Raw genomic sequence first — 57,671 nt, 5'->3', positions numbered from 1 at the left:
GTCCGAAATGTTCTTGTAGTTGTTTTGCAATCGTTGTTTTACCACTTGCGGAGTTTCCTCTAAGAATGATTAAAGTGGATGTAAATATAGGATTAGACATAATGTATTCCCCCCAACAGTATTAATTATATAGAAAATTTTAACAAATGAAGTGAGGAAAGTGTATAATCAATATGATGGATATTTAAGGAGGGGGTAAGATGGGGGATATATTAAAAAATGCACAACCTATATGGAAACGGACATGGTTTCGTTATCTAGGGGCATTTTTTTATTGTTCAGTTACTGTTTATTTTGTGTGAAATCACTGGGTGGGCACCAAACTTTAGGCCAGGCGGAGAGTTTTTTAATAGAATATTAAATTCTCAATTTTTCACTGAATGGTTCACACTCTATACAATCCCGCAATTTAACGTATTTACAGCATTTTTTGCGATTACATTACTACCATATGCATTAGTAGGTGCAATGAAAGATGTAACAGCAAGAAAAAATATAAAGGAATAATAGAGGTATAATATGCTTTTTCAAAAAGAAGGTTTATTGATTAGATACGTAATGGAAGATGATGCATCTATCATTTCTAAATGGTTAATGGACCCAGCAGTCCTGCGGTATTACGAAGGACGAGATAATCCGCAATCTGTAGAAAAGGTGCTTGATCATTTTATACATAGTCCAAACAGTAATGAAAAAAGATGTTTAATAGAATTTGATACGGTTCCGATTGGTTACATACAAATGTACCCAGTGGATTCAGAGTGGAAAGCGTTATATGGCTATAAAGAATCACAAAATGTATGGGGTATGGACCAATTTATCGGTGAACCAGCCTATTGGGGAAAGGGAATTGGAACAAAACTCGTTCAGGCAGCAATTACATATATTATGGGTGAAATGGGAGCAGAAGCAATTGCAATGGATCCGAAAGTAAATAATGAACGAGCAATAAAGTGTTATGAAAAAAGTAGATTTAAAAAAGTAAAGATTTTAAAGGAACATGAGTTGCATGAGGGGAAATTAGAAGATTGTTGGATGATGGAATATAAACAATAATAATGGCTTATACAAACAAAGGGGGATGTGTGAAATGAAAAAAGCATTAATCGTAATTGATGTGCAAGCGGGTATGTATACAGCTGGAATGCCAGTACATAATGGGGGAAAGTTTTTACAAACATTGCAAGAGCTTATTAGGGAATGTCGTTCAAATGATATTCCAGTTATTTATATCCAACATAACGGTCCTAAAGACCATCCGTTAGAAAAAGGTACGGATGGATGGCGAATCCATGCGGCCATCGCTCCGCAAGAAGGAGATAATATAGTTGAAAAGACGACTCCAGATTCATTCCATAATACAAACTTAAGCGAAGTGTTACAAGAGAAAGGAATTGAACACGTTATTCTTTCGGGAATGCAAACAGAGTATTGTGTAGATACGACAACGCGCAGAGCATGTAGTGAAGGATATAAAGTAACGTTAGTGAGTGATGCACATAGTACATTTAATACAGAAGTGTTACGTGCTGAAGATATTGTGAAACATCATAACGCAGTATTGGGAGCGTTTGCGGATGTTGTTGAAGTAAAAGACTTAAAAGTGGCTGCCTCTAAATAAGAGGCAGTTTTTCATTAGAAAAAATAGCGTCAAATATTGTTAGTAAGTCGGTATTTTGAAATAATCAATTATATAATTTCACGTACCATAATGAAAAAATACAAAAAAGGAGCACCACATAATTAAAAAGGGCGCTCCTGCATTAAAACGTTACTTTTTTTTATCTTTATCTAATATATTTTGTTCTTCAGCAAACTCTGTACCATATGCAAAGCGGCGATTAATACGAATGTTATCATTGTTGTGCCTTGTATGAGAGTTAGAGAAGCGATGAACGATTACTTCAGATAAAGTGAAGACGATGGCAGAAAGGATACTGCCCCATGCAATTTGCATATAGTTGTCTAATAAAATATTACCGAAAATCCATACGCTTAAATATGTTAATAAGAAATCCGACATAATGGCACCAGTATTGCCAATTCGATTTAAAATGATTTTATCAACGAACATGTAGGATACGATTGTAACAAAGAGACTGAATGAAATAATTTGAACAAACGTTGCAGGGAAAAATAAAGCAAGCCCAATGCTAAATGCGATAATGCACGATATAAACTTGATAAGCACTACTGTGAAATCATTCAAAATTTACACCTCCGATTTATACATAGTTTTTCAATAAATTCTGGAGTTCATACATTGTAACGGATTTATTTACATAAAACTTTTTCATGTTCGGAATTTAGTCTAAATATTATAAAAACAATGAAAAAATGTTATAGTAAAATGAGAGTGTATGACATTTTTAGGTAAGGGGGAATCCAGGATGTGGATTACTTCAGAAGTAGAAATTCCAGATGAGTTAATTGATCACCTTGAGCAAGGAAAGTTAGTGTTATTTGTTGGAGCGGGAGTTTCCATGAAAGGGAAATCAAACTTACCGAATTTTGATGATTTAGTTGATGAAATTGCAAAAACGTTATATGTCGAAAAACGTGAAATAACAGAACCACATGATTATTATCTTGGTAAAATTGCGAAAACAAAAGATGTACATCAAGTCGCAAGAGATCTTGTTCATATAGAGAAATCAAAACCGAATCCATTGCATTATGCAATTCCAAGGCTATTTCCTTTAGATACAGATATCCGCATTGTAACAACAAATTTTGATCAACATTTTACAACAGCAATTAAAGAAATAAATAGAGATATCAATGTTTATTACGCTCCAGCTTTACCGACTGGGAGAGCTTTTAAAGGTCTTGCTTACATACATGGTAATGTAGAACAGGAGAAAGAGGCTTTAATTTTAACAGATGGTGATTTTGGAAGGGCTTACTTAACAGAAGGGTGGGCGAGAAGATTTTTAGTTGATCTATTCTCAAATTACACCGTTTTATTCGTTGGATATAGTCATAATGACCCAGTAATGAAATATTTAGCAACTGGTTTACCACCAAGTACAAGACGATTTGCTTTTGTCGCACAAGGAGAAAATACGTACCACTGGGAACATTTAGGGATAAGACCAATTGTGTATCCGAATAAAGTGAATAATCATCAATCCCTCGTAAAAGCGGTAAAACGCTGGGCTGAATTAATGGGTGATAATTATATTACGAAAAGAATGCGTATTCGGGATATTGTAACGGTTCCCCCGTCAGTAGAACAGGAACAATTATCATACATAAAGCAATCGATTAAAAAAATTGAAACAGTTCGTTACTTTGTGGAATTTGCTCATGATTATGAATGGGTCGAATGGTTAGAAGCAGAAGGTAAATTACAAAATTTGTTTATGCTTACGCCAAACTATAATGAAGTAGATGAATTACTTGCAGAATGGTTAGTGGAACAATTTCTTTTTAGTCATCAGAAAGAATTATTTCAATTAATTTATAAAAACTATTCTAAAATATCACCGTTATTATGGAGAACAATTTGTAACTACTTAAACGAAACGAAGAGTAAGATGGACCCGCTGTTGTTTGCAAGGTGGACACTCCTTTTATTAGAAACAGCTGAAAAAGATAGTAGCTCTATAGAAAAGATTTCTAAGTTACTGCAAAAATGTTCTTTTCCTGAGCATAAAGAAATTGTCTTATTGTTACTAACTTTTATTTTAGACGGAAAACTGAAGTTGAAACGTGTAAGAAAATGGGGAAATGATACGCAAGAATCAATAGAACTCGAGGAATCGAGTCGCTTACCAGTATCTACATTTTCTCATGTGGAGCAAATTTGGAACGAAAAGATGAGGCCATATATCGCTTATTATGCTGTTCCAATTATGATGATTGGATTAGAAAAATTGAGAATGTTGTCGTTAAGACAAACGGCACTGAAAAAAAGAAATAAGGAAAATGTAGAGAAAGAGTTTCATCAAAATGATCTTGCATTTTTAATACGAATTGTAAAAGAGTGTCTAACTTATTTATGCGAAAACAATGAGAAAAAAGCGGATTATTATATTACAGAAATGATAGAAGCAAATAGTGTACTTCAAAAGCGAATTGCAATTGATGCGATGAATAAAAATATTTTTGTTCGTGTAGATGACAAAATGAAATGGTTGTTACATGAAGGACTTCTTTTAGATTTCACTTATAAACACGAAGTTTTTCAACTTTTAAAAAGGCATTATGCACATTGTTTAGAAAAAACAAAAGAAGAAGTCACTCGAACTGTAATAAAGCATCTTACAGAAGAGAGGGTATTTGATGCATGTCTCGTATTAGACTTATTATTCAAGTGTGATTCGAATAGCCCATCTACGGCAAATGGGTATGAGTTAATGAAGCAAAAGCATCCTCATTTTCATTCTGAACGATACAGTGTACAAAAGAAAGAAGATACAGCAGAAAGCATTACTTGTAATGTAACTGCTGACGGATTATTGCAGCTGAAAGATGTTGAAATTATGAAGCAAGTTCAGCAATTTTCGCAAGATGGTGTTTTTGAACAACGCCATTTTTTAGAGATGTTATCAAAAGCGTGTAAATTAAACACAGAGTGGAGTATTTCATTTGCATACCAATTAGTAGGAGTGCAAGAAATAAGTAATGAAGTATGGTTTGTTTGTATTAGAGAATGGCGAAATAATCGAGGAATGACGAATGAGCAAATCCAAAAAATTATTCCGCTATTGCAGAAATTTGTTAGAAATACTGCTTTTCATTGGTTAATTAGTAGTTTTCTATATGAAATTAGTAATCGACTAGAAGAGTTAGAAGAGAATAGTATACGTGTTGTAAAACGATTTGCTTTTTCAGTGTTTCCTCAAGTTATGAAGAGTGATACAGACTTTAAGCTTGGGAAACAAGATTTTTATAATGAATCAATTCAGCATCCAGTTGGAAAAATGACGGCTGTATTATTAAAGTTGTTATCATATGATCATTTATACGATCGTAATGTATATGAATATTTATTTTTATTTGAAGAACAAGTAAGAGTTAATTCGGAACGAACAAACTTTATGTTTGCTCGTTTAATAGCAGATATTACATTTCTATATCATATTGAAAAACAATGGTGCCGAAAATATTTGTTACCATACTTAGATTTAAAAAAACAAAATGAGATTACGGAATATGCATGGGCCGGCTTATGTTACACGCAAATAAATCTACCTTTATTTACAGAAATGAAGCGATTTATTAAGTATGCGATAGAACATTTGGAAGTATTACATCCGCATACGAGAGAAGCTTTCTTGAAGTGGCTTAGCTTTGTATTTATTAAATGTGTACTATATTGGGAGCAAAAAACAGATTGGTTATACCCGTTACTCATACTAGAAAATGAAGAAAATAAAATTAAGTTTATGCAGTTTTTATGCTATTACGTCAAAACATTAAGTGTAAAAGAACAACAAAAGTTTTGGACAGCTTGGCTCAGTGTATTTTTGCGAGAACGACCAAAAATGGGTGAGATAACTGCGAGAGAATATGTGATGCTTTTACGTATTATTTTATACATGGATGAAATATTAGAAAAAGGACTATGTATTATGTCTCGTGCATTTTCAAGTGTACATGGTAAATGTACAGGTGAGGAAATGAAGCAGTTATTGATTGAAATGCTTCATAAAAAAGAAAGTATGAAAGCGCATAAAGAAATGTTTGCAAATGTGTTTTTTATTTTACTACAAACATGTCACGAAGCCGTTTTATTTGAAAAAGAAATCATACAAATAAAAGAATTATTAGTTCAGTATGAAGTAGAGGAATATGTTTTACATTTACTAGAAAATGAAATGATTCGCATAGGAATTGTAATGGGTGATTTACAAAAAGAATTATAGGACGAAAGTGGAATTTTAAAAAATATATAAAAAGTTGTTGACAGTGTTTTGAAAAGCGTTCTATAATACGAATCATACTTATTCAATTTCAAAAACATTTGAATAAACAAAGTGCAATGAAGAGATCACAGTAGTGGTTAGTCTTACTGTAACAGAGAGCTGGTGGTTGGTGTGAACCAGTACAGGGATAATCATGAATTACAGTCTTGGAGCATCTTTTTCGTAATAAAGATAGTTTGTCTTTATGAGGAAAAAGCGGTCAATTGATCGTTAACAGTGAAGAGAGGTAGACGGAAAGTTAGTCTACAACTAGGGTGGTACCGCGATAAATATCGTCCCTACTGATTTATTCAGTAGGGACTTTTTGTATTTTAGTGGTTCAACTTGAAAATTAAATAGTCATGCATTGAAAGGAAAAGCAGTAGTTGTTGTTTCCCTGTAACAGAGAGCTGGTGGTTGGTGCAAACCAGTACATAAACAAGAGCGAATTACAGTCCTGGAGCATCTTTTTCGTAGTAAAGATAGTATTGTCTTTATGAAGGGAAAGACGGTCAGATGATCGTTAACAATGAAGAGAGGTAGACGAAAGAAGTCTACAACTAGGGTGGTACCGCGATAAATATCGTCCCTACTGATTGAATCAGTAGGGCTTTTTTGTACAAAAAAGTGGGTTTTTAACTAGTAGTTCATGTCTTTGTACGAATTATTAGTTTAAAATAAGAAGAGGTATCGATTCCACTATAAATTTGTATAATTAGTCAGTTCAGAAAATAGAGAATTTTTTATTCTCTTACTATACTTTTAAAACATTAGAGGAGGATTTCCAAATGGCAAATCATGAATTAGATCAATTACGTAAACAGGTAGATGAAATTAACTTACAACTATTACACCTTTTAAACAAACGTGGTGAAATTGTTCAAAAAATTGGAGAGCAAAAGCAAGTACAAGGCACGAAACGCTTTGATCCAGTACGTGAGCGTGAAGTACTTGATATGATTGCAGAGCATAACGAAGGACCATTCGAAACATCAACAGTTCAACATATTTTCAAAACGATTTTCAAAGCAAGCTTAGAGTTACAAGAAGATGATAACCGTAAAGCGTTACTAGTATCACGTAAAAAGAAACAAGAAAATACAATTGTTGATGTAAAAGGTGAATTGATTGGAAACGGAACACAAACGTTCATCATGGGACCTTGTGCAGTAGAAAGTTTAGAACAAGTTCGTCAAGTAGGGCAAGCGATGAAAGACCAAGGCTTAAAATTAATGCGCGGTGGTGCATTCAAACCGAGAACTTCTCCATATGATTTCCAAGGTTTAGGAGTAGAAGGACTTCAAATTTTACGTCAAGTAGCAGACGAGTTTGACTTAGCAATTATTAGTGAAATTTTAAATCCGAACGATGTTGAAATGGCATTAGACTACGTTGATGTAATTCAAGTTGGCGCACGTAACATGCAAAACTTCGATTTATTACGAGCTGTAGGTAAAGTTAACAAACCAGTATTATTAAAACGTGGATTAGCAGCAACAATTGATGAGTTCATTAACGCAGCGGAATACATCATTGCGCAAGGTAACGATCAAATTATTCTTTGTGAGCGCGGTATCCGCACATACGAAAGAGCAACACGTAACACATTAGACATTTCTGCAGTACCAATTTTAAAGAAAGAAACACATTTACCAGTTATCGTTGATGTAACACATTCAACTGGACGCAGAGATTTATTATTACCAACAGCGAAAGCGGCACTTGCAATTGGCGCAGATGCAGTAATGGCTGAAGTTCATCCAGATCCAGCAGTTGCATTATCAGATTCTGCACAACAAATGGACATTCCAGAATTCCATAGATTCATGGATGAGTTAAAAGGTTTCAAAAATAAATTATCTTAATTCCATATCATAATATGCGTTGAAGAGGAAACAGTAGTGCTTATCTCACTGTTAAAGAGAGCTGATGGTCGGTGTGAATCAGTACAAAGGTAAGCATGAATTACAGCCTTGGAGCATCTTTCCCGACAACTTTTGGAGGGTAAGACGGTCGAACGATCGTTAAAGAAGAAGAGAGGTAGACGAAAGAAGTCTACAACTAGGGTGGTACCGCGATAAATATCGTCCCTACTGAGCGCTCAGTAGGGACTTTTTTGTACAAAAAAATAGTAAAGGGGCAAGAGAAATGAGATACATTACAGCTGGAGAATCACATGGACCGCAGTTAACAGTTATTTTAGAAGGTGTACCAGCAGGTTTGACACTTACGGCGGAACATATTAATAAAGAATTATTAAGAAGACAAAAAGGTCATGGACGCGGAAGACGTATGCAAATTGAAACAGATACAGTTGAAATTGTAAGTGGTGTTCGTCACGGGATGACACTTGGATCACCGATTACGTTAATTGTAAAAAATGATGATTTCAAACATTGGACGAAAGTAATGGGTGCAGAGCCAATTTCGGAAAAAGAAAGTAAAGACATGAAACGTACAATTACAAAACCACGTCCCGGACATGCAGATTTAAATGGAGCAATTAAATATGGTCATCGTGATATAAGAAACGTATTAGAGCGGTCATCTGCAAGAGAAACGACAGTTCGTGTAGCTGCTGGTGCAGTTGCAAAACAAATTTTAAGCGAATTAGGCGTGGAAATTGCAGGACATGTTCTTGAAATTGGTGGAGTAAAAGCAAAACATATTTCAAACTTATCGATTGAAGAAATTCAAACAATTACTGAAAACTCACCAGTTCGATGTTTAGATAAAGAAGTAGAGCAAGAAATGATGAATGCGATTGACAACGCAAAAAGTAGTGGAGATTCAATCGGTGGTATTGTGGAAGTCATTGCAGAAGGTATGCCAATTGGAGTTGGTAGTTACGTTCATTACGATCGTAAATTAGATGCAAAACTTGCTGGTGCAATTATGAGTATAAATGCATTTAAAGGTGCTGAAATCGGCGTAGGTTTTGAAGCCGCACGACAACCGGGAAGCAAAGTGCATGATGAAATTCTGTGGGATGAAGAAAAAGGATACACGAGAAAAACGAATAATGCCGGCGGTTTAGAAGGCGGTATGACAACAGGTATGCCAATTATCGTAAGAGGCGTGATGAAGCCAATTCCTACTTTATACAAACCGTTAGCAAGCGTTGATATTGATACGAAAGAAGCATTCCAAGCGAGTATTGAAAGATCTGATAGTTGCGCAGTACCAGCAGCGGGTGTAGTAGCTGAATCTGTTGTGGCATGGGAACTTGCAGATGCACTAGTCGAACAATTCGGAAAAGATCGTATGGAATTATTAAAACAAAACATTATGCAACACAATAACTACGCAAAAGAATTTTAATAAAAAGGTGGGTTTAACGTGCAAGTAAAAGATCAACTATCATCATTACAACCATATAAACCAGGTAAATCACCAGAACAAATGAAAGAAGTGTACGGAGATCATTCGTTTGTGAAATTAGCATCGAATGAAAATCCATTCGGTTGTTCACCGAGAGTTTTAGAAGAGTTGCAAAATTCTTGGTTGGAACATGCTTTATATCCTGACGGAGGTGCTACAACGCTCCGTCAAACAATCGCAGATAAGTTGCATGTGCAAATGGAACAAGTACTTTGTGGTAGTGGTTTAGATGAAGTCATTCAAATCATAAGTCGTGCAGTACTCAAGGCAGGAGATAACATCGTGACAGCTGGTGCGACATTCCCGCAGTACCGTCATCATGCAATTATTGAAGGTTGTGAAGTGAAAGAAATTCCTTTAAATAACGGTGTATACGATTTAGACGAAATTTCATTAGCAGTAAATAATAATACGAAAATCGTATGGATTTGTAATCCGAACAATCCGACAGGCACATATGTGAATGATCGAAAATTGAATCAATTTATTGAAGGTATTAGTGAGAATACGTTAATTGTCATTGATGAAGCGTACTATGAATACGTAACAGCAAAAGATTTCCCAGAGACATTATCGCTTTTAGAAAAACATAAAAACATTCTTGTACTTAGAACGTTTTCTAAAGCGTACGGATTAGCTTCTTTCCGCGTTGGATATGCGATTGGACAGGAAGAGCTAATTGAGAAATTAAATGTCGTACGTTTACCATTTAACGTATCTTCATTAGCGCAAAAAGCAGCTACGATTGCTTTTGGTGATGACGAGTTTATTAAAGAAATAGTTCACGTGAATACAGAAGGATTACAGCAATACGAGAGTTTCTGTAAGGAAAACGAAATACCATTTTATTCGTCACAAACTAATTTCATCTTTTTACCGGTAGATAATGCTGGAGAGATTTATGAAGCTTGTGCACATGCAGGATTTATTATTCGTCCATTCCCAAATGGTGTCCGTATTACAGTTGGAACAAGGGAGCAAAATGAAGGAGTGATTTCAGTGTTAAAACAACACTTTGAAAATAAAAAAAATAAGTCTCGAGATGAGGCCAATGCGTAAAAAGGTAGTATTAATTGGAACAGGTTTAATAGGAGGCTCTCTCGCATTAGCAATTAAGAAAGAGCACGATGTAACAATAACAGGGTACGATATATTTAAAGAGCAAGTAGAGCGTGCAAAAGAATTACACGTAGTAGATGAAATAGCAGGTGATTTACAGCGTGCATGTGAAGAGGCACATTTAATTGTTTTTGCTTCTCCAGTTGAAGAAACGAAGAAGCTATTACACAAACTTGCGTCATTCCGTTTACGAGAAGATGTTATAGTGACTGATGTTGGTAGTACAAAAGGGTCTATTATGAACGAAGCGGAAGCTTTATTTTCAAAGGATGTTTCTTTCATTGGTGGACATCCGATGGCGGGTTCTCATAAAACGGGAGTTGAAAGTGCAAAGGCACATTTATTTGAAAATGCATTTTACATTTTAACACCGATGAATCACGTGCCAAATAAACAAGTGGAAGACCTTAAAGTATGGTTAAAAGGAACAGGGTCACATTTTCTTGTTTTAAATACGGAAGAACATGATTATGTAACAGGGATCGTTAGTCATTTTCCGCATCTTATCGCAGCAGGTTTAGTAAAGCAAGTTGAGAAACATGCAGGAGATAATCCGCTCATTCATCAACTAGCTGCTGGAGGTTTCAAAGACATTACACGTATCGCATCTAGTAGTCCAAAAATGTGGAGTGATATTGTAAAGCAAAATCGAGAGCATTTAATGGTATTATTAAAAGAGTGGATCTCTGAAATGGAAGATTTATATAAAACAGTTTCTACCGGAGATGCAGGCGAGATTCAAAACTATTTTGCAGATGCGAAAGAATACCGTGATTCTTTACCAGTAAGAAAGAGAGGGGCAATTCCTGCCTATCACGACTTATACGTCGATGTATTAGATAAGGTGGGGGCATTGGCTCATATTACGAGTATTTTAGCGCGCGAGGAAATTAGTATTACGAACTTGCAAATATTAGAAGCGCGTGAAGGACTGCTTGGGGTATTACGTATTAGCTTCCAAAGGGAAGAAGATCGTATGAAAGCAAAGCTAGCGCTTGGAGAAGAAGAATACCAAACTTATGAAACAATTTAAATGAGAAGGTGAAAAACGTGAAAGAAAGAACAATACAACCTGTTAATAACGGATTGAATGGTAATATTACAATCCCAGGTGATAAATCCATTTCACACCGTGCTGTTATGTTCGGTTCTATTGCAGAAGGGAAAACAACAATTAAAGGTTTCTTGCCCGGTGCAGACTGTTTAAGTACGATTTCATGTTTTAAAGAAATGGGAGTAGAAATTACGCAAAACGGTGATGAGGTTACTGTAGTTGGTAAAGGATTAGAAGGTTTACAAGAACCGAAAGCTGTATTAGATGTTGGTAATTCTGGTACAACAATCAGATTAATGTCAGGTATATTAGCTAACACACCATTTTTCTCTTGCGTACAAGGTGATGAATCTATCGCAAAAAGACCGATGAAGCGTGTAACAAACCCATTAAAACAAATGGGCGCAAACATAGACGGCCGAGAAGAAGGAACATTTACACCGTTAACAATACGTGGCGGAGATTTAAAAGCAATTGAATATATTTCTCCTGTTGCAAGTGCACAAGTAAAGTCGGCTATTTTACTTGCAGGTCTTCGTGCAGAAGGTGTAACAGCTGTTACAGAACCACATATTTCACGCGACCATACGGAAAGAATGCTCGAAGCATTTGGTGTTAAAGTAACTCGCGAAGGGAAAACAGTGAAGTTGTCAGGTGGACAAAAATTAACAGCAACAGACATTCAAGTGCCAGGTGACGTATCATCAGCAGCATTTTTCTTAGTAGCAGGTGCAATCATCCCAAATAGTAAACTAGTATTACAAAATGTAGGGATGAATCCAACCCGTACAGGTATTATTGATGTTTTAGAAAAAATGGGTGCTACGTTCACTGTAGATCTAATTAACGAAGGGGCATCAGAACCAGCTGCAAATATTACAATCGAAACATCTTCATTAAAAGGAATTGAAATTGGCGGAGATATTATCCCTAGATTAATCGATGAGATTCCTGTAATCGCATTAGCGGCAACGCAAGCAGAAGGAATTACAGTAATTAAAGATGCACATGAATTGAAAGTAAAAGAAACAAACCGTATTGATACAGTCGTTGCTGAGTTAACGAAACTAGGAGCTCGCATAGAAGCAACTGATGACGGTATGATCATTTACGGAAAATCAGCTCTAAAAGGCAATACAGTAAATAGTTATGGTGATCACCGTATCGGAATGATGCTTGCAATTGCTGGTTGCCTGGCAGAAGGAAAAACAATTATTGAAGATGCAGAAGCAGTAGGTGTATCATATCCTACATTCTTTGACGAACTTCAAAAATTAGCTAAATAAAAAGGATGGAAAGCAGATACGTGATGTATCTGCTTTTTTTGTTGAAACGTCCTTGTAGTTTCACTTACCGAATTATAATAGTGAGAATTATGATATAATTCAAACAGGGAATGGAGGAGAATTATATGAATGTCATACAATTAAAAGAAGATAAGTTCAGAGAAGCATTACGTTTATCAGAATACGCTTTTCAATATACAGTAGATGAGGAACGATTACAGCAGCAACTTACAAAAATGAAGGAAAGTCATGAAATATACGGCATTATGGAAGGGGAAGACTTAGCTGCAAAACTACACCTCATCCCGTTTCATATTTACATAGGTAAAGAAAAATTTAAAATGGGTGGCGTTGCAGGAGTAGCGACGTATCCAGAGTACAGAAGAAGTGGGTATGTAAAAGAGCTACTTCAACATTCACTTCAAACAATGAAAAAAGATGGCTTTACAGTCTCTATGTTACATCCATTTGCTGTTTCATTTTACCGTAAATACGGCTGGGAACTTTGTGCGAATCTACTCAAATGTCATATGAGTAAGAGCGATTTAGTGATGAAAAAACAAGTAAATGGTACTGTGAAACGTTTTAATAAAGAAAATCATCCAGAAGAAGTCGAGAAGCTCTATGAAGCATTTGCAGAACGTTTTTCATGTATGTTAGTTCGAGAGAAGAACTGGTGGTTACAAGCGGTTTATGATGATTTAACATTAGCGATTTACTATGATGAAAATAAAAAGGCAGCAGGTTACATGTTATACAAAATAGAAAACTATAAAATGACAGTAGAAGAATTTGTACCACTGCATAATGAAGCAAGAAATGGTCTGTGGAACTTTATTTGTCAGCATGATTCTATGATTAAAGAAATTGAAATGACAGTAAGTGAAAGCGAATCGTTATTATATTCATTGCAAGAGCCACGCGTGAAGACAGAAATAAAACCATATTTTATGGGAAGAATTGTAGATGTGGAGCAGTTTTTAAAACAATATGAGTTGAATTGGAACAATGTAAAGCAAGAAGTGATCCTAAACATTACAGATGCATTTGCTCCGTGGAATAACATAACAGTGAGACTTGCAAATCATGAAATAACAATTGTAGAAGAAAAAACTGAAAAAGGAATTAAACTGGATATAACTGCGTTATCGGCAATAATGCTTGGATATAAACGGCCATTAGAACTAAATGAACTTGAATTCATTAGTGGAAGTGACGAGGCAATACGATCATTTGAGAATTTAGTACCAGTGCGTAAGCCGTTTATTTATGATTTCTTTTAATTTGCATGTATGAAGGCGGGCTATCCCAAGTGAAATTTTGGGATAGCCTCCTCTTATATTGTGAACTTCTTTCGTTAAGTCGATATATCCTGAGAATCGCTGATATAATTAGAGTTTCGCTGATATATCCTGAGAATCGCTGATATAATTAGAGTTTCGCTGATATATCCTGAAAATCGCTGATATAATTTTAAATTGCGCCAATATATCTAGAAAATCGCTCATATAATTTCATTCATAAATAGGGGATAAAAAATCACAGCTATACTTTGCCACACACTTGACTTTTAGCGCATCTAATTTATAATTAAAAACGGAATGAATTTTCATTCCTGGAAATTGAGGTGGAAAAATGGCTAAAAACAAACAAGAAGATATTTTTGATGCTGCAATACAACTTTTTGCAGAACGAGGTTATGATGGTACAACAATTCCCATGATTGCTGAAAAAGCAAAAGTAGGTGCAGGTACAATTTACCGTTATTTTGAAAATAAAGAAGCGCTTGTTAATTCTTTATTTACGAAAAGTGTTTTACAACTATCGGAATTAATAAAAAATGATTTCCCGGTCGACGCAAATATTCGTGAACAGTTTAGCCATACATACAACCGTTTATTTGAATTTGCGAGACAAAATGCAGATGCTTTTCTTTTTACAAATTCTCACTGTGATAGTTATTTTCTAGATGAACATAGTAATGAAATATTCGAGGACTTCATGGGTTTCTTCATGAACTTGATTGAAGATGGAATCGAAAAAGGTTTGCTTCGTCCATTACCACCAATTGCTTTAATTATTATTGTATATCAACCAATAGAAAAATTAATTAAAGTAATGGAAACAGGGCAGTTAGAATATACAGATGAATTGGTAAAGGAATTGGAAGAAAGTTGTTGGAATGCTATTAGAATCATTTGATTCTATAGCGTTATAAGGACAGGAATGAACATTCATTCCGAAAAAAGGTATGAAAAAGAATAACAGGAGATAATAAATCTTTATAACCGAAGGAATGAATATTCATTCCGATTTACCTAGTTTAATAAAGTTAATTAATAATTTAATAGAATGATAGGAATGAACGTTCATTCCGAAAATTGTTTTCAAAAGAGTAGAAATGAATATTCATTCCACATGTGAATTTCATATTGGGAGATGATTCAAATGAGCAAGTTAAAAAGTTGGCGAAGTTTATCTTTTCTATTATGGATAGTTATTACTATTACAATGGTCGTAACGATGCCTAATATGGATCAATTAGTGAAAGAAAAAGGGAAAATTACAATCCCTAATACAAAGCAAAGCAGTATTGCTGACAAGATGATGAAAGAGATGGATAAAGAAGGGGTTGAAAAGTATGAAATTATAGCCGTTTTTAATAGTGGCAATAAGGCAGCTTTAACAGATGAACAAAAAAAGGAAATAACAAAAACAATCAACGCCCTGCAAAATGAAAAAGAGCAATTAGGAATTAAGGAAGTTGTTTCACATTTGGACAATAAAGACTTGGAGAAACAATTAGTTTCTAAAGATAATACGACTATTTTAACGCAAATATCGATAGATAAAAAACATGGTGAAATATCAAAAGTTTCAAATAATCTTCATGAAAAAGTGCAAACGAAAGGGGTAAAAACGTATTTAACAGGAAGTGACTTAATAGCGGGTGATTTTCTTAAATCCTCTCAAGAGGGAGTGAAAAAGACAGAAGTTATTTCAATCATTTTCATTCTTGTAGTATTAATCCTCGTATTCCGTTCACCAGTTGTTCCAATTGTTTCTCTTCTTACAGTTGGTATATCGTATTTAGTTTCAATGGGGATTATTGCCCAGCTTGTAGATCAATTTAATTTTCCATTCTCAAACTTTACACAAGTGTTCGTAGTCGTCGTCCTGTTTGGGGTAGGAACAGATTATAACATTTTATTATATACGAGGTTTAAAGAAGAATTAAGTAAACAAGAAAATGCATTTTTAGCTACGAAAGAAACATTCAAATCAGCAGGTAAAACTGTATTATATAGCGGAATAGCGGTGCTAATTGGTTTTGCATCACTTGCGTTAGCAAGTTTTAAATTATATCAATCTACTTCAGCGGTAGCAATTGGTGTTTTAGTATTATTACTCGTATTAACGACTTTAAATCCATTTTTTATGGTGCTTTTAGGAAAAGGAATGTTTTATCCAGTTAAAACATTTAAAGGTCATGAGGATAGTCGCTTATGGGGATTCTTTGCGAAAAACTCAGTAGCAAGGCCATTTGTCGCTTTAATCATCGTATTCGTAATATCGATTCCTTTCGTATTAAAATACTCTAATACACTTAATTACAATGATTTATTTGAAGTGGATAATAAGTATGAATCCAAGATGGGTATTAACGTAATAGAAGATCATTTTCCGCCTGGTTTCTCTTCACCGAGTACATTAGTCATTCAATCTGATAAAAAGCTGGATGAAGGAACTTCTCTACAAATTTTAGATGAATTAACTGATAAAATTTCGAAAGTTAAAGGTGTGTCAGAAGTATATGCACCAACACGTCCAACTGGTGAGAAGATAAAAGAATTATATTTAAATAAGCAAGCGGGAGAATTGAATACAGGATTAGGAGATGCCGATGGTGGCATAAAGGAAATTAATGATGGATTAACGGATGCGAAAAATACAATGGGAAGTAATGATTCAAATAGTCTTGCGAATGTTCAAAAATTAATTGATGGAACGAACGAGGCGAAAAACGGGGTATCAGCATTAGGAACAGCTTTACATCAATTATCAAATGGCATAAACGACGGTGTACAAGGAGCACAGCAAATTGAGAGTGGTTTAGCTTCAGTAAACGAAAATATAAATGTTCTATCTAATGCAACGTCGCAGCTGCATGCTGGTTATGCACAGTTAGAAAAAGGTTTAAACTCTTACGATCAATACTTCGGAAGTATTTCTCAAGCGATTGATGGTGCGAAAAAGGGGTATGAACAAATTGAAATGTTAATGACCAATTTCGTTCAAACGAAACCGGAATTAGCGAATGATCCAAACATACAACAAACGATAGGAATTGCTAAAGAGGCTCAAAAGAAATTAAGCGTACTTTCAAATGAATTAAATCAATTAGCAACGCAGCACAAAACGGCGATGAGTTCATTTAAAGAAGCGAATCAATCGTTACTGAAAGTGGATAACGGCTTAAAAGAAATGAGCAATGGAGTTAATAAGTTACAAAAGGGAGCAGCCGATCTTAAAAATGGATTAAATGAAGGTTCTTCAGGTTCAAAACAAATTGCAAATAAATCAGTTGAGTTACAATCTGGATTAACGAAAATAAACGATGGGCAAGGACAACTTTTAACGGGCCTTAAAGACCTGCAAGAAAAGATGGGGCAATTACAATCTGGTTTATCTAAAAGTACAGAAGGGCTTGGAAAAGTAAGTAATGGCCTGCATGACGCACAGAAATATTTAGGGGAGCTCAATGAATCGAAGAGCTCTGAGAAGTTTTATATTCCAAAAGAAGTGCTAGAGGGAGAAGATTTCCAAAAAGCATTGAACACGTACATGTCACAGGATAGAAAAATTGCTAAAATGACTATCATTTTAGATGTAAATCCGTATTCAAAAGAAGCGATGCCAATTATTCAAGAAATCAATAAAACAATCGATGGCACTGTAAAGGGAACGGAATTACATGATGCGAAAACAGCAATTGGCGGAACAACAGCTAGAAACGTTGATTTAAAAGAAGTAACAGGGCAAGATTTCTTACGTACAGCTACGATTATGTTGATTGGCATTGCGATTGTATTAATCGTAATTACACGCTCATTACTAAACACAATATTTATTATTGGCTCATTACTATTGGCGTACTTTGCATCACTCGGTATAAGCGAACAAATTAGTGCACATGTATTACATGTAGAGTCATTAAGCTGGAATGTTCCATTCTTTAGCTTCATTATGATTGTCGCTTTAGGAGTGGATTATAGTATTTTCGTAATGATGCGCTATAACGAGATAGAAGGGGATTCGGTAACGAAAATTGTAACTGCATCTCGTCATATAGGAGGAGTTGTATTATCAGCTGCGCTAATTTTAGGCGGGACATTTGCAGCATTAATTCCATCAGGTGTATTAACACTTATACAAGTTGCGTCAGTAGTTGGTGTTGCACTTCTTCTATTAGCTTTAATTGTGATGCCGATATTACTACCGGCGTTAATAGGGTTAACGAGTAAAATGAAGAGTTACAAAGAAAAAATAATAAATACGAAATAAGAAGAGACTGTAGGGAATGATTTCTCTACAGTTTTTTCGGTATATAATATTTCAGATGAAAATGAATCCGATATATTACAGAATGAGCAGTGAAAGGTTATATGAGAAAGAGGTCGATGATATACATACAATAGCTAGGGGAATGGACAAAAACTATCCGATTTCATTGTAGAAAGGTAATCAACCGTTGCTATTCATCCAGCTTCTACTATATAATAGCTATAGTCTACAATAATTGAGTCGTAATATGCGATTTTTTAAGACAATCGGTGAGAAAACGCTGAAATAAGCGGTATTAGTAGGAGGACACAAATGATTACAGTAAGTAACGTTAGTTTGCGTTTCGCGGATCGCAAATTATTTGAAGATGTTAACATAAAATTCACGCCAGGTAACTGCTACGGTTTAATCGGAGCAAACGGTGCTGGTAAATCTACATTCCTAAAGATTTTATCTGGAGAAATTGAACCATCAACAGGTGACATACATATTACGCCAGGTGAGCGTCTAGCAGTATTAAAACAGAACCACTTCGAATATGAAGAGTTCCCAGTATTAGAAACAGTAATTATGGGTCACACGCAACTTTACAAAGTAATGCAAGAGAAAAATGCTATTTACATGAAAGAAGACTTTAGTGATGAAGATGGAATGCGCGCTGCTGAACTTGAAGGTGAGTTCGCTGAGCTTAACGGTTGGGAAGCTGAGTCAGAAGCTGCAATTCTTCTTAAAGGTTTAGGTATTGGTGAAGACCTTCATGATAAGAAATTGTCAGAATTAACTGGGGCAGAGAAAGTAAAAGTATTACTTGCTCAAGCTTTATTCGGTCAACCTGACATTCTATTATTAGATGAGCCTACCAACCACTTGGACTTAAAAGCGATTCAATGGTTAGAAAACTTCTTAATGAACTTTGAAAACACAGTTATCGTAGTATCCCATGACCGTCACTTCTTAAATAAAGTATGTACGCACATGGCTGACCTTGATTTCGGTAAAATTCAACTTTATGTTGGTAACTATGACTTCTGGTATGAGTCAAGCCAATTAGCTTTAAAATTAACACAAGATGCTAATAAGAAAAAAGAAGAGAAAGTAAAAGAGTTACAAAACTTCATTGCACGCTTTAGTTCAAATGCTTCTAAAGCGAAACAAGCAACTTCTCGTAAAAAATTATTAGACAAAATTACATTAGATGATATTAGACCGTCATCACGTCGTTACCCATTCGTTGGCTTCACACCTGAGCGTGAAGTAGGAAATGACTTATTAACTGTTGAAGGTCTTTCTAAAACAATTGATGGTGAAAAAGTGTTAGATAATGTGTACTTCACTTTAAATAAAGGTGATAAAGTTGCATTTATCGGCCGTAACGATATTGCGATGACAACATTATTTAAAATTCTTATGGGTGAAATGGAGCCGGATAGCGGTTCATTCAAATGGGGTGTTACAACCTCTCAATCTTACTTCCCAAGAGATAACTCTAAGTACTTTGAGAACAGTGATTACAACTTAGTTGAATGGTTACGTCAATTCTCTCCACAAGATGAGTCTGAAAGCTTCTTACGTGGTTTCTTAGGCCGTATGTTATTCTCAGGTGAAGAAGTTAAGAAGAACGTTTCTGTATTATCTGGAGGCGAAAAAGTTCGTTGTATGTTATCTAAAATGATGTTAAGTGGTGCGAACGTAATCACACTTGACGATCCAACGAACCACTTAGACCTTGAGTCAATTACAGCATTAAACAACGGTTTAATTGCATTCAAAGGTACAATCTTATTCACATCTCATGACCATCAGTTCGTGCAAACAATTGCAAACCGCATTATCGAAGTAACACCAAACGGTGTAATCGATAAAGAGGCTACTTATGATGAGTTCTTAGAAAATGAGGAACTTCAAAAACAAGTAGATGCAATGTACAAAGGTCAATAATATATAATGAAAAAACTCGCTCTTTTTAGAGCGAGTTTTTTTGTCGAGAAAATGTAACATCGCTGGTCGGTCAAATGAATAATTATTCAAATATAATATTAATGAACAGGAGAATTCTTTCATGTATGGAAGGGATGTAATGACTTTAAGATTTAAAGAGTTAGTTGAAGAAGGGAAATGTAAGTGGAGTAATATAATCAAATCGTATTATTTTGTCATGTGAAATATGTACCAAATTTGGAGATAGAATAGTTTGCGAATGAGTTTATAAAGGTATATAGTATGGGGTGTCATAATTAGTGGATGAATCTTGGGAGAAAACAGGAAATGTTACAAATTTATTTTGTTAAATAGAAACCAAGGTCAAAATGTCTAGAAAGAAATAGTTGAATAAATACTAGCTTCAAATTATAATTACTAATATTCTTCATATAGTTAAATAAAGATAATCTATTTGAAGAAGAAAATTTGAATAGAGAGACAGACTTATAAAAAAATAAGCCTTGGATGATCAAAAGAGGTGGAGAAATGAAACAGTTCTTATTAAAGAGCAAAAGTGTGTTAAGCAATCATTTTGGATTCTTTCTGTTTGCCGTTATTTTATTGTGGCTCAAAACATATGCAGCTTATGTAACAGAATTCAATTTAGGAATTTCAAACACAATCCAAAAATTCTTGCTGTTTTTTAACCCGCTTAGTTCAGCAGTTCTATTTTTAGGACTAGCATTATTTGCAAAAGGGAAACGATCTTATATTTGGTTAATTATCATTAATTTGTTATTGTCGATTCTTTTATACGCAAACGTAGTATACTATCGCTTTTTCAGTGACTTTATTACGTTCCCGACATTAACACAAACGAATAACTTTGGAGATTTAGGTGGTAGTATTCTTGCATTGCTACATCTTTATGATCCATTATACTTCTTAGACACGATTATATTAATTGTGTTAGTCGCAACAAAATTTGCAAATCCAAAACCAATTCGTGTTGCGAAGCATAAATTATCTCTAGTATTTGTAGCAGGTATTTTATTATTCAGTGTTAACTTAGGTCTTGCAGAGTCTGACCGTCCTGAATTATTAACAAGAACGTTTGACCGTAATTATATTGTGAAATATTTAGGTGCATACAACTACACAATTTATGATGGAATTCAAAGTGCGAAAGCATCGACAGAACGAGCATTAGCTGATGGTGATAATATGACAGAAGTACGAAATTATTTAACATCAACTTATGCAAGTCCAAATCCTGAGTATTTCGGTAAAGGAAAGGGAATGAACGTAATTTACATTCATTTAGAGTCATTCCAAAACTTCTTAATTGATTACAAATTAAATGGTCAAGAAGTTACACCGTTCTTAAACTCATTTACAAAAGATGCGAATACACTTTATTTTGATAACTTCTTCCATCAAACAGGACAAGGGAAAACATCTGATGCGGAGTTTATGTTAGAGAATTCAATGTTTGGTTTACCGCAAGGTTCTGTCTTTACAACGAAATCTCATAATACGTATCAATCAGCACCAGCTATTTTAGGACAACAAGGATACACATCAGCAGTATTCCACGGTAACTACAAAACATTCTGGAACCGTGATGATATTTATAAATCATTTGGTTTTAATAAATTCTTTGATGCGTCATACTACGATATGAATGAAAAAGACGTAGTAAACTACGGATTAAAAGATAAACCGTTCTTTAATGAATCTATTCCATTATTACAAACGTTGAAACAACCGTTCTATACGAAGTTTATTACGTTATCAAACCATTTCCCTTATCCAATCGATAAGGCAGAAGCAACGATTGAACCAGCAACAACAGGTGATTCATCAGTAGATACGTACTTCCAAACAGCACGCTATTTAGACGAATCTGTAAAAGGCTTCATCGATTACTTGAAACAATCTGGTTTATATGATAACTCAATTATTGTTATGTACGGAGACCATTACGGCATTTCAGATAATCATAACGCAGCAATGTCAAAAGTAATGGGTAAAGAAATGAACTCATTTGAAAATGCACAGTTACAACGTGTACCATTAATCGTTCGTGTACCAGGAGTGAAAGGTGGCGTACAACATCAATATGGTGGTGAAATTGACGTTCTTCCAACGCTATTACACTTACTAGGTACAGATACAAAGAATTATGTTCAATTCGGTTCTGATTTATTATCACCAGATCATAAACAAGTCGTTGCGTTCCGTAACGGTAACTACGTAAGCCCAACAGTTACTGCACTAAACGGCAAATACTATGATACAACTACTGGAAAACCTGTAGAATTTACAGATGAAATAAAGAAAAATGAACAAATGGTTCAAAACTCACTAAAATACTCTGACCAAGTCGTAAATGGTGACTTATTACGATTCTACACACCGGAAGGATTCACTCCAGTAGATCGTTCGAAGTATAACTATAACAACCGTGATAAAAACAAAACAAAGGTAAAAACGACTCCGGAAGGGGAAGCTAAATAATAAAAGGCGCTATTCATATGAATAGCGCCTTTTATTTGTAAATATACCATCATTATGAGACAGAACCAGCTGTTGCTTTTTGTTTTGCCTTTCCGAAGAAAACTACACCGACGATGATAATAATGATAAATGCCCATTTAACGAAAGGGTTACTTTCGAAAAATCCAGCGAACCACTTCTCATCTACAATCATTTTCGCGGCAGTATAAGCTAAAACGGCTGCTCCGATCGTAATGATGACAGGAAAACGATCCACCCATTTTAAAATTAATGTACTGCCCCATACGACTACTGGAATAGACACTAATAGTCCGATGATTACTAAAGAAAAGTTACCATGGGCAGCTCCTGCAACAGCGAGTACATTATCAATGCCCATTAACGCATCAGCAATAATAATGGTTTTAATAGCAGACCAAAATCCTTCTTCGGCTTTAATATCATGATTTTTGCCCTCAGCGATCAGCTTGTAAGCGATCCAAATAAGAAGTACACCACCAATTAGGAGTAATCCAGGTATTTTTAATAACCAAACGACAACTAAGGTAGCGAGGGCCCTAATAGCGATTGCTCCAATGGTTCCCCAAATGATAACTTTCTTTTGTTGGTCTTTCGGTAATCTTCTTGCTGCTAATCCAATTACAATGGCGTTATCTCCGGCTAACACTAAATCGATTACAATAATGGCAAGCAAGGCAGACAAATATTCAGATGAAAGAAAATCCATATACATATCACTCCTTAAGAGTAATATGTGCTAAAGTGTTGATAATATAAAAAAAGGATTGAAATTGTATATTCAATCCTTTTTTGACTGTATTCTGATATGTATGTTTTTATTTTGAATAAGTCGCTTTTGTAGTTTTTTACTTATCGCGTTTCTTTCTTAAATTGATTCCAAGCTTCTTCAGTTTGCACTATAAATACGATTATATAACATCTACTTATTTAAACTAGGTTAAAGATAGCATGTGATATTTCAAAGTTAAATTTATTTGATAAAAGGAAAGGGACGTATACTATTGATATGGTGCAAGCGTGTATAGGTTTTCTCTATAAGGAAATTCTAAAAACGATAAAAAAGACTTGATAACCTACTAGAGGGAATCAAGTCTTTTCATTATATACGATTATCATGCCAGAAGTTTAATGGGAAGTGTTCGTTCTCATTATACGCTTCTAATTCATATCCTTTTTCTTTCAGTCCTTTAATAATTCCAGGTACTGCTTTTACTGATTGTGGATGAATATCATGCATAAGGATAACTTCTGTTGGATTTGTAGAATGAGCTAGAACGTTTTCTACAATTTTAGCAGATGCAGCATCAACTTGCATTTTGTTATATTTCCAGTCTAAAGAATCAATTGTCCAATCCCAAACTTTTAAGCCATTTTCTACAACTTTGTTGCGAAGAGCTTCGTTTAATCCTGGCATAGAGCCGTAAGATGGACGAGTTAATACTGGTGATTTACCTAAAACACCAGCGATTAAGCCTTGGTCTTCCTTCATTTCATCTACGTAATGACCTTCAGTGTAAAGTTTCTTGTAGTTATGAGTCATACTGTGCATCCCAACGTAGTGGCCTTCAGCATCTTCGCGTTTTACAAGATCAGGGAAAGCTTTTACGTTTGAACCAATTAGGAAGAATGTTGCTTTTGCATTTTCTTTCTTTAACATATCTAAAAGCTCAGCTGTGTATTTTCCAGGACCATCATCAAATGTTAAATAAGCGACTTTTCTAACTTGCCCGTTATAATGTTTTGGAGCTTCTTTCGGAGCAAGAGATGTTTGAATCTCACTTACAAGTTGAACAGATTTTGCTTCATCCTCTGTACTAGCTAGAGCAGTATGTACTGATCCAAAAGCCACTTCGTATGTGAATAATACCCCCGCACAAACTAACATAGCCCTTTTTACTAAAGTTGTCATTCGAATTCCATTGTGCATAATTTTCCTTCTCTCTATAAAAGTTCTACTCTACTATATTAGCAATTATAGGTAGGGAAATGCAAAAAAACTTTTTTACAAGTGTAAAAAAGTTTACTCAAAAGTATGCAAGATTTTATATCAATTGCAGTTTTGAAAAATAGAATGAATTTAAACTTTATTATTTAAACTTTCAATCACCAAATCATACTTTCGTATCACTTCGTTTTCGTTCCAATTATTGATTCGAATATTTTTGATTTTTATTAAAATATTGATAAAGAAACAATTACATGAAAAAAGGAGCGGGAATATGAATAATTATATTTGCACTACATGTGGAGTACAGTATCCCGAAAATGAATAAGCACCTTCTCGCTGTAAAATTTGTAATGAGGAAAGGCCATATGTTAATCAAATTGGGCAGTCATGGATAACATTAGAAACAATGCAAAATAGCAAATTATACTAAAGTCCTATTGTTTATTAACTAATAGGTCTTTCAACTTAGGAAGCTCACACTAATGAGGGATGTTAAAGGGAATATATGTAACTTATACTAATTACTATAAAGCTTTGAAAAATGAAAAGGAGGAGATTTGCATGAAGAATTGGGTTCGATTTAGAATTGCAAGACCAACAGATAAATTTGAAGAAGTGATCAGTTTTTATGAAACAGGATTAGGACTAAAACGTATAGGGGAATTTCAAAATCACGAAGGATATGACGGGGTTATGTTTGGATTACCAGATGAAGAGTATCATTTGGAGTTTACTACACATGTTAATGGAAGTCCATGTCCGGCACCGACAAAAGATAATTTACTAGTTTTTTATATGCCTAATAAAGATGAAATTGAAAAGATAGTGAATCGATTAAGTAATATGGGCTATCATGAGGTGGAACCAGAAAACCCGTATTGGATAGAGAAAGGAACCACAATAGAGGATCCAGATGGTTGGAGAATTGTGCTTATGAATGCATCTGAATAAGGAAACTATTTTCATATGAAATAGAGTGTAACAAAATGATTTAGACATAAATCCCTACAGCGTTTGTAGGGATTTTTATATAAGAAGATTTAGTTAAGAGAGTTATTAAATTGTAGAAAGTATTTTGGTTAAGAATAAATGTAATCAATATCATTTATGCAGGAGGTATAGAAGTATGACATTAAAACATTTGTATGAGTTTTCTAAAAATGTCGGGAATACACCTCTCATTAAATTAGAATGCGAAGAAACGAAGAACCTTTCTATCTATGCTAAATGTGAATGGCATAACCCTACAGGATCAATTAAGGATAGGGCAGCACTTGGAATGATTAATAAATATTTACAAGAAGCGGACGAAAAACAAAATATTTTATTCTACGGAAAATTGTTACCATCAAAAAACTGTACATGTTAAACATACAGTTTTTTGATGGTGTAGCTGTGCGATGTTTAGAAATTTCACATACCGTACTTTCAAAATAAATATAGGAAAACCAAAAAGTAATGTAGAATATATCGTACATACATATATACAGTCAACATAAAAGATAAAGAGGTGGGTATATGCTACTTGAGGAAGTAATGCGGCAACTAGAGGAATATGGAACAGAACAAAATCGAAAAACGTATAAAAACCACGGAGCGAAAGAGCCGCTATTTGGAGTTAGTTTTGCGAATTTAAAATTGTTAAAAAAGAAGATAAAAAAAGATCACGATTTAGCAGTTGGATTGTGGGAAACGAACAATATGGACGCAATGACATTAGCAACTTATATTTTAGATCCGAAAAAAATAGCGACAGAACAGCTTAATAGTTGGATTCAGAATGTTGATTATTACTGTTTAATGGATGTTCTTATGAAATCTATATGTACTTCGCCAATTGCAATAGAAAGAATGGAAGAGTGGACAAAGTCTAATGATGAATGGATTGGAAGAGCTGGCTGGTCTTTATTAGCAAATATAGCGATTAAAAATAAAACGTTACATGATGATTTCTTCTCTCCGTACTTAGAAGAGATTAAAGAAAATATACATAATGAAAAAAATAGAAAAAAAGAAGCGATGAATAGTGCTTTAATCGCAATAGGAATTCGCAATGAAGACTTAGAGCGACAAGCGATTGAAATTGCACGTGAAATTGGAAAAGTAGAGGTTGATCACGGTGCAACGTCATGTAAAACACCAGATGCAGAAAGCTATATAAAAAAAGCGAGAGAAAGAGCTGAAAAAAGAAAGTGAAATAAGAAAAGAGGAACAGTTATGAAACCAATTGAAGCAGCACAAAACATAATTACATCACAATTTCCGAATTGTGATGTAGCTTTACTCGGCGGAAGCGTTGCACGAGGAGAAGCGACAAAAACATCTGACCTTGATATTGTAATAGTTGACCAAAGTTTAACTTCTTGCTATAGAGAATCTTTCTATAGTAATGGATGGCCTGTTGAGGTGTTTGTTCATAATTTTGAAACATATAAAACCTTTTTCAAAATGGATTGTGATCGAGGGAGACCGTCGTTACCACAATTAGTTTCAGAAGGGATTGCATTAAAAGGGGAAAAGGAAATTATTGAGAAATTAAAAAAAGAAGCGAATGATTTACTACATAAAGGACCAGCTAAATGGTCCGAAGAAACGATTAAGCAGAAGCGATATTTTATTACAGATACTTTAGATGACTTTATTGGTGCAACAAAAAGAGAAGAAGAATTGTTTATCGCTAATTTATTAGCGGATTTAGTACATGAATATGTATTAAGAGTAAATGGTAAGTGGCTTGGGAGTTCAAAATGGTTTATTAGAGTGCTAAGAAGATATGATGAGCAATATGCAAACAAATTTGTAGCCGCTTTTGATCATTTTTATAAAACGGGAGAGAAAAATGAATTAATTCATTTTATAGAAAAGACGTTAGAACAGTATGGTGGAAGAGTGTTCGAAGGATTTTCTATTGGTAAATAAAAAGGGGCGAGAAAAATGAATGTACCATATGTTCAATTAAGAGAATTGACACTAGATGATGTAGAAGATCGCTATCAATGGTCATTAGATAGAGATGTAATAAAGCATTTAGTCGTACCAGATCGATATCCTCCATTCACTCGTGGAGATACGAGAAACTGGATTGAAGCTTGTATAAGCCGAAAAAATGGTTATGAACAAAGGGCAATCGTTACTGAGGCAGGTATACATATTGGATGGGTAGACCTTAAAAATTTTGATAAAACAAATAAAAATGCTGAACTAGGAATTGCGATTGGAAATAAAGACTATTGGGGTAAAGGATTTGGAATGGCAGCTCTAAACAGCATGTTACAAATAGGTTTTTCTCAGTTTGAATTGGAGAAAATTTGGTTACGTGTAGATGAAGATAATACAAAAGCTAAAAAGAGTTATGAAAGTGCCGGATTTGTATGCGAAGGGTTAATGAGAAATGATCGATTGAGACAGGGGAAGTTCATTCATCGCAATCGTTACAGTATATTAAAAGAAGAGTATGAATCAAAAAGTAGCCTATAAAAATATTATGTAAATTAAAAAGGGGAAGATAAAATGATTCGATTACTTACAAAAGCGGATGCAAAACAATATTGGGAGTTACGTTTACAAGCATTACAAGTAAATCCAGAAGCATTTATAACGACTTATGAAGAAGCAGTACGTCAAGAAAATCCTCTTGAACGAGTTGCTAGTAATCTTTCATCCAATAGTAGTTTTACATTTGGTGCTTTTAATAATGAAAATTGTTTAGTTGGGGTAGTTACTTTATTAACAGAAGAAAAAGACGCATATAAGCATAAAGGACATATCGTTGCAATGTATGTAGATACTGAAAATCGAAGAAGTGGTCTTGCACGTGATTTAATACGTAAAGCAATTGAAAGGGCAAAAGAGATGAAGCTAGAGCAATTGAATTTAGGGGTTGTGTCAACGAACGAACCAGCCAAACGATTATATGAATCAATGGGATTTAAAACATACGGAATTGAAAAAGGGCTATAAAAATGAATGGTGTGTATAGTGATGATGAACATATGGTGTTGTTCTTTTAAGAGAGGAAGTTTTGTATGAAAGATCTCTATTTAGAAAGAAATATGGACCCTCAAGTAGCGATTTTGTATGCGACGGTTGCTGATACGTTTAATAGATTGCAAAGGTTAGTCGAAGGTACTGAAGAGAACGAACTATCCTATAAAGGGTCTGAAAATAATGAAAATAGTATTGGGCAGTTACTTCAGCATTTAGCAGTTGTTGATTTACATTGGGTGTATCGTTTCAAGGGAGAAGATGTTCCGCCAGCATTTGAAAATAAATATGGTCCTATGTTAAATGAAGTAGGAGAATTACCAAGTTTAAGAAAAAACACATTGCAAGAGTTAATGCAAGATTATGAAGCAGTGCAAAAATTGTTTTATGAAGAATGTATGAAACTAACAGAAACTGATTTAACGCGGGAAGTTTTGTATGAAAAAGGGGAAACTGCGACAATAAGATGGGGAATATGGCATATAGCAGATCATAATCGGTATCATCAAGCCCATATAAGTCGATTGAAGAAATTATACAGAGAATATAAACTACAGATTCTTTAATTTTTGAATGAACGAACGCCCCTAAATAATAATTAAAGGAGGCGTTTGTTTTTATTCGTTCGCTTTTCTTCCCAAGCTATCATTAAATTTTTATGATAATCTTTTGGTTTCTCAATAGAAAACCAGTAAATTGAATGTGCAATAGTTGGTAGCCATCTTTTATAGCGGATGCGTATATTTTCATGGTGAGTATAGTGGGGCGAGATTAAAGTAGATTTTGACCCTTGAAAATTTTGATATGTAATGGCCTCGATTTCATACCAATGCACTTTATTCCCATGTAAATCTACTACAATTCCTTCATCATCCCAAAGTGAAATGTAAGTTTGAATGTAGATTTTTCATCGCGTATACTAAAATATATGTCATAGAGATAAAAAATTAAATACAAGGGGTTTTACAATGAAAGCAATTGTTATAGGGATATTGGCATCCTTTTTCTTTGCCTTTACTTTTGTTTTAAACAGGGCAATGGACTTAGAAGGTGGAAGCTGGATTTGGAGTGCATCATTACGGTATTATTTTATGGTTCCAATGCTATTACTTATTGTTATGTATAGAGGGAACTTAAAGCAACTCTTTCAATATATGAAAAACAATCCGAAAGAATGGTTAGTGTGGAGTATCGTTGGATTTGGTCTCTTTTATGCACCACTTAGTTTTGCTGGAGCGTTCGGACCAGGTTGGCTTGTTGCATCAACATGGCAAATTACAATCGTTGCAGGGATTTTGTTAACACCATTTTTTGCGGTGGATCCACTACATAAAAAACTTCCGATGAAGGAATTAGTTATGTCGGGCATTATTTTATTCGGTGTTGTTCTCATGCAAGTAGAACATGCTTCTTCATTAGGTATTCGTGAAACCGTTTTATGTGTAGTTCCTGTACTTATTGCAGCATTTGCGTATCCTCTTGGAAATAGAAAAATGATGCAAGTTTGTAAAGGGGAATTAGATGTATTTCAGCGAGTACTCGGTATGACTTTATCAAGCTTACCATTTTGGTTTTTATTATCTGGTTACCAAGTATCAACTGGCGGATTACCGTCAAGTAGCCAAGTTCTTCAATGTTTTATTGTAGCAGTTAGCTCTGGGTTAATCGCGACAGTATTATTTTTCTTTGCAACAGATCTTGTGAAAGATGATCCGCAAAAATTAGCAACAGTGGAAGCGACGCAGTCTGGTGAAGTTTTATTTGCGCTAGTAGGAGAGCTGATCTGGTTATCTGCACCAATTCCGTCATCATTATCTTGGATTGGTATGAGTCTCGTTATTATTGGAATGATACTTCATAGTTATGTGGCTGTCGTTGTAAAAAAAGAAGAAAAAATAACGGCGTAATGAGATTAGCTCTTTTTATTAAGAGCTAGTCTTTTTTCATAGAAAGGGATGAAAGTATGAATATACATCGCGTTGAACAAATTGAAAAAGATTCAATATTAAATGTGCTACAATATGCCGTCGGTCGAAATGAAATAAGCTTAAAGAAGGCAATAATATTTTATCAAAGTAATAAAGGGACTTTGTACAAATATGAAGAAAAAGCTTGTCTAGGTATTGAAATAATCGGAGAAACTAAAGCACGAATATGTCATATAGCAGTGGCTCCAGATTATCGTCAAAAAGGAATTGCACTACAAATGATTAAAGAGATTATAAGAGTATACCAATTGACTTATATAGAAGCGGAGACAGACGATGGGGCGGTAGAATTTTATAAAAGAATTGGTTTTCAAGTTAAAAGTTTAGGAGAAAAATATCCAGGGATAGAAAGATTTCATTGTTACATGGAAAAATAGCATGAAAATATCTAATTGTACATATTGAATATAGTTTGAAAAAAATAATAATTTCATTATATAATATAGGTATCTGGAAAAATATAGATAAAAGAAGATGGGTGTATAACACGTGAGAATGGAGAAAAGTAAGTTTATAAAAATAGCTACTTCAATAGGGGTGTCATCTTTTTTATTAACAGGTTGTGGTGATTATGAAGAAGAAACTGCTCAGCAAGAAAGTACAGCTGTTAAAACAGATGGTGCAAAACAAAGAAATGAACAAGAAACATTAAATTGTGATGATAAAGCCCCAACCAATGAAAATGTAGAGACAGATGAGTTATGCAAGGAAAATAATCCGTCATTTTCATCTTATCATGAAAACTCTCATTTACCAATACTTCCATTTGTAGCAGGATATTTATTAGCGAGTAGAACTTCAAATATGAATTATACAGCAAAACCAAATTTAATGAAGAAACCGTATGCAAATAATGTTATTCCATATCGTGAAAAAGATGAGCGTAGAACAGGTGGCGGTAGTAGCGGTGGTTATTCTGGTGGTTCTAACGGTAATAATAATATTTCCAATAAAGTAGATTTAAATAAACAGCAGCCAAATCCATCCAATAAAGTAACACCAGATACAAATACGCCAACACCGAAAGTAAACTCTGGTTCAAGTGGAATTGGAAACGCAAAAGCGCCAGTAGGATCCTAAAACGAAAGGGTAATGGAGTAATGTATACAGAACGAGAGCAAGAAGAGTATATGAAAGTATGGTTTTCACTTGCAGAAGAGGCTAGTAGGAATGGTTTCACTTGGCCTAGTCTGTTAGAGAATGAAGAATGGAATCAATATATGGCAACAGGGATGTATCGCATGCCAGCAAAAACTTATACTGCTATCTCAAAAGCGACAGAAGAAATCATGTATGTGTTATATAGAACGTATCAATATATTGTAAATACGACAAAAGATTTTCAAAAACTTGGATTCCCAGCTGAAGCGTGGGAAATGGCGAGAATGAAACATAATGGTTTATTTTCATATTTTACAAGGTTTGATTTTATCGTAAATGGTGACGATATAAAATTAATAGAAGTAAATTGTGATACGCCAACAGGCTATTTAGAACCGTCTGTCGCAAATGAAGTGTTATGCCGTTATCATGATGTAAATCACCCAAACCATATAGAAGAGCATATTGTGCAGGCATGGGAACAAATTAAACATGACTATCATATAGGCCCTGAAGAGACGATATATTTTACTAGTTATGATTGGCACGATGAAGATAGTCAAACGGTTCAGTTTTTAAGAACGTATTGCTTAAATCAGTCAACGGACTATGTAGGAATACAAGACATTGTCGTTGCGGAAGATGGTATATATACGCCAAGTGGAGAAAAAATAAAATATTTATATAGACTGTATCCAATAGAGTATTTAGTAACGGACGTTGATAAGAATGGAAAAAGGATTGGTTTACAATTTTTAGATCATATTGCGCAAGAAAGAGTGAAAATTATTAATCCGCCAGCCGCGTTTGTTATGCAAAACAAAAGTGTACTCGCACTAATTTGGAAGCTTTATGAAGAAAGTGTTTTCTTTACAGAAGAAGAGCAAGACATTATTTATAAATACTTTCTACCAACATATTTTTCAAATAAGCGATTTCTAGAAAGACATGAATCATACGTTTCAAAACCTGTATTTGGTCGTGAAGGTGGCGGAGTATCTATATACGAAAATGATGAATTATTAGCTGAAGATAAAACAGAGTATTACTTTGAACAAAGGAAGATATACCAGCAATACATAGAAATGCCTGACTGTACCATTGACACATGGGATGGTCCATATACTGGTAAACTATTAATTGGCTCTCACTGTATAAGTGGAAGAGCAGCAGGCTTATTTTTACGTGTAGGTGAGAAAATAACGGGAAACTTATCAATGTTTACTGGGGTTACAATTGAAGGATAAAGTAAACAAAGAGCTCATCATTTGTGATGAGCTCTTTCGTCTATGTATAAAACAGCTTTTTATGGTGGGGATGTAAAATCTTCACTTTCTTTTTGTGTTTTAAATCTGAATATCATAATTCAAATATTTTTTGTGTAATAATATTACTATTTTTTATAGATGTGAAAAATGATTAAGTTAAAAATTAAGAAAAATATGATAATATATTTATATAAAAGTTTAAATTTACGTAGCTAGTGGGGGAACCAATATGAAAATGAATGAAATAGTAGCAAGTACACAATTTCCAAATACAATCGAAACAATAACAAAAGATTTAAAAGCATTAGGAGTCGAAAAAGGAATGACAATTATCGTTCATTCATCACTAAGTTCTATCGGGTGGATATCTGGTGGTGCGGTTGCTGTAGTAGAAGCATTAATGAAAGTTGTTACGGAAGAAGGAACGATAATAATGCCAACGCAATCTTCGGATTTGTCCGATCCGAAACATTGGTCAAGACCACCTGTACCGGAAGACTGGTGGCAAATTATCCGAGATAACGTCCCAGCATTTGATTCACGTATAACCCCAACAAGGGGAATGGGTGAAATAGTTGAATGTTTTCGTACATATCCGAATGTAGTACGTAGTAATCATCCGTTAGGAAGTTTTGCTGCATGGGGGAAACATGCAGTAGAAATAGCAATGAACCATTCGTTATCAATGAGCTTTGGAGAAGAATCTCCATTAAGAAAAATATATGATTTAGACGGGTACGTATTATTAATTGGTGTTGGATATGATTCTAATACGTCTGTTCATTTATCCGAGGTGCGTTCTGGTGCATGTGAGTTAATACAAGTAGGAGCACCTATTATAGAAAATGGTGAAAGAGTATGGAAAGAGTTTTTTGAAATGGATTACGAATCTGAGAAGTTTGTAGAAATTGGTGTGGAGTTTGAGCGAAAAGGAACTGTAAAAAATGGGAAGATAGGGAATGCAACGTGTCGTCTAATGAAACAACGTGATATAGTTGACTTTGGAACAGAATGGTTTCGTAAGAAAAATTAGTAAGGGATGGTTACAATGAAGGGGAAAAAGGTATTAATTACGAGCGGTGGTTGTCTAGAAAAATGGGATCAAGTACGCGGGCATACGAATATGGCCAAAGGTACAATCGGAAGGATAATCGCAGAAGAACTTCTAGCTAAAGGGGCACATGTTATATATTTACACGGTTATTTTGCGGAGAAACCGAGTGATGTACATAGAGGGTTAGAATTACATCCATTTGAAGGAATCGTTGATTTACAAGATAAAATGAAAAGTATCATATCACATGAAAAGATTGATGCAGTCATTATGGCAGCGGCTGGATCAGATTGGATTGTGGAGAAAATTTGTGATCAAGATGGTAATGTTCTTAATATGAACGGAAAAATTTCAAGTGATATAGCACCGATTATTCACTTTCAAAAGGCTCCAAAAGTATTAAAACAAATAAAAGAATGGGACCCAGAAACAGTACTTGTTGGTTTTAAACTTGAAAGTGATTTAAATGAAGAAGAACTGTTTGAAAGAGCAAAAAATAGAATGAAAGAAGCAAGGGCGAATGTAATGATTGCGAATTCACCACATTCTTTATATTCGCGCGGAGCTGTGCATTATGTAATTGGACAGGATGGTAAAGGGAAGTTGTGTAATGGGAAAGATGAAACAGCGAAAGAAATTGTCAAAAGCTTAGAGTTATTATGTAATCGTGTCACTGCTTTTTAAAATTAAGTTTTTAGATGAGAATGAATCCGCATAGTAATAAGTAAGCGAAACTTTAATTGGTGGGAATTTTACTTTTACACGAATGTGAAGCGTATACCAATCAAGAGCTATACACAGAATAATTGGTGAGGAGTGGATTCTATGGAACATTTATTAAAGCAAGCTATTAAACTTAGAAACGAAAAGAAATATGCGCAGTCTAAAGAGATGCTTATAGGATTAACAAACTTTACAAAGGATGCAGAAGTACTGTATCAGTGTGCGTGGATACATGATGTAATGGGGCTAGAAACAGAAGCAGTTCCGTATTATGAGCAGGCAATCGCAAATGGACTTGATGGCGAATCGCTTTGCGGTGCTTATATTGGTTTAGGAAGTACATATCGTTGTATAGGTGAATATGAAAAGGCAATTACAGTATTAGAAGCTGGGGTGAAAAAATTCCCAGAGAACGCTCCGATGAAAGTATTTTTATCATTAGCAAAATATAACGTAAACGATCACGAATCAGCGATGAAATTATTACTTGAAACTGTCGTGAAAGTAGAGGAAGTAAAAGAATTTGAACGTGCCATTTCATTTTATAAAGACCATTTAAATGAGGTTTTTAAATAAAGGAGTGAACGTATGAAGGCTACACTATCACGAAGGCGAAAAGGTATTTGGATTGGACTCGTCTCTTTAATTATGCTATCAAACTATTTATTGTATGCCCTTCCAATTGTACCAGTTGCGCCGAAAGAAGTTGTGCTTGGGTCATTATTAGATTGCATGTTTGTCATTCCAATCATCACGTATTTCTTCATTATTCGAAAAAGATACTCGTTAACGTATATAGTTCCTGTTGTAATAGCTGGTTATATTTTTGCAAGATTTATTATTCCAAGTGACTATTTACAAGCTTTTTCATTCATCTCTTATATTATTGTTGCGGCTGAAATTGCATTTGTAGGTCTAGAATTATTCCTTCTCTATAAAATTGTTAGAGTGCTTCCTAAAATAATAAAAAAATATAAAGAATATAGAAGAGAAAATTATTCCTTTTCTTATGCAATTGATGCAGCGTTTGACGCTACTATGAAAAGAAGTAAGTTAGTAGATGTCATTCTAACAGAGTGTAAGTTAATCTATTATGCGTTTTTATCGTGGCGTGAAAAAGTACCAACAGGTAAATCTGTATACTCATATCATAAAAAGACTGGTGCTATAGGTGTGTATATCATGATTATTCATGCAACAATAATTGAAAGCATTGGTTTTCATTATTTACTACATCAGTGGAATCCAGTAATAGCATGGATTTTACTTATTTTAAATGTATACGCGATGATTTATTTTATAGCTGAAATACAAGCGATGCGCAAAAATCCCCTTGTCGTAACAGAAGAACAAGTAATCATTCAAATCGGATTAGGAAAGAAAATTGTTATGCCATTTACACAAATTGATAGTATTGCGTTCTACAAGGGGGAATTGCTAACGGCAAAAGAAGGGAAACAGGTATTGGATGCAACTGTTATGGAGTTCATAAAAGAACCTGCTACTTTTGAAATAACATTAAAAGAGCCAGTGAAAGCGCAGTTGTTATACGGCTTTTCTAAAAGAGTAAGTCGTGTTTACTTGAATGTTGATGAAGAACGAAAATTTTATGATGCGGTTAAGGAAAAGTTAAAACATGAGTAATAGTGCTGTTAGTTACATAATAAAAACTCTTTCTAAATAAGAAGGAGTTTTTATTATGTACTTGTATAAATCATTATATAAAAAACTATACACTTCTTTATCGCTATATAAATGGATATAATTGAGGATAGAACTAGCATAAGGGGAAACAAAATAATGAATAAGTTACTTACATCGAAAATTGAAATTATAGAAAGAAAAATCCAGTATAACTCAACAATAGTAGATCACAATTGCTTATTACTTGAAAAGCAATCACAAAGTATCGTTTTATTTCACGAGGTGCAGTATTCATTTACAATGACTGCAAATGATACTAAGTTAACAATCCCAAAAGGAAGTTATACAATCGCATATTACTGGAAAGATCGTCCATACAATTTATACGTATGGAGAGATATAAAAGGAAAGTATTTAGGTTCCTATTTTAATATCGTAAAAAACACACAAATAAAAGATGAAGTGGTTTCCTTTGAAGATTTAATCATCGATATTATGGTACTTCCAAATGGAGACTACTTCATATTGGATGAAGATGAATTACCAGAACCATTAGGGAATTTCGAAGGTGGTTATGTGAGGAAAGCTCTTTATGGATTAAAAGAAATCATTCAAAAAGAGCTGCCACCAATAGTTTTGGAGACAGCCAGGGTGCAGAGGAAATAAAATTTAATTACATAAATATTTTGAATGGGAATGAGTAGTCTCAAGTTATACGATCTAACTTTTTTAATAAATCTAAGGTTAGTAGCATATTTCTTGAAATTACTCTTTTTTTGTAGAAATTTCGTCGCTTAGTTATTAAATCCCATCAACTGCGTTTAGCGTGTGAGTTTTCTTATTGGTTACAGTAGATTAAAGATCAGAAAAAATAGTAAGTAAATGATATTGTTCAAATAAACAACAGTAAAAATGTTCAAACGAATCATATGTATGTTTTGACAAAACCTAGTTGACTTATCGGAAATATTTGTATAATATGTACTTAATTCCATAACGTATTGCCGATTGGAGAAACCAAAGGCATTTTATCTGTTGATAAAATGCCTTTGGTTTTTTTATTGCACAAATACTGAATCTGTTCATTTATATGAATCATTTTAAGGAGGGGAAGAAATGACTGTTTCAATTGATGGGGTATCAAAATATTTTTTGAAACAAACTGGTACGGTTCAAGTGCTAGAGAATATTAATTTTCAATTAGAGAAAGGGGATTTTGTTACAGTAATTGGTCCGAGTGGGTGCGGAAAAAGTACATTACTAAAAATTGTTGCAGGTCTAGATAATGATTTTGAAGGTGAAGTTGTTATTGACGGGGAGCCTATCTTAAAAACGAGCAAGAAACAAGGTTTTATTTTTCAAGAACATAGGCTTTTTCCATGGTTAACAGTTGAAGAAAATATAGCGGCAGATTTGTCGTTAAAAGATAAGTATGTGAAAGATAAGGTGAGAGAATGGGTTGAAATCGTTCGGTTAGATGGCTTTGAAAAATCGTATCCGAAAGAAATTTCAGGCGGGATGTCACAACGTGTTGCGATAGCGAGAGCGTTATTAAGAGATCCAAATGTATTATTACTTGATGAACCTTTTGGAGCGCTGGATGCTTTTACTCGAAGTCATTTACAAGAAGTATTGCTAAATATTTGGGAGCATAAGAAAACAACAATGATATTCGTTACACATGATATAGACGAAGCGATATATCTTTCAAACCGAATCATCATTATGAGTGCAAAACCAGGGAAAATACATAAAGTGATTGAAAATAATTTGCCTTATCCGCGGAATAAAACTTCTCAATCGTTCCAACAACTTCGAACGAAAGTATTACAGCAGTTTGAATATGGAGGGTTGATTCAAACAAGTATATAGGAAAAGGGGGATTTTATATGTATAAAAAATTAAAAATTCTTTCTTTTGTTTTAGCTATATCAGTATGTTTATTAGGATGTGAAAAAAGTACAGCAAGTAGTAAGAAAGAAGATGTAACAATACAAATTGGTATACAGCAAGGATTAAGCCCGCTATTACTAGCAAAGAAAAAGGGGTGGTTTGAAGAGGAGTTTAAAAAAGAAGGAGTTAAAGTGAAATGGACAGAGTTCCAAAGTGGACCTCCTTATTTTGAAGCAATCGCATCAAACCGATTAGACTTTGGTGAAGTAGGGAATTCTCCAGTCATTTCAGCGCAAGCAGCAGGTATTGGATTTACCGAAATCGCCAATACAAGTTATGCGAGAAAAGGAACTGGAATTCTCGTTCAAAAAGATAGCAAAATTGCGAGTGTAAAAGAGTTAAAAGGTAAAAAAATTGCAGTAGCAAAAGGAAGTAGTGCTTTTAATTTATTGTATCGAGCACTTGATAAAGAAGGGATTGATTCAAAAGATGTAAATGTCATTCAATTACAACCAGATGAAGCGCAGCCTGCATTCGAATCAGGATCAGTAGATGCATGGGCGATTTGGGACCCTTTCATATCATTACATACGTTAAATAAAGGTGCGAAGGTGATTGCAGACGGTGAAACATTAAATGTCTCTTCACCAGAATTTTTAATTACGAGAACAAAATTTGCGAAAGAACATCCAGAATTAGTTGAGAAATTCCTCAAAGTTTATGAGAAAGCACGTGTATGGCAAGATGCTAACTTAGATGAAGCAATAAAAGTATATACTTCTGTAAAAAAGATAGATGCGAAGATCGTAAAAGAAGTGTTTAATCACGACAAACCAATTTTAGTTCCAGTAACGAAGGAAATAATAGCAGAACAACAAAAGACAGCGGATTTTCAATATAAGCTCGGTTCTATAAAGAAAGAAATTAAGACGGAAAAAGTTGTAGATAATTCTTTCGTAGAAAAAGCATTGAAAGTGAAGTGAAAAGAGGTTTTGTAAAGTGGGAAATACGAAAGCTGTTATTAAACCAGCGAGTATAACGATTGAGAAAAACAACGTCAAGAAGATGCGAAAGTTAAATGTAAAAGTTTTAGTAAGGGCGATTACTATACCGGTTATTATATTAATAATTTGGCAGTTAGCTGGTGTATTCGGTCTTGTTTCTAAAACAGTTTTACCAACACCATTAGATATTTTTCTAGCTTTCCAAGAGCTTATTAAAACAGGAGAGTTATTCGGCCATTTAAGTATTAGTGTATTTAGGGCTGCGGCTGGTTTCTTTATTGGTGGGGGCTTAGGAATCATTTTAGGAACGATTGTTGGATTTTCAACGAGAAGTGAGCAATATTTAGATCCATCTGTGCAAATGTTAAGAACTGTACCTCATTTAGCTGTTGCACCGCTTTTCGTATTATGGTTCGGTTTTGGTGAAACATCGAAAGTGTTATTAATTGCAGATGGTGCATTTTTTCCTTTATACGTAAACGCATTTTTAGGTATTAGAGGTGTGGATTCAAAGTTATTTGATGTTGCGAGAGTGTTAGAGTTTAGTAAAAGAAAATTAATCACGAAACTAATTTTACCAGCTGCATTGCCTAACCTTTTACTAGGAGCAAGGTTATCGTTAGGTGTTGCATGGGTGAGTTTAGTAGTAGCAGAACTTATGGGGTCTACAGAAGGTATTGGCTATATGATTATGGATGCAAGGCAATTTTCAAATACAGATATTGTATTTGTCGGCATAATTATATTTGCATTTGTTGGGAAGTTTTCTGACTCTCTAGTACGTTTACTAGAAGTGAAGTTTTTAAGATGGCGAGATAACTTTAAAGGTGAGACAGGGAATTAACATATAAATTATTAGGGGTAATTTATATAGAATGTGTTAGTATACGATTCAAAATAAATAAGGGGTGTGTAAAGGTATGGAATTATTATGGTTTATTCCGGCTTATGGAGATGGTCGATATTTAGGAACGACAAAACGAGGAAGAGCAGCTGAATATGGTTATTATAAGCAAGTTGCTGCGGCAGCTGATTATTTAGGATATACGGGTGTTTTACTTCCAACTGGTCAAGGATGTGAAGACCCTTGGGTGTTAGCTTCAGCTCTTGCTGCTGAAACAGAAAAACTAAAATTTTTAGTAGCAGTGAGACCAGGACTAATGTCCCCTACAGTTGCAGCGAGGATGGCATCTACATTTGATAGAATTTCACATGGGAGGCTGCTTATTAATGTAGTAGCTGGAGGAGATCCAGTTGAACTACAAGGAGATGGATTATATCTTGATCATGATGAAAGATATGAAGCAGCGGATGAATTTTTAAAAGTTTGGAAATCGACATTGCAAGGTGAAACGATCTCTTTAGAAGGAAAACATATTAAAGTTACAGATAGTAAAGTTGTCTTCTCACCAGTTCAAACACCATATCCTCCTATATATTTTGGAGGATCGTCAGCTGCTGGAAAAGAAGTAGCAGCTGAACATAGTGATGTATATTTAACGTGGGGAGAGCCGCCAGAGCAAGTGAAAGAGAAAATAGAAGAAGTAAGAAAACTTGCAGAAGAGAAGGGGCGTACAGTGCGATTTGGCATTAGATTACACGTAATTGTAAGAGAAACAGAAGAAGAAGCATGGGAAGAGGCAGAACGTTTAATTCAATATGTGGATAATGAAACAATTGGGCTTGCTCAAAAGACATTTGCAAGATATGATTCGGTTGGTCAAAAACGGATGACCCATTTAAATAAAGGTACGAGAGAGTCGTTAGAGATAAGCCCTAATTTATGGGCTGGAATCGGACTTGTAAGAGGTGGGGCAGGTACTGCACTTGTAGGCGATCCGCATACAGTAGCAGAAAGGATAAAAGAATATGAATTGTTAGGAATTGATACGTTTGTTTTATCAGGATATCCGCATTTAGAAGAAGCGTATGAAGTGGCAGAATTGTTATTCCCATTATTGAAAGACGAGAAGAAAGAAGAAAATAAAATTGTTGGTGAAATGATTGCTGATGCATATGCATTAAAAAAATAGTGAGAAATAAAGTTTCACCTATTTATTGCTTCATTTTGTTTACTGCCTGTTAATACGGTATAAAAAAACCGCAAGTTATTCGCTTGCGGGTTTTCATCGTAAATTATTAGAAAATATGGTAAAATTAAAGGGTAACTTAAGGTGCGGTTGGTTGTTCAATTATCACTTCTCCAAGTAGGAGGGGGGTGATAATTCGTGAGTGAAATAGCGTTGCTATTGCAGGGTGGACTGTTTCTCGTTGCATTGTTAACGTTCGTCGTCGTTTTAATAGACAAGCTCAAAAAATAACAACCCACCTATGCCTATAGAATGTGGGTTGTTTTGTTTGTAAGAAACAAATAGGATAAATGAACAATCCAATCTGCTAAGTTACGTGGACTAGTGTGTAGCCGCACACTAGTCTTTTTTATTTATATACAATTTATAATTGGTTTATGTGATTGTATTGTTCTTTTCATACTCATTATAACACAGTGTCTTTTCATCAAGAAAGGAGACCGTACGTTCTGGTTCCTATTATATAGTAGGTGCTTTTTCTTTAAACAGACCATCCATATACTGTTTTAAACTTTGGACATAAAATTTCTGTGTATTCACATTATTTACACCGACAATGGGTGATGGAAGGTCAAATCTTTTTTCTGATAAATGAACGACAACATCAAAGATGTCAAACAAACGAATGAAGCAAAACAGACCGTCTTTATCGCTAAGTAAAATAAAGTAATGATTTTCACTACTTGTATTTAGCGTATTCCATAAAGAACTTTTGCTTAAATCACGTACAATGCTTTTTTCTTTTAGTTCCACGAAATCTGCATTTGAGAGAATGGTAGAGATATCAATCGCATCTTGATTTTCAAAGTAGCCATCAACTGTTTGTACAGCGAATGTATAAGCCATTTTTAATATACTCATTTTATATTTACGGTTATCCAATAGCAATTCACGTTGAATAGAACTCGCTACTTTCGTTACACGTTCCTCTTTCCAAATTTCATTATGTAAGGAAATATCGTGCTTTTTACATAGTTTCATAATTAATGCATTAGAATAAAGAATTTCGTCGCTTACTTCGACAACATCAGTCTCAGCAGCCGCAAGTTCTTCACCGTGCTCATTCGTATAGAGTGGGGAATCAATTTGTCTTTTCATTTGTTCAATCTTAAATTGACTCAATTTATGCCTAATTAAAGGACGATCAATATTTGTTGTCATTTGTTCATGACAAGTATCACAAATTGAGTTTGTGAAATAATATCCACATAATATTTCTGGAATGACATATTGTTCACTAAGTTCTTTCGTATCTTTTCTGCAAATGATGCATTGTGTCATTTTTATCACCTTTACCTGCAAATTTGTATGTAATCTCATTGTAGTGTATTTATTGGTATTTTGGAATATTGTAAAGGAAAATATTATGTGAAATTCATACTTATTTTGGTACAATGAAGAGAAGTGCTAGTTTAAAGGAGGCCATTTTTTTGAAATCAAAAGTGCACTTTTGGACATTAGAAGTGCTAATGGTTGTAGGAATCATATTTATTTGCACAAAAATATCATTTTTATTTCAACCGATTGGTATCTTCATATCAACATTATTTTTCCCAATCTTAATCGCGCTTTTTTTATACTTCATATTTAATCCTGTATTAATCTTTTTGGAGAATAAAAAAGTACCTAGAAATTTAGCGATATTGCTGTTATATCTTTTTATCATAACATTAACTGCGGTTGGCGTTGGAGTAGTTGTTCCTACGATTTCACAACAGCTAATGGACTTGGTTAAAAATATGCCAGGCTACATAAAAGAGGGAAAAGTATACATACAAGAATTATCACATCATAGGTTGTTTGAATGGTTATCTACACAAAACTACGTTTCCATTGAAACAATTGAAAAAAATGCGATTGAATACTTAAAAGATATACCAAATACAATTACGTCGAGTGCAACGGCTTTATTTGGTATTATCACGAACGTTGCATTAGTTGTATTTACTGTACCGTTCATTTTATTTTACATGTTTAAAGATGGACATGCCTTTCCAGGGAAAGCGGTAAGTTTATTACCAGAGTCTTACCGTGAAGAGGGGCTTCGTATCATTAAGGAAACGAACGAAACATTATCTGCATATATTCAAGGGCAAGCGCTCGTTTGTATATTTGTAGGTGCGTTTACTTTTATCGGTTATTTAATTATCGATTTACCGTACGCTTTCGTTTTAGGGATTATCGCAGCATTTACAAACATCATTCCTAACTTAGGCCCATTTATCGGAGCAGCACCAGCTGTTATTGTAGGACTGTTCGTATCTCCGATGCAAGCCTTATACGTAATTATTATCGTAACAATTGTACAACAGTTTGAAAGTAATATTATTTCACCACGTATTATGAGCTCGAAATTAAACATCCACCCATTAACAATTATTATCCTAATTTTAGGGGTAGGTAACTTTGCTGGAATCATCGGAATGATTTTAGCAGTACCAGTTTATGCAGTAACAAAAACAGTTGTTTCGAACTTAGTGAGATTGTTTAAGACGAAGAGAAGTAATCGGAAATAGTAAAACCTAAGAAAGATACACCTCTTTTTAAGTGGTGTATCTTTTGTTTATAAAAAAATAATTAAAAGCGGGTTGATTTGATTTTATTATATATTTTTTATACATCAAATTCAGCGATGAACTTGTGTGATATAAGCTCTATAAAACTATGTGGAATCCCTCTGAACTATCCAAATCATTTCCTTACAGCGTGCTATCATCATCATAATCGACTCCTTTCAATTCTATATAGTTAAACGATTAAAGGTGAGTGTAGTACTTGCTTCTACGATCTCGAATTTCATCAATAACTTGTTTATATTGTCTTTCTTGTTTTAATTCATTTTGAGATATTGTTTCTTTTTGAATGGTAATGGTTAAAAAGAATAGGTGAAACTTCATATGTGAATTCCTCCTTTCGAATTGGAATTACAGATGACTACAGTAATGACTTTGTCTTTCTTTTACAGAATCCATAGCCTGATTAATTTGTCGTTCATGAAGCATTTCAGACTCAGAAAATTTATTTTTTTGAATGGTAATGGTTAAAAAGAATACTTTAAATTTCATAAAATAATTGCCCCTTTATAAGTGATTTAGAAAAAACGAGTGTAATAAGAAATTACAGGTGACTACAGTAATGACTTTGTCTTTCTTTTACAGAATCCATAGCCTGATTAATTTGTCGCTCATGAAGCATTTCAGACTCGGAAAATTTATTTTTTTGAATGGTAATGGTTAAAAAGAATACTTTAAATTTCATAAAATAATTGCCCCTTTATAAGTGTTTTAGAAAAGACGAGTGTAATAAGAAGATTGGCGTTCTTTTACTTCGTCCATAATATTTTGGATGTGTTGCTCACGTAAAATCTCTTTCTGTGAAAGTTTACGTTTTTGAATGGTGATTGTTAAAAAGAATGCTTTAAATTTCATGAATATATTACCCCTTTAAAATATATTTTTAATACATTTGAGTGTAGTATGAACTTTTAATGTCAGTTATTTTATCAGTTAGTTGTTTTAACTGTTGTTTACGATTAATTTCAGTTTCAGATAAAGTATTTTTTTGAAGTACAGTCGTAAAAAAGAAAATATGAAAAGTCATAAATGAATTCCTCCTTTCGAAAAGGAATTACAGGTGATCACAGTAAAGTGCTTGGCGCTCCTTAACATCATTCATAGCTTTTTCAATTTGCTCATTATGAAGAATTTCATCTTTGGAAATTGTATTTCTTTGAATCGTAATACTTAAAAACAATACGCTAATAGTCATTGAATGTTGCTCCTTTCTTAGAAAAATAATGTAAGAGACTAAAAAATCGCGCAAAAAAACCACAGGAAGATACAGTTCTCCTATGGCTGGGCGTGAAAAAGCCACAGGAAAGTATACGACCTCCTGTGGCGAATTTATGAATTAAATGAAATAAAGTACGATTTTCAATTCTCCATTAGGGTGGTCGAATTCATATTTAATTGTCCAGAAACCACAGGTGCAGTTAACGCTAAAGTTAATGCATGTAATTGTAATTTCATCATTTCCTTCGACCTCCTTTTAGAATATTTTTCTTACGTTAGTAATTATATACAATTAATGGATAATTGTAAACGGAAAAATTGAAAATTTTTAATTTTGATTAAAATGCGTATGTTTTAAAGGGTTTTGAGAAGATGTATTGTAATTAACGAAATATCGATAAAAATGGGGGATGCTAAATGAAATATATGCATCGTAATGTAGTTGTTATGCTAACAATTTTTTTATTTATTACTGCTTGTTCTAGCGGAGAAAGAATAAAAGAAATATGTGATGTGAAACCTAGTGACTTTAAGAAATATGCTGGAACATATGTTGGTAATAACTCAGATGTGGTTGCAATTGTTAATCATTTACCCGGTGGTGGAACAGTTCAAAGTATAAGTTTAGAAAATGAAAATATAAAAGTGAACTATGGCGCAAAAGAAAGTGGGGCTCTTACAGAAGAAATGATTGAGACGTATTGGTTTGATGAGAAGGATACGATGAAGAAGAATTTTTTCTTTAATGCTATATATTTAGTAATTTTAGTGCCAAATGCAAAAAGTTATGAGTTTCAGGTAGAGAATAAAAACTTTAAGATAACGAGGGAAGAAATGTTATCAATTTTGCATAGTATATTCGATGATTTTCCAAAAGAAAAAGATATAGGGGATAAAAATAAAGTTATAAAGTTCTTTAACGGCAATGAAGAAAAAATTAAAATGCTTGTGGAAGATAAAGATTTTCGGAAATCTTTATTTGCTAAATATCCAGTGAGCCAGTTGAAATAATGGAGGGGAGAAGATGGAGTTAGTATACAAAATTTCTTATCATAGAATGCAGGATCATTATTTACCTAAGTTAGTACAGGCAATTAGGCTCGTTAGTGAAGAAGATTTGTGGAAACAAGAGACTTCTGTTAATTCAATTGGTGGAATCGTACTACATATTTGTGAACATTTACAGAGAAATACAAGGCGTTATAAGGATCCCAATATAGTTTTTGAAAATGGAATTGAAGAATATTTTCCAATAAAACATTTAAGCTCCGAAACTTTGTTAAAAACTGTTGAAGAAATATTTGATGAGTGGGGAAAAGTATATATACAAGTATGGGAAGAAAAAAGGCATATTGAACTTCATAGTTTATTACATTTAGTGGAGCATACAAGTTATCATTTAGGGCAAATAGTAGATCGTACAAAGTCAATAAAGGGACAACAATTGAACTTTTGTCAAAATGGTATAAATGAAAAGAATTTGAGAACAAGAGTTGAAACTTCGAAATTTTAGAAAGAGAGTCATTCTTAAACGAATGATTCTCTTTTTTTGTAAAAGAAATTTATGGAAAAAAACATTTTTATGTGATATGGTTAATTACACAAGTAATGAACCTATGAACCTAAGGTGGTGAAAGTGTGAAACCTACTCTGGAGCAAAATAAATTAATATACTTACAAATTGCAGAAACGATTGAATCTGATATTTTAAAAGACATATTGCTTGAAGAAGAACAAGTTCCATCGACAAATCAATTTGCGAAGATGTTACAAATAAATCCGGCTACTGCAGCTAAAGGGGTAAATGTATTAGTGGATGAGGGGATTTTATATAAAAAGAGAGGGATCGGAATGTTTGTTGCAAAGGGAGCGAAAGAAGTCGTACTAAAAAAAAGACAAAATACTTTTATGACTGAATATTTACCTAAAGTGTGGGAAGAAGCGAAAGTACTAGAAATATCAAAAAATGAATTGATGGATATGATTCAAAAGATTACGAAGGAGGGGAAAGAGGGATGATTGCACTTGAAACGAAAGATGTAACGAAAAAATATAAAAAGAAAATAGCTGTAAATGAAGTAACGATTTCATTGGAAGAGCATAAAATATATGGTTTGCTTGGAAGGAACGGAGCAGGGAAAACGACACTATTAAATTTACTTGCAGGTCAAATTACTTCAAGTAGTGGAAGTGTATCAATATTTGGTGAAAATGTATTTGAAAATAGTAAAGCAATGCAAAATATTTGTTTTGTTAGAGTTAAAGAAGCTGCATATTTAAATGATAAAGTAAAAAATATTTTTAATTTATGTAACATGTTTTATAAAAACTGGGATCAAGAGTTTGCTGAAGAACTTGCTAGGAGATTTCAACTTAATTTGAAAGACAAATACCATAAATTATCACATGGAATGCAAACTGTAGTAGGAATTATTCAAGGATTAGCAAGTAGGGCGCCGATTACAATTTTTGATGAACCGACTACCGGTTTAGACGCAGCACATCGAGAGCTGTTTTATAGTTTACTATTAGAAGATTATGGTGAGCATCCAAGAACAATTATATTATCAACTCATTTAGTAGAAGAAGTAACCCATGTTATCGAAGATGTAATCATCATAAAAGAAGGTGCACTTGTTGTTCAATCATCAGTGGAAGATTTATTACGACAAGGTCATATTATTTCAGGGAAAAAAGATAAAGTAGGTAAGTTTTCAATTAATAAAAAAGTTATAAATCGAGAAGTTTATGGAAATAAGGGGATTTCTGTTATATGGGAAGAACTTTCTAATGAAGATTATTACTCTCTTGAAAAAGAAGGGTTATCAATTGATAGAATTACATTACAAAAACTATTTATTCATATAACTGATGGTGAAATAAAATGACGATGTTAATGAAGCAGTTGAAGTTACATATAAAATATCAGTATAAAGCCATTCTTATCTTTTGGACTGTGGCATTACTTATAAAAGGGACAATGACTGCAACTGATTTAAAGGGAATAAAGGTAGCATTTTTACATGATATTTTCAATAATTCATCAATTGTAATCGTAATGTTTATTGTGATAAGCGTGTTTCTTATTCAACTTGATATTTTTCCTACAGTCGTCTCGTTTGGTGTCACTAGGTTGCAATTTTTGATTGGTTCAATATGTTTTAATTTATTGCAATCAGCATTGTTTTCATGTCTTCAAGCTTTGTTTTTACAGGATACATTTTATAAAACAGAACATGTAAATTTAGGAGCATCTGCAATTGAACAATTCTTTGTACAATTCATATTTTATAGTACATTAGCTTGTTTATTCCAATCAACAACTATTGTTCAGAAAAGATTTAATTGGTTCGGATTGGCCTTTAGTATAATAGTTTTATTCGGATTGGCGAGTACAATGTATGCAGGGATAGGTATAAAAGAGTTGGTGTTTATTAATAGTAAAATGTTACTAGAAATACCTAATTTCATATTAGTTTCGATAGTTCTTATTTGCATATATATTGTAATTAGCGCTCTATTTATTCGTAAGGTTTCGTTTGAAGATACAATTTAAATACAATTATTTTAGGGGAGAAGGAAGAGTAAATGGGAGATACTTCTTCATTAATAACCGTTTTTTTATGCATTGCACTACTAATATTTTGGCGTCGTTATCGCTCCATGTATAAGCCAATAAAGGGATCGGGAAAACGTATTTTATGGCCATTACTATTTTTAACACCAGGTATTGTATGGATTTTAGGTCCCGTACATCCAGCTGTACTACAAGTGGCTATAGCAGCATTTATTGGGATTCTTTTCTCTGTACCACTTATAGCACTAACAAATTATGAGCGAAGAGATGATGGGAATATTTATACGAAAAAAAGTGCAGCTTTTTTAATTACTTTTATTGCACTTGTCGTTTTAAGATATGGTTCAAGACAATTTATCGTTGATTTAGATCAACAAACGATTGGTTTATTATTTTACGTTGTTGCTGTCTCGTATATTATTCCATGGAGAATTGCTTGTTATATAAAGTTTAGGAAAGTTTGGCAGGAAAATAATAATCATGCTATATGAAAACTTCTCATTTGAGAAGTTTTTTTATTTTTATAGGTAAGCAAAACAAGTTGTTGAAGGGCAGGCTGTCATAGAATATGATACATATTATAATGAGGAAAAGTTGAGGGGATAAAAATGCGTACAATTTTACTTTTTCTAAACAACATGTCCATCGATAAAATAGAGAACATTAGACATAAACATGATCCTTTATTTGGATTAATTCCACCGCATATAACAATCGTATTCCCGTTTAAGAGTAATATTTCAAATGATGAATTAAAATCTCATATTTTTAATGTATCAAAAGGGGGAGGCAAAATTGAAATTGAGTTTGCAAATCGTATCACTAGCGTAGGAAACTATTTGTTTTTAGAAGTTGATAGAGGAAGAAAACAAATAGAAGAACTACATGATAGCCTGTATACAGGACCTTTATTACAATTTTTGAAAGAAGACATTCCGTACATCCCACATGTAACAGTCGGAAGAAAAGAAAGTGCCGAATTAGCTGCTGAAGTAGTGAAGGAGATTCCTAGTTTTCATGGGAAGTTAAATTGTGTGATTGATAGAATAAGCGTGGAGCGAATTGGAGAGAATGGGGAATCAATTATTGAATTTGAAGTGCCATTTTTTAAAAGCTGACAAAAGTCAGCTTTTTATTTCGTAGCATGAAGTAATGCACCAATTGCACCGCTATTACCACCATCTTGTAAAAAGATTGGTGTTTTATTTTGATATTCGGTGTAGCTACTCATAATATGTTGAAGTTGTACGTTATTACATAAAGTCGAACCAATATAAATAATATGTTCAATGTTTTTTGTTTCAGCGAATTGAAGGCTTAATGCAGTAACGACTTCACCGACAAGTCCTTGTATAGTAGCAAGTATGTCTGAGCTATTATATTTCGATTCTGAAATAGCGGCTTTACCAAAATTGCTAGCAGTTAAGCTATTATCAATAGGTGAGAGAATACCACTATAAATATCTCCAACCGTAATATCTAGTTCTTTTCTAGATCCTACTTTTGTTAGAGGGATTACATCTTCAAAATGATCTATATTTGTTAACAATTTTGAAAGTCCCATAATAGTCCCACCGCCAACTCCGGTTCCACCAGCGCGAATATATTGTTCATTATAAACATAATGGATAGAAGTACCTGTACCGATATTGGTTAAAATAAAATTGTTTATAGTGTGTTTTTCTTCTTTTAATATGTATTGGACACCTGCAAGAGTAGATTCAAATTCGTTTAGCTCTATTATTTTATATGAAGCTGTAAGCAGATGCTGTAATAGTTTCGATTTACCACCCGTAATACATATTTGTTTTATGCCATTGTTGTTTTTAATCCAATCTATTATTTTATGTTGTTCATGCGAATAAAATTTTTCAAAAGTTAATAGCTTTTTTTCGTTAAAATAAGCTATTTTCGTTAATGTGCCTCCAGCATCGATACCGATAGTACGTTCCATTTTCCTGCTCCTAACTACGTAATATGTTTTCCTATTTACTTAATTGGTTGAGAATAGATATTTCCAACTGATATAAGGAACACTTTAATCTGCTTGATATATTAATAGTTTTTCTATAGTTACAATAGGCTGGTCGTTTACAGTTGCAATACCTTTACCAAGAATAAAACCTCGGCGATTGCGCGTTAGCTCATAATGTAAATCAAGTTTATCACCGGGATATGCTTTTCCGTGGAATTCAACTCCATCTAAAGAGGAGAGGAATCCTAGTCCTTCAGAATCACTTGTATGTACAAATGCACTAAGCTGGGCAAGTGATTCTACAATTAACATATGAGGCATATGTTTTTGACTATCATTTATAAACCATTCGTTATTTGTAATGAGTTTATATCCTGTAACGGATTCACCTTGTTTTACATTTGTTACTTTATCAATCATTAAAAATGGATAACGATGGGGAAGCGTGTCTTTAATATGCATATGAAAGTACCTCCAATTAATAATACCCCTGCTAAAGTTAAGCAGGGGAGTGGGAACTAATTTTTAACTAATTCATCTACTTTTTCAAGGACGAAAATGCCGCTATTTCTAATATTTTCAACAACTTGTTGCAAAACTTCTTTATCTTGAACGAGTGCAATACGTACGAAGCCTTCTCCATGAGGTCCAAATGCATGACCAGGTGTAACAACGACATTCGCACGATCCATTAATGCATAAGCGAAGTCTAGAGAAGTCCATCCTTGTGGAATTTCAGCCCAGACAAACATACTACCAGCTGGCTTATCGACATTCCAGCCAAATGTTCGGAATCCATCGACTAAAGTATCTCTCCGTTCTTGATAAATATCGCGGTTTTTCTCACAAAATGCAGCGCCATTTCTTAGTGCTGCAGATGCCGCTTTTTGAATTGGTAAAAATACACCGTAATCGGTATTAGATTTAAATTGAGTAAGTGCACGAATAATTTCTTCGTTTCCAATCATATATCCAATACGGCTACCTGCTAAACTATAACTTTTTGACAAAGAATTGATTTCTACACCAACTTCTTTAGCACCAGGTACAGAGAGGAAGCTAATTGGCTTATTACCATCGAAATAAAATTCAGCATAAGCAAAATCATGGACAACGATAATATTATGCTTTTTCGCGAATGCGATTACTTCTTTAAAGAAATCTTCATGAGCTATTGCTGGAACGGGATTCCCTGGGAAGTTTAAAATCATCATCTTCGCTTGATCGGCAATTTCTTCAGGGATGACTTCTAAGTCTGGTAAGAAATCATTCTCTTTCGTTAAAGGCATGTAGTAAGATGTTGCACCAGCCATTTGAATACCTGTTTCATAAGCTGTATATCCTGGATCAGGAACTAATATAATATCACCTGGATTTGCATAAACCATAGGTAAATGAACGAGCCCGTCTTGTGAACCCATTAATAATAAAACTTCTTTATCCGCATTTAATAAAACGTTATGAGTGTTGTTGTAATATTCAGTTACAGCTTCGTGAAATTCTTGAATACCGGATAATGTATACCCGTAGCTCTCTTTTTCACTCGCTGTATGTACCATTGTTTCTCTTACAAAATCAGCGGGCGGCATATCAGGATTTCCGATGCTCAAATCAATCATGTTATGACCTGCTGCAATTTTTTCTTTTTTATAGGCTCCTAATTCACTAAATATAGAAGATTGGAATGCTTTCATTCTAGTTGCTAACGTGTAAGTCATCAAAACCCCTCCTAAAAACAGTGCTTTCATTCTGCGTTTTTAATTATTCTGAAAACACATGTTTACATTTTATCATTTTTTTATGAAAATTAAAACGATTGATAAATTTAGAGGGAGGATTAGCCTATTTTGAAAAGTAACGATGTAAATAACGTAGATATATTAATTGAAATGTGTATTATATAATTCATTTTATATAACTTAAGGTATTTTCTAGTTTTTATTAAGTATATTTCTCATGTTTTGAATGAAAAAGAATACGAAAACAAGGGCTATTTTTGCGGACGATTTCTAAAGTGAAATAACGCAGAAAATATTTTCTGCGTCTCCTCTGAAATGTAATCATTTCTTTTTATATGTGCATAATTTTTCGGCTGTCAAAAAGTATACATTTAATGTACCGTCGGCAACTTTTAAAGTTTGGTCCGATGTAAATGAATTACCATAATCAATGTGATATACATTAGAATTTTTGACAAATGAGCCTTTATATAAATCGTCTTTATTCTTTGTTGTTTGCATTTCTACTAAATTTTGCACAATTTCCTCTTTATTTTCTTTTTTGACAACTGTTTCAAATTTATAATATACAGGGCATTCACCTTTTTTATTGTCAACGACTTCCCAAGAACCGTATATATCGTTATTGCTGCATCCACTAAGTAGGATGATTAGTATAGGAATTGTAAGTAGAACCTTTTTCATTTTGTGCTCCTTTCTTTTAAATTTGAATAAACGTGCGAATACGATAGGGATATTATAATAAATAAAGTTTAAATTTTTTTAAAGAATTATTTAATTTCATATAAAAATTTAGGAGAAATTAAATAAGCATGAATCTAGTGTAAAGTCAGATTCATGCTAGTACTATAGCCTATGTTATGTCTTTTTTGAGGATAAATAAAGAGGAAAGCAGAATTACTATTCCATTTAATATATATACGCTTGCGATCATAAAGGCTAACGTACCTGCATCGAATATAGAAGCAAATGTTGCGATAGTCAAAAAGATAATGGGAGTCAGTATTAAAAATATGAAACCTGCCACGATTCTTTTTTTAAAACTATGTCCAGATAAGGAAATGGCTAAAAAGTTTAGGATGCTAAACAGAGCAATTGCAAAGAGCAGGACAATAAATACTTGGATGCCATCAGACATTTTACCACTCCTTTTATAAAGAGTACTTTTTATAATCTATTCGAAATAAAAGGGGGATACTCCTTTAGGTAATTTCAATAAACGTAATAAATAGGCGTATTATAAAACAAAGAAGTATGGATTCAATATTAGATCCATACTTCTTTGTTTATTTTATAAATTCGCAGATTGTGAATGCTGTTTTTCATAATGTTTCTGCTTAGAAAGGGAAATAGAAATAATCAATAATGAAACGACTCCGAAGATGAGAACCATATATTGTAACCCAATTGTATCTAAGAAGAAGCCTGTTCCAAGTAAGACGATTTGGAACATAACCCTCTCAAACATATTACGGAATGAGAAGAGGCGACCGTGATAACTTTTTTCCACTTTCGTTTGGAAAATCGTCGACATAATAGGGAAGAAGCAGCCAACACTAAACCCAAATAAACCAAATGATGTAAGAGCCATCCATTTTATATCGCTAAAGAACAATGACAGATGTGCAAAAGCAGTACAAACTGCGAAGAAATATAGTAATTTTTCAGGTTTGAAATGATCAGATAGACGTTTAATTACGAAGGCACCTAACATAAATGCGACACCTTCAATTGTATATATGAACCCTTTAATCGTAGGATCATGTTGCATTTCGCTAATGTTAATAACCATTAAATTAAACCCAGCTATAAATAATAGAGGGATGATACTTAATATAAGTGCTGTAAAAGCAATAGGAATTCCTTTTAAAATACGAAATACTTCCATAAAGCTATTATCTTTTGCAGCTTGTTTACTTGGTGTTGTTGATTTCTTGTCTTCGAATTGTAGGAAGAAAGTCGAGAGGAATAATAAGGCGTATGCTGCCATTGAGAAGGCATACATGTACTGTAAACTCATCACAACTAAAAGAATTCCACCTAGTGAAGTACCTGCAATACGAGCGATTGTACCAACATTCATATGTACACCATTCATTTGTAATAACTCATGCTCACGTACGATGAGTGGAATTACAGATTGTAATGCAGGGAAATAAAATGCTGCTGAAATTTGAAGAGCAACCATAAATGCAATCATAAATGCGATACTTTCAAATTGAATAGCAAAAAACATGAAAATAACACTTAAAACTCGACCAAACCCAGCGTAAAGAAGAACTTTTTTCTTTTCATACTGATCGATGACACGGCCAGCCATAGGTCCAACTAGAACACCGGCTAATAGTCCGATAAATAATATAACTGATTTCATGAAATCAGAAGGGACATATTTTTGCATAAATTCAAGGTTGCCAAGAATACCAAGCCATAATCCTAGACCTGCAATAAACTCCCCAATTAAAACAATCCAAACGTTTTTATTACGCCACATAACATAAAACCTCTCCGTCTTTTAAAATGAAAAACGCGTATATAAAACCTCCTTATTTATGTAGTATTTTTATACGAACTTTTTTAGAGTCAGAGTCTATATTACGTGTTTCATAATTGGATTTCAATCTTTTTGATTTGTCAAAAATTTGATGTGTTAATTGATGAAATAAGTGAATCAAAACGTAAAAAATTTATGATTAAAGCTAATAGAAAGTAAGGGGACATATAAAAAAGCAAGAACGTATAACTACGCCTCGCTTTTCTCAAGTACAAAATTAAATATTAGATTCACTTAGCAACATTTACGCTCTTGTCCAATAGCTAAAGCGCTAAAAGATAGTGGGCCAACAACTTCTGCGCTTGCACCACTAGTAAGGTTTTCTACAGTTAATGAATATTCGTGTGTTCCACTGCTAACGTTTTGATCTATAGCTTGAAATGTTTGTACATAGAATTGTTCAGAATCTGTAGATTCAATACCTACTTGTGCATTAAAAATTTCAATATTATCACGGAAAATTCGGAATAAAACTTGTGAAGTCTCAGTTATACCTTCTATACCAATTGTAGCGATTAATTCTACTCGATTATTACGTGAATCTCTACTTGAAATTCGCAATTTCAAATTTGCTAAAATTGCTTTATTTGGAGAAGATGGGATTGCAAAAGTTGTTTCACCAGTTTTACTAATAGGTTGAGTAGCTTGGTAATCAATGATATGAGTCATATTCTTCACCTCCTCATATACTAGAATATGAAAATAGTGAATAATTAGTTTGGACAAATACTAGATTATTTAATAGAGTCAACAATAATTATTGAAAAGAAGAAATTCACATAAAAGCATTAAGAATATATCACAATAAGATGATATTTTTCTTAATGCTTTTTGTAATTAAGCAGAATATTCTTCTTTACGTACTTCAAAAAATTCATTACGTCGTAAGTAATTATAAATTTTCTCTGAAACCTCTTCTTCTTCAGACACTAAGAAACGATGATCAAAAGCGTAGAAAGATTGACCTTTAATTAATTTTACGTAATACATATTAAACGCCTCCTGACACTAGATTATTACTTGCTTCATATTATGATGGCCTATATGTCTGCTAAAAATACTTGGAGTTTCAAAGGGGATAAGTAAAGGGATGAAAGAGCTTACAATTCTGTAAGGTTTATGTCACCTTTTTCGATAGTTTGTATTTACCAGTTTCTTCTATAATGCAAATAGGTTACATAAAATAAGGGGGTAAAAAGATGGATGAAATAATTGGAGAAGTTGTAGCTGGTATTTGTGAATTTGTAGTGGAAGTAACAGCGGATGCTATAGGAAATTTAGTTTCTGGAAATGATGAGGAAAAAGAAACATTATAATAATTTGTAAAAGAATAAAGTTGATCAAATTATAAAGGCTGATTTCTAAAGAGAAATCAGCTTTTTTATTTTTTACATTATATTAACTTAATTTGAATATTCATTTGTTATCATATTTAAGAAGCCTATATAAGGAGGTGAATAAACAAATATGTCGAATTCAGGGCCTGATTTATCTGTTTCTCGTTTGATTGTGGTAAATATAGAAGAAAAAGAATATCATTTTATTGTTCGTGAACATCCGATTGTAGGGAAATTTATATCGCTATTTGAAAATGGGAAAGAATACGGTTTAATAGATAAACAAATCGCTAATAAAGATAAATTTATTACATCGGAGCTTACTAAGTTAGATTATTTTAATATAGATGTTTTATATCTTACACCTGGGTGGATATGGATTGGTATGGATCAATTTGGTTTACATGCTCGTGAGGCTACTTATAACGAAGTAGATGTTATTATGAAGTTGAAAGAGGATTTATATTATATAGATATATACGAAGAAATAAAAATGTAGTAAATATTTATTCAGGTTAGGGGGGAAGTTCCCATAGCCTTTTTTTGTTTAATAATAAAATGCAAAATTATATTATTTTAATGAAAGGTAATATGATAAGAAGTGAGATGAAAAGAGGATTTGAAAATACATTAAGAGAATTGTAATAATTATATGAGTCGTATATGTAAATAACAATAGAAAGAAGATGCTAATATGAGTAAAGAAGAGCTTGTGAAAAAACAGTTTGGCAGCAATGCAGATAAATATGTAAATAGTAAAATACATGCTAAAGGACTGGATTTACAATATGTAGTTCAACAAGTTGAGTCTCGTCATAATAATCGTCTTCTTGATGTTGCTACTGGTGGCGGGCATGTGGCAAATATGTTAGCACCTATGTTTGAAGAAGTAGTTGCACTTGATTTAACAGAACAGATGTTAGAAAAAGCAAAAGTTTTTATAAAGCAGAATGGTCATGAAAATGTATCTTTTGTAGCAGGGAATGCAGAGAATTTACCATTTGCAGACCATTTTTTTGATACAATTACATGCCGGATTGCAGCCCATCATTTTACGAGTCCGGCTCAATTTATTTATGAAGTAAATCGTACGTTGGAGGATAATGGATTATTCATCTTAATAGATAATGTTTCGCCAGAAAATAATGAATATGATACATTTTATAATTTTATAGAAAAAAAGCGTGACCCAAGTCATGAACGAGCTCTAAAAAAGACAGAAT

61 protein-coding genes, 3 pseudogenes and 3 other annotated features (2 of these 67 running past the window's edge) are annotated in these 57,671 nt (G+C 33.7%); of the genes and pseudogenes, 45 read left to right on the top strand and 19 right to left on the bottom strand.

Annotated features, from left to right (window positions below; genetic code table 11):
* Window positions 1-100 carry the beginning of a kinase gene (locus tag ACTFRY_RS18505; protein WP_000070083.1) on the bottom strand. The gene continues 425 nt to the left of window position 1, outside the view, so only the first 100 of its 525 coding nucleotides appear in the window; it begins with the start codon at window positions 98-100; its stop codon lies beyond the left edge, outside the window.
* Window positions 101-200: 100 nt separating this feature from the next.
* Between ACTFRY_RS18505 and ACTFRY_RS18500 the strand changes: the two are divergent.
* The 3 genes and pseudogenes from ACTFRY_RS18500 (at window position 201) to ACTFRY_RS18490 (ending at window position 1,621) form a co-directional block, all read left to right on the top strand.
* Window positions 201-507 (top strand): annotated as a pseudogene (locus ACTFRY_RS18500) (YfzA family protein).
* 12 nt (window positions 508-519) lie between these two features.
* The gene (locus ACTFRY_RS18495; RefSeq protein ID WP_098616669.1) at window positions 520-1,056 is read left to right on the top strand and encodes a GNAT family N-acetyltransferase; all 537 of its coding nucleotides are present in this window, start codon (window positions 520-522) and stop codon (window positions 1,054-1,056) included.
* A 34-nt stretch (window positions 1,057-1,090) separates the two neighbouring features.
* The gene (locus ACTFRY_RS18490; RefSeq protein WP_000709540.1) at window positions 1,091-1,621 is read left to right on the top strand and encodes a cysteine hydrolase family protein; all 531 of its coding nucleotides are present in this window, start codon (window positions 1,091-1,093) and stop codon (window positions 1,619-1,621) included.
* A 150-nt stretch (window positions 1,622-1,771) separates the two neighbouring features.
* Here ACTFRY_RS18490 and ACTFRY_RS18485 read toward each other — a convergent pair whose 3' ends face one another.
* A complete protein-coding gene (locus ACTFRY_RS18485) occupies window positions 1,772-2,209 on the bottom strand; it encodes a YndM family protein (RefSeq protein WP_000997702.1) in 438 nt (145 codons plus the stop codon).
* A gap of 181 nt (window positions 2,210-2,390) precedes the next feature.
* Between ACTFRY_RS18485 and ACTFRY_RS18480 the strand changes: the two genes are divergently transcribed.
* From ACTFRY_RS18480 to ACTFRY_RS18430, 11 genes are all read left to right on the top strand, one after another.
* The gene (locus tag ACTFRY_RS18480) at window positions 2,391-5,873 is read left to right on the top strand and encodes a DUF4020 domain-containing protein (RefSeq protein ID WP_141541470.1); all 3,483 of its coding nucleotides are present in this window, start codon (window positions 2,391-2,393) and stop codon (window positions 5,871-5,873) included.
* Window positions 5,874-5,980: 107 nt separating this feature from the next.
* Window positions 5,981-6,216, top strand: a binding site (T-box leader).
* 54 nt (window positions 6,217-6,270) lie between these two features.
* Window positions 6,271-6,506 (top strand) — a binding site (T-box leader).
* Window positions 6,507-6,700: 194 nt separating this feature from the next.
* Window positions 6,701-7,777: a bifunctional 3-deoxy-7-phosphoheptulonate synthase/chorismate mutase gene (locus ACTFRY_RS18475; RefSeq protein WP_001273575.1), complete on the top strand. Its 1,077-nt coding sequence runs from the start codon at window positions 6,701-6,703 to the stop codon at window positions 7,775-7,777.
* Window positions 7,778-7,787: 10 nt separating this feature from the next.
* Window positions 7,788-8,007, top strand: a binding site (T-box leader).
* A 53-nt stretch (window positions 8,008-8,060) separates the two neighbouring features.
* Window positions 8,061-9,233 carry a chorismate synthase gene (gene aroC, locus ACTFRY_RS18470; protein ID WP_001269424.1) on the top strand — a complete coding sequence of 391 codons (1,173 nt, stop codon included), beginning with the start codon at window positions 8,061-8,063 and terminating at the stop codon, window positions 9,231-9,233.
* A gap of 18 nt (window positions 9,234-9,251) precedes the next feature.
* Window positions 9,252-10,352 carry a histidinol-phosphate transaminase gene (hisC, locus tag ACTFRY_RS18465; RefSeq protein WP_001197277.1) on the top strand — a complete coding sequence of 367 codons (1,101 nt, stop codon included), beginning with the start codon at window positions 9,252-9,254 and terminating at the stop codon, window positions 10,350-10,352.
* Entirely contained in the window at window positions 10,345-11,445 is a 1,101-nt protein-coding gene (tyrA, locus tag ACTFRY_RS18460) for a prephenate dehydrogenase (RefSeq protein WP_044797278.1), read from the top strand. The genes hisC and tyrA overlap by 8 nt, the downstream gene beginning before the upstream one ends.
* Window positions 11,446-11,462: 17 nt before the next feature.
* The gene (gene aroA, locus ACTFRY_RS18455) at window positions 11,463-12,752 is read left to right on the top strand and encodes a 3-phosphoshikimate 1-carboxyvinyltransferase (RefSeq protein ID WP_000664630.1); all 1,290 of its coding nucleotides are present in this window, start codon (window positions 11,463-11,465) and stop codon (window positions 12,750-12,752) included.
* Between the two features lie 125 nt (window positions 12,753-12,877).
* Window positions 12,878-14,035: a GNAT family N-acetyltransferase gene (locus ACTFRY_RS18450; RefSeq protein ID WP_136986405.1), complete on the top strand. Its 1,158-nt coding sequence runs from the start codon at window positions 12,878-12,880 to the stop codon at window positions 14,033-14,035.
* 352 nt (window positions 14,036-14,387) lie between these two features.
* Window positions 14,388-14,954 carry a TetR/AcrR family transcriptional regulator gene (locus tag ACTFRY_RS18445; protein ID WP_001107290.1) on the top strand — a complete coding sequence of 189 codons (567 nt, stop codon included), beginning with the start codon at window positions 14,388-14,390 and terminating at the stop codon, window positions 14,952-14,954.
* A 246-nt stretch (window positions 14,955-15,200) separates the two neighbouring features.
* Complete coding sequence (locus ACTFRY_RS18440) at window positions 15,201-18,317, top strand: MMPL family transporter (RefSeq protein ID WP_141541469.1); 3,117 nt, start codon at window positions 15,201-15,203, stop codon at window positions 18,315-18,317.
* 312 nt (window positions 18,318-18,629) lie between these two features.
* Window positions 18,630-20,255 (top strand): ABC-F family ATP-binding cassette domain-containing protein, encoded by a 1,626-nt coding sequence (locus ACTFRY_RS18435; protein WP_000633864.1) that lies wholly within the window; start codon window positions 18,630-18,632, stop codon window positions 20,253-20,255.
* Window positions 20,256-20,783: 528 nt separating this feature from the next.
* Window positions 20,784-22,757, top strand: coding sequence for an LTA synthase family protein (locus tag ACTFRY_RS18430; RefSeq protein ID WP_000808770.1), 1,974 nt, complete (start codon window positions 20,784-20,786; stop codon window positions 22,755-22,757).
* Between the two features lie 52 nt (window positions 22,758-22,809).
* Here ACTFRY_RS18430 and ACTFRY_RS18425 read toward each other — a convergent pair whose 3' ends face one another.
* Both ACTFRY_RS18425 and ACTFRY_RS18420 read right to left on the bottom strand, forming a co-directional pair.
* Window positions 22,810-23,484 (bottom strand): TerC family protein, encoded by a 675-nt coding sequence (locus tag ACTFRY_RS18425; RefSeq protein WP_000346955.1) that lies wholly within the window; start codon window positions 23,482-23,484, stop codon window positions 22,810-22,812.
* A 393-nt stretch (window positions 23,485-23,877) separates the two neighbouring features.
* Window positions 23,878-24,705, bottom strand: a complete 828-nt coding sequence (locus ACTFRY_RS18420; protein ID WP_098616665.1) for a peptidoglycan-N-acetylglucosamine deacetylase — start codon at window positions 24,703-24,705, stop codon at window positions 23,878-23,880.
* Window positions 24,706-25,287: 582 nt separating this feature from the next.
* Between ACTFRY_RS18420 and ACTFRY_RS18415 the strand changes: the two genes are divergently transcribed.
* From ACTFRY_RS18415 to ACTFRY_RS18315, 21 genes and pseudogenes are all read left to right on the top strand, one after another.
* Entirely contained in the window at window positions 25,288-25,677 is a 390-nt protein-coding gene (locus tag ACTFRY_RS18415) for a VOC family protein (RefSeq protein ID WP_000800682.1), read from the top strand.
* 175 nt (window positions 25,678-25,852) lie between these two features.
* A pseudogene (locus ACTFRY_RS18410) lies at window positions 25,853-26,092 on the top strand (pyridoxal-phosphate dependent enzyme); the annotation flags it as partial.
* Between the two features lie 152 nt (window positions 26,093-26,244).
* Window positions 26,245-26,922, top strand: a complete 678-nt coding sequence (locus ACTFRY_RS18405; RefSeq protein WP_016118099.1) for a DNA alkylation repair protein — start codon at window positions 26,245-26,247, stop codon at window positions 26,920-26,922.
* Window positions 26,923-26,943: 21 nt separating this feature from the next.
* Complete coding sequence (locus ACTFRY_RS18400) at window positions 26,944-27,645, top strand: nucleotidyltransferase domain-containing protein (protein WP_044797273.1); 702 nt, start codon at window positions 26,944-26,946, stop codon at window positions 27,643-27,645.
* A 15-nt stretch (window positions 27,646-27,660) separates the two neighbouring features.
* A complete protein-coding gene (locus ACTFRY_RS18395; RefSeq protein WP_098616664.1) occupies window positions 27,661-28,203 on the top strand; it encodes a GNAT family N-acetyltransferase in 543 nt (180 codons plus the stop codon).
* Window positions 28,204-28,236: 33 nt separating this feature from the next.
* Window positions 28,237-28,736, top strand: a pseudogene (locus ACTFRY_RS18390) (N-acetyltransferase family protein).
* 15 nt (window positions 28,737-28,751) lie between these two features.
* Window positions 28,752-29,276, top strand: coding sequence for a DinB family protein (locus ACTFRY_RS18385; protein WP_044797270.1), 525 nt, complete (start codon window positions 28,752-28,754; stop codon window positions 29,274-29,276).
* A 402-nt stretch (window positions 29,277-29,678) separates the two neighbouring features.
* A complete protein-coding gene (locus ACTFRY_RS18380) occupies window positions 29,679-30,617 on the top strand; it encodes a DMT family transporter (RefSeq protein ID WP_016118097.1) in 939 nt (312 codons plus the stop codon).
* Window positions 30,618-30,673: 56 nt separating this feature from the next.
* Window positions 30,674-31,075 (top strand): GNAT family N-acetyltransferase, encoded by a 402-nt coding sequence (locus ACTFRY_RS18375; protein ID WP_044797269.1) that lies wholly within the window; start codon window positions 30,674-30,676, stop codon window positions 31,073-31,075.
* Between the two features lie 112 nt (window positions 31,076-31,187).
* Complete coding sequence (locus ACTFRY_RS18370; protein WP_044797268.1) at window positions 31,188-31,778, top strand: hypothetical protein; 591 nt, start codon at window positions 31,188-31,190, stop codon at window positions 31,776-31,778.
* A 20-nt stretch (window positions 31,779-31,798) separates the two neighbouring features.
* Window positions 31,799-33,046 carry a glutathionylspermidine synthase family protein gene (locus ACTFRY_RS18365; RefSeq protein WP_016118096.1) on the top strand — a complete coding sequence of 416 codons (1,248 nt, stop codon included), beginning with the start codon at window positions 31,799-31,801 and terminating at the stop codon, window positions 33,044-33,046.
* 250 nt (window positions 33,047-33,296) lie between these two features.
* Window positions 33,297-34,100: an aminoglycoside N(3)-acetyltransferase gene (locus ACTFRY_RS18360; protein ID WP_098616663.1), complete on the top strand. Its 804-nt coding sequence runs from the start codon at window positions 33,297-33,299 to the stop codon at window positions 34,098-34,100.
* 15 nt (window positions 34,101-34,115) lie between these two features.
* A complete protein-coding gene (locus ACTFRY_RS18355; protein ID WP_000676724.1) occupies window positions 34,116-34,805 on the top strand; it encodes a phosphopantothenoylcysteine decarboxylase domain-containing protein in 690 nt (229 codons plus the stop codon).
* A 141-nt stretch (window positions 34,806-34,946) separates the two neighbouring features.
* The gene (locus tag ACTFRY_RS18350) at window positions 34,947-35,420 is read left to right on the top strand and encodes a tetratricopeptide repeat protein (protein WP_000400636.1); all 474 of its coding nucleotides are present in this window, start codon (window positions 34,947-34,949) and stop codon (window positions 35,418-35,420) included.
* Window positions 35,421-35,432: 12 nt separating this feature from the next.
* Window positions 35,433-36,488: a hypothetical protein gene (locus ACTFRY_RS18345; RefSeq protein ID WP_086392514.1), complete on the top strand. Its 1,056-nt coding sequence runs from the start codon at window positions 35,433-35,435 to the stop codon at window positions 36,486-36,488.
* A 156-nt stretch (window positions 36,489-36,644) separates the two neighbouring features.
* On the top strand, window positions 36,645-37,154 hold the full coding sequence (locus ACTFRY_RS18340; RefSeq protein WP_098616662.1) for a DUF402 domain-containing protein: 510 nt from the start codon (window positions 36,645-36,647) through the stop codon (window positions 37,152-37,154).
* A 450-nt stretch (window positions 37,155-37,604) separates the two neighbouring features.
* A complete protein-coding gene (locus ACTFRY_RS18335) occupies window positions 37,605-38,360 on the top strand; it encodes an ABC transporter ATP-binding protein (protein ID WP_016118093.1) in 756 nt (251 codons plus the stop codon).
* Window positions 38,361-38,377: 17 nt separating this feature from the next.
* The gene (locus ACTFRY_RS18330) at window positions 38,378-39,364 is read left to right on the top strand and encodes an aliphatic sulfonate ABC transporter substrate-binding protein (protein ID WP_098616661.1); all 987 of its coding nucleotides are present in this window, start codon (window positions 38,378-38,380) and stop codon (window positions 39,362-39,364) included.
* Between the two features lie 16 nt (window positions 39,365-39,380).
* Window positions 39,381-40,229, top strand: coding sequence for an ABC transporter permease (locus tag ACTFRY_RS18325; RefSeq protein ID WP_000528518.1), 849 nt, complete (start codon window positions 39,381-39,383; stop codon window positions 40,227-40,229).
* A 76-nt stretch (window positions 40,230-40,305) separates the two neighbouring features.
* Window positions 40,306-41,418, top strand: coding sequence for an FMNH2-dependent alkanesulfonate monooxygenase (gene ssuD / locus ACTFRY_RS18320; protein WP_044797265.1), 1,113 nt, complete (start codon window positions 40,306-40,308; stop codon window positions 41,416-41,418).
* Window positions 41,419-41,613: 195 nt separating this feature from the next.
* Window positions 41,614-41,706 carry a putative holin-like toxin gene (locus ACTFRY_RS18315; RefSeq protein WP_001289320.1) on the top strand — a complete coding sequence of 31 codons (93 nt, stop codon included), beginning with the start codon at window positions 41,614-41,616 and terminating at the stop codon, window positions 41,704-41,706.
* A gap of 228 nt (window positions 41,707-41,934) precedes the next feature.
* Here the strand turns inward: ACTFRY_RS18315 and ACTFRY_RS18310 are convergent, their stop codons facing one another.
* Entirely contained in the window at window positions 41,935-42,756 is an 822-nt protein-coding gene (locus tag ACTFRY_RS18310; protein WP_000189713.1) for an HNH endonuclease, read from the bottom strand.
* Window positions 42,757-42,905: 149 nt separating this feature from the next.
* Between ACTFRY_RS18310 and ACTFRY_RS18305 the strand changes: the two genes are divergently transcribed.
* Window positions 42,906-43,991 (top strand): AI-2E family transporter, encoded by a 1,086-nt coding sequence (locus ACTFRY_RS18305; protein WP_000837892.1) that lies wholly within the window; start codon window positions 42,906-42,908, stop codon window positions 43,989-43,991.
* A 240-nt stretch (window positions 43,992-44,231) separates the two neighbouring features.
* Here the strand turns inward: ACTFRY_RS18305 and ACTFRY_RS18300 are convergent, their stop codons facing one another.
* Genes ACTFRY_RS18300 through ACTFRY_RS18275 form a run of 6 tightly spaced genes read right to left on the bottom strand, consistent with a single transcriptional unit; the run spans window position 44,232 to window position 45,243 of the window.
* Entirely contained in the window at window positions 44,232-44,372 is a 141-nt protein-coding gene (locus ACTFRY_RS18300; protein ID WP_000668497.1) for a YrzI family small protein, read from the bottom strand.
* Window positions 44,373-44,399: 27 nt separating this feature from the next.
* Window positions 44,400-44,540, bottom strand: coding sequence for a YrzI family small protein (locus ACTFRY_RS18295; RefSeq protein ID WP_000669805.1), 141 nt, complete (start codon window positions 44,538-44,540; stop codon window positions 44,400-44,402).
* A gap of 52 nt (window positions 44,541-44,592) precedes the next feature.
* Window positions 44,593-44,733 (bottom strand): YrzI family small protein, encoded by a 141-nt coding sequence (locus tag ACTFRY_RS18290; RefSeq protein WP_000669805.1) that lies wholly within the window; start codon window positions 44,731-44,733, stop codon window positions 44,593-44,595.
* Between the two features lie 26 nt (window positions 44,734-44,759).
* The gene (locus ACTFRY_RS18285) at window positions 44,760-44,903 is read right to left on the bottom strand and encodes a YrzI family small protein (RefSeq protein ID WP_000668963.1); all 144 of its coding nucleotides are present in this window, start codon (window positions 44,901-44,903) and stop codon (window positions 44,760-44,762) included.
* A gap of 28 nt (window positions 44,904-44,931) precedes the next feature.
* Window positions 44,932-45,075 (bottom strand): YrzI family small protein, encoded by a 144-nt coding sequence (locus ACTFRY_RS18280; protein ID WP_000142729.1) that lies wholly within the window; start codon window positions 45,073-45,075, stop codon window positions 44,932-44,934.
* 27 nt (window positions 45,076-45,102) lie between these two features.
* Window positions 45,103-45,243, bottom strand: a complete 141-nt coding sequence (locus ACTFRY_RS18275; protein WP_000156193.1) for a YrzI family small protein — start codon at window positions 45,241-45,243, stop codon at window positions 45,103-45,105.
* 440 nt (window positions 45,244-45,683) lie between these two features.
* Here ACTFRY_RS18275 and ACTFRY_RS18270 point away from each other — a divergent pair, with 440 nt between their 5' ends.
* The 7 genes from ACTFRY_RS18270 (at window position 45,684) to ACTFRY_RS18240 (ending at window position 49,961) form a co-directional block, all read left to right on the top strand.
* The gene (locus ACTFRY_RS18270) at window positions 45,684-46,277 is read left to right on the top strand and encodes a DUF4825 domain-containing protein (protein ID WP_098616660.1); all 594 of its coding nucleotides are present in this window, start codon (window positions 45,684-45,686) and stop codon (window positions 46,275-46,277) included.
* A 13-nt stretch (window positions 46,278-46,290) separates the two neighbouring features.
* A complete protein-coding gene (locus tag ACTFRY_RS18265; protein WP_098616659.1) occupies window positions 46,291-46,779 on the top strand; it encodes a DinB family protein in 489 nt (162 codons plus the stop codon).
* 125 nt (window positions 46,780-46,904) lie between these two features.
* The gene (locus ACTFRY_RS18260; protein WP_000805199.1) at window positions 46,905-47,285 is read left to right on the top strand and encodes a GntR family transcriptional regulator; all 381 of its coding nucleotides are present in this window, start codon (window positions 46,905-46,907) and stop codon (window positions 47,283-47,285) included.
* Entirely contained in the window at window positions 47,282-48,154 is an 873-nt protein-coding gene (locus ACTFRY_RS18255; protein WP_098616658.1) for an ABC transporter ATP-binding protein, read from the top strand. Before ACTFRY_RS18260 ends, ACTFRY_RS18255 begins: the two co-directional genes overlap by 4 nt.
* Window positions 48,151-48,822: a DUF4052 family protein gene (locus ACTFRY_RS18250; protein ID WP_000178179.1), complete on the top strand. Its 672-nt coding sequence runs from the start codon at window positions 48,151-48,153 to the stop codon at window positions 48,820-48,822. Before ACTFRY_RS18255 ends, ACTFRY_RS18250 begins: the two co-directional genes overlap by 4 nt.
* Window positions 48,823-48,854: 32 nt before the next feature.
* Entirely contained in the window at window positions 48,855-49,334 is a 480-nt protein-coding gene (locus ACTFRY_RS18245; RefSeq protein WP_098616657.1) for a CcdC family protein, read from the top strand.
* A gap of 117 nt (window positions 49,335-49,451) precedes the next feature.
* Window positions 49,452-49,961, top strand: coding sequence for a 2'-5' RNA ligase family protein (locus tag ACTFRY_RS18240; protein ID WP_001259207.1), 510 nt, complete (start codon window positions 49,452-49,454; stop codon window positions 49,959-49,961).
* Between the two features lie 14 nt (window positions 49,962-49,975).
* Here ACTFRY_RS18240 and coaW read toward each other — a convergent pair whose 3' ends face one another.
* From coaW to ACTFRY_RS18200, 8 genes are all read right to left on the bottom strand, one after another.
* Window positions 49,976-50,797, bottom strand: coding sequence for a type II pantothenate kinase (gene coaW, locus ACTFRY_RS18235; protein WP_000442489.1), 822 nt, complete (start codon window positions 50,795-50,797; stop codon window positions 49,976-49,978).
* Window positions 50,798-50,881: 84 nt separating this feature from the next.
* A complete protein-coding gene (locus tag ACTFRY_RS18230; RefSeq protein ID WP_000547659.1) occupies window positions 50,882-51,280 on the bottom strand; it encodes a 3-hydroxyacyl-ACP dehydratase FabZ family protein in 399 nt (132 codons plus the stop codon).
* 56 nt (window positions 51,281-51,336) lie between these two features.
* Window positions 51,337-52,536, bottom strand: coding sequence for an LL-diaminopimelate aminotransferase (locus ACTFRY_RS18225; RefSeq protein WP_044797262.1), 1,200 nt, complete (start codon window positions 52,534-52,536; stop codon window positions 51,337-51,339).
* A gap of 342 nt (window positions 52,537-52,878) precedes the next feature.
* A complete protein-coding gene (locus tag ACTFRY_RS18220; protein ID WP_000757017.1) occupies window positions 52,879-53,241 on the bottom strand; it encodes a hypothetical protein in 363 nt (120 codons plus the stop codon).
* Between the two features lie 169 nt (window positions 53,242-53,410).
* A complete protein-coding gene (locus ACTFRY_RS18215; RefSeq protein ID WP_016118090.1) occupies window positions 53,411-53,695 on the bottom strand; it encodes a hypothetical protein in 285 nt (94 codons plus the stop codon).
* Window positions 53,696-53,848: 153 nt separating this feature from the next.
* Window positions 53,849-55,051 carry an MFS transporter gene (locus ACTFRY_RS18210; protein WP_000269261.1) on the bottom strand — a complete coding sequence of 401 codons (1,203 nt, stop codon included), beginning with the start codon at window positions 55,049-55,051 and terminating at the stop codon, window positions 53,849-53,851.
* A gap of 294 nt (window positions 55,052-55,345) precedes the next feature.
* Window positions 55,346-55,780 (bottom strand): exosporium protein ExsC, encoded by a 435-nt coding sequence (gene exsC / locus ACTFRY_RS18205; protein WP_000148806.1) that lies wholly within the window; start codon window positions 55,778-55,780, stop codon window positions 55,346-55,348.
* Between the two features lie 168 nt (window positions 55,781-55,948).
* Window positions 55,949-56,101, bottom strand: coding sequence for a YqbF domain-containing protein (locus ACTFRY_RS18200; protein ID WP_000291905.1), 153 nt, complete (start codon window positions 56,099-56,101; stop codon window positions 55,949-55,951).
* 477 nt (window positions 56,102-56,578) lie between these two features.
* Between ACTFRY_RS18200 and ACTFRY_RS18195 the strand changes: the two genes are divergently transcribed.
* Both ACTFRY_RS18195 and ACTFRY_RS18190 read left to right on the top strand, forming a co-directional pair.
* Window positions 56,579-56,947, top strand: a complete 369-nt coding sequence (locus tag ACTFRY_RS18195; RefSeq protein WP_000071478.1) for a hypothetical protein — start codon at window positions 56,579-56,581, stop codon at window positions 56,945-56,947.
* Between the two features lie 195 nt (window positions 56,948-57,142).
* Window positions 57,143-57,671 carry the 5' portion of a class I SAM-dependent methyltransferase gene (locus ACTFRY_RS18190; protein WP_000031305.1) on the top strand. Its footprint extends 257 nt past the window's final position, so only the first 529 of its 786 coding nucleotides appear in the window; it begins with the start codon at window positions 57,143-57,145; its stop codon lies off the right edge, out of view.

This window comes from Bacillus cereus group sp. MYBK195-1 (assembly GCF_051916605.1).
In the GTDB taxonomy this organism is placed as follows: domain Bacteria; phylum Bacillota; class Bacilli; order Bacillales; family Bacillaceae_G; genus Bacillus_A; species Bacillus_A cereus.
The sequence above is the reverse complement of the archived record's forward strand: the minus strand, read 5'-3'. Positions and strand labels throughout refer to the sequence as shown.

Coding starts and splice junctions, on each gene's coding strand:
- ACTFRY_RS18200 (WP_000291905.1), bottom strand. CDS start 56,101: ATGTATTACGTAAAATTAATTAAAGGTCAATCTTTCTACGCTTTTGAT.
- ACTFRY_RS18220 (WP_000757017.1), bottom strand. CDS start 53,241: ATGAAAAAGGTTCTACTTACAATTCCTATACTAATCATCCTACTTAGT.
- ACTFRY_RS18360 (WP_098616663.1), top strand. CDS start 33,297: ATGAAAATGAATGAAATAGTAGCAAGTACACAATTTCCAAATACAATC.
- ACTFRY_RS18195 (WP_000071478.1), top strand. CDS start 56,579: ATGTCGAATTCAGGGCCTGATTTATCTGTTTCTCGTTTGATTGTGGTA.
- ACTFRY_RS18295 (WP_000669805.1), bottom strand. CDS start 44,540: ATGAAATTTAAAGTATTCTTTTTAACCATTACCATTCAAAAAAATAAA.
- ACTFRY_RS18400 (WP_044797273.1), top strand. CDS start 26,944: ATGAAACCAATTGAAGCAGCACAAAACATAATTACATCACAATTTCCG.
- ACTFRY_RS18340 (WP_098616662.1), top strand. CDS start 36,645: ATGAATAAGTTACTTACATCGAAAATTGAAATTATAGAAAGAAAAATC.
- ACTFRY_RS18335 (WP_016118093.1), top strand. CDS start 37,605: ATGACTGTTTCAATTGATGGGGTATCAAAATATTTTTTGAAACAAACT.
- ACTFRY_RS18435 (WP_000633864.1), top strand. CDS start 18,630: ATGATTACAGTAAGTAACGTTAGTTTGCGTTTCGCGGATCGCAAATTA.
- ACTFRY_RS18445 (WP_001107290.1), top strand. CDS start 14,388: ATGGCTAAAAACAAACAAGAAGATATTTTTGATGCTGCAATACAACTT.
- ACTFRY_RS18225 (WP_044797262.1), bottom strand. CDS start 52,536: ATGACTTACACGTTAGCAACTAGAATGAAAGCATTCCAATCTTCTATA.
- ACTFRY_RS18310 (WP_000189713.1), bottom strand. CDS start 42,756: ATGACACAATGCATCATTTGCAGAAAAGATACGAAAGAACTTAGTGAA.
- ACTFRY_RS18495 (WP_098616669.1), top strand. CDS start 520: ATGCTTTTTCAAAAAGAAGGTTTATTGATTAGATACGTAATGGAAGAT.
- ACTFRY_RS18375 (WP_044797269.1), top strand. CDS start 30,674: ATGAATATACATCGCGTTGAACAAATTGAAAAAGATTCAATATTAAAT.
- ACTFRY_RS18215 (WP_016118090.1), bottom strand. CDS start 53,695: ATGTCTGATGGCATCCAAGTATTTATTGTCCTGCTCTTTGCAATTGCT.
- ACTFRY_RS18415 (WP_000800682.1), top strand. CDS start 25,288: ATGAAGAATTGGGTTCGATTTAGAATTGCAAGACCAACAGATAAATTT.
- ACTFRY_RS18475 (WP_001273575.1), top strand. CDS start 6,701: ATGGCAAATCATGAATTAGATCAATTACGTAAACAGGTAGATGAAATT.
- ACTFRY_RS18290 (WP_000669805.1), bottom strand. CDS start 44,733: ATGAAATTTAAAGTATTCTTTTTAACCATTACCATTCAAAAAAATAAA.
- ACTFRY_RS18380 (WP_016118097.1), top strand. CDS start 29,679: ATGAAAGCAATTGTTATAGGGATATTGGCATCCTTTTTCTTTGCCTTT.
- ACTFRY_RS18480 (WP_141541470.1), top strand. CDS start 2,391: ATGTGGATTACTTCAGAAGTAGAAATTCCAGATGAGTTAATTGATCAC.
- ACTFRY_RS18450 (WP_136986405.1), top strand. CDS start 12,878: ATGAATGTCATACAATTAAAAGAAGATAAGTTCAGAGAAGCATTACGT.
- ACTFRY_RS18265 (WP_098616659.1), top strand. CDS start 46,291: ATGGAGTTAGTATACAAAATTTCTTATCATAGAATGCAGGATCATTAT.
- tyrA (WP_044797278.1), top strand. CDS start 10,345: ATGCGTAAAAAGGTAGTATTAATTGGAACAGGTTTAATAGGAGGCTCT.
- aroC (WP_001269424.1), top strand. CDS start 8,061: ATGAGATACATTACAGCTGGAGAATCACATGGACCGCAGTTAACAGTT.
- ACTFRY_RS18250 (WP_000178179.1), top strand. CDS start 48,151: ATGACGATGTTAATGAAGCAGTTGAAGTTACATATAAAATATCAGTAT.
- ACTFRY_RS18425 (WP_000346955.1), bottom strand. CDS start 23,484: ATGGATTTTCTTTCATCTGAATATTTGTCTGCCTTGCTTGCCATTATT.
- ACTFRY_RS18275 (WP_000156193.1), bottom strand. CDS start 45,243: ATGACTATTAGCGTATTGTTTTTAAGTATTACGATTCAAAGAAATACA.
- ACTFRY_RS18345 (WP_086392514.1), top strand. CDS start 35,433: ATGAAGGCTACACTATCACGAAGGCGAAAAGGTATTTGGATTGGACTC.
- ACTFRY_RS18430 (WP_000808770.1), top strand. CDS start 20,784: ATGAAACAGTTCTTATTAAAGAGCAAAAGTGTGTTAAGCAATCATTTT.
- ACTFRY_RS18330 (WP_098616661.1), top strand. CDS start 38,378: ATGTATAAAAAATTAAAAATTCTTTCTTTTGTTTTAGCTATATCAGTA.
- ACTFRY_RS18270 (WP_098616660.1), top strand. CDS start 45,684: ATGAAATATATGCATCGTAATGTAGTTGTTATGCTAACAATTTTTTTA.
- ACTFRY_RS18280 (WP_000142729.1), bottom strand. CDS start 45,075: ATGACTTTTCATATTTTCTTTTTTACGACTGTACTTCAAAAAAATACT.
- ACTFRY_RS18300 (WP_000668497.1), bottom strand. CDS start 44,372: ATGAAGTTTCACCTATTCTTTTTAACCATTACCATTCAAAAAGAAACA.
- ACTFRY_RS18440 (WP_141541469.1), top strand. CDS start 15,201: ATGAGCAAGTTAAAAAGTTGGCGAAGTTTATCTTTTCTATTATGGATA.
- ACTFRY_RS18210 (WP_000269261.1), bottom strand. CDS start 55,051: ATGTGGCGTAATAAAAACGTTTGGATTGTTTTAATTGGGGAGTTTATT.
- coaW (WP_000442489.1), bottom strand. CDS start 50,797: ATGGAACGTACTATCGGTATCGATGCTGGAGGCACATTAACGAAAATA.
- ssuD (WP_044797265.1), top strand. CDS start 40,306: ATGGAATTATTATGGTTTATTCCGGCTTATGGAGATGGTCGATATTTA.
- ACTFRY_RS18350 (WP_000400636.1), top strand. CDS start 34,947: ATGGAACATTTATTAAAGCAAGCTATTAAACTTAGAAACGAAAAGAAA.
- ACTFRY_RS18355 (WP_000676724.1), top strand. CDS start 34,116: ATGAAGGGGAAAAAGGTATTAATTACGAGCGGTGGTTGTCTAGAAAAA.
- ACTFRY_RS18405 (WP_016118099.1), top strand. CDS start 26,245: ATGCTACTTGAGGAAGTAATGCGGCAACTAGAGGAATATGGAACAGAA.
- ACTFRY_RS18420 (WP_098616665.1), bottom strand. CDS start 24,705: ATGCACAATGGAATTCGAATGACAACTTTAGTAAAAAGGGCTATGTTA.
- exsC (WP_000148806.1), bottom strand. CDS start 55,780: ATGACTCATATCATTGATTACCAAGCTACTCAACCTATTAGTAAAACT.
- ACTFRY_RS18490 (WP_000709540.1), top strand. CDS start 1,091: ATGAAAAAAGCATTAATCGTAATTGATGTGCAAGCGGGTATGTATACA.
- ACTFRY_RS18395 (WP_098616664.1), top strand. CDS start 27,661: ATGAATGTACCATATGTTCAATTAAGAGAATTGACACTAGATGATGTA.
- ACTFRY_RS18365 (WP_016118096.1), top strand. CDS start 31,799: ATGTATACAGAACGAGAGCAAGAAGAGTATATGAAAGTATGGTTTTCA.
- ACTFRY_RS18245 (WP_098616657.1), top strand. CDS start 48,855: ATGGGAGATACTTCTTCATTAATAACCGTTTTTTTATGCATTGCACTA.
- ACTFRY_RS18255 (WP_098616658.1), top strand. CDS start 47,282: ATGATTGCACTTGAAACGAAAGATGTAACGAAAAAATATAAAAAGAAA.
- ACTFRY_RS18385 (WP_044797270.1), top strand. CDS start 28,752: ATGAAAGATCTCTATTTAGAAAGAAATATGGACCCTCAAGTAGCGATT.
- ACTFRY_RS18240 (WP_001259207.1), top strand. CDS start 49,452: ATGCGTACAATTTTACTTTTTCTAAACAACATGTCCATCGATAAAATA.
- ACTFRY_RS18285 (WP_000668963.1), bottom strand. CDS start 44,903: ATGAAATTTAAAGCATTCTTTTTAACAATCACCATTCAAAAACGTAAA.
- ACTFRY_RS18230 (WP_000547659.1), bottom strand. CDS start 51,280: ATGCATATTAAAGACACGCTTCCCCATCGTTATCCATTTTTAATGATT.